Source organism: Rathayibacter sp. PhB152, assembly GCF_003751395.1.
Taxonomy (GTDB): domain Bacteria; phylum Actinomycetota; class Actinomycetes; order Actinomycetales; family Microbacteriaceae; genus Rathayibacter; species Rathayibacter festucae.
This window is the reverse complement of sequence record NZ_RJUT01000004.1, coordinates 56,577-111,662: the sequence shown is the minus strand read 5'-3', so window position 1 is coordinate 111,662 and position 55,086 is coordinate 56,577. Positions and strand designations below refer to the sequence as shown.

Sequence of the window (55,086 nt, the reverse complement as noted above, 5' to 3'; positions counted from 1 at the left end):
GCTCTGGGCCGCAGGGGTCGAGAAGGCGCCCGAGCTCGCCGCGGTCATCGCCGAGCGCTCGCCGAGCGAGACCCACCGCCGCGTCCTGCTCTTCACGGCGGACCGGCTCGCGGCGACCCGCTCCGGCGGCGCGCTCGCCTACGGCTCCGCCGCTGAGCTGCTCGCCGACCTGCGGACCCTGCAGGACTCGCTGATCGAGGCGGGCGACGTCCGCTCGGCCTACGGCGACCTGCAGGACCTGCTCTGGCAGGTGGAGACCTTCGGCTTCCACCTCGCCGAGATCGAGGTGCGGCAGCACTCGAAGGTGCACCGCGAGACCCTCGCGGCGGTCCGCGCCGGCGGCGAGCTCGACGAGCGCAGCATCGAGGTCCTCTCGGTCTACCGTGCGCTCGCGACGATCCAGGAGCGCTTCGGCACCGACGCGGCCCGCCGCTATGTCGTGTCGTTCACCCAGTCGGCCGAGGACCTCAAGACGGTCTTCGACCTGGCCGAGGCGGCGACCGACGGGAACCCGCCGATCATCGACGCGGTCCCGCTCTTCGAGACCTTCGCCGACCTCGACGCGTCGACGGACATCCTGGCCGAGATGATCAAGCTGCCCCAGGTGCGCGCGCGCCTCGCGGCGACCGGGAACCGGCTCGAGGTCATGCTCGGCTACTCCGACTCCTCCAAGGACGTCGGCCCGGTCTCGGCGACGCTCGCGCTCTACGACGCGCAGGCGCGCATCGCGAAGTGGGCCGAGGACGAGGGCATCGTGCTCACGCTCTTCCACGGCCGCGGCGGCGCCCTCGGCCGCGGCGGCGGACCGGCGAACCGCGCGGTGCTCGCGCAGCCGCCCGGCTCGGTCGACGGCCGCTTCAAGCTGACGGAGCAGGGCGAGGTCATCTTCGCCCGGTACGGCAACCCGGACATCGCGACCCGGCACATCGAGCAGGTGGCCGGCGCGACGCTGCTCGCCTCCTCGCCCTCGATCGGCGAGCGCAACGCCGGTGCCGCGGACCGCTTCCGCGACGTCGCCGCGACGATGGACCGCGAGTCGCGCCGCCGCTTCTTCGAGCTGGTCAAGGCCGACGGCTTCGCGCCCTGGTTCGCCCGAGTCACCCCACAGGAGGAGGTCGGCCTGCTCGCGCTCGGCTCGCGGCCGGCCCGCCGCGGCCTCTCGGTCGAGTCGCTCGAGGACCTGCGCGCGATCCCGTGGGTCTTCGCCTGGACCCAGGCCCGCGTCAACCTGACCGGGTGGTTCGGACTCGGCAGCGCCCTCGAGGCGGTCGGCGACCTGGACGAGCTGCGCACCGCCTACGAGACCTGGCCGCTGTTCACCACGATGATCGACAACGTCGAGATGTCGCTGGCGAAGACCGACGAGGGCATCGCTCGCCGCTACCTGGCGCTCGACTCCCGCGACGACCTCGCCGGTCTCGTGCTCGACGAGATGGAGCTCACGCGCCGCTGGGTGCTCTCGATCACCGGCGAGGAGAGCCTGCTCACCGGGCACCGCGTGCTCGGGCGGGCCGTGCGGCTGCGGACGCCCTACGTCAACGCGCTGTCGCTGCTGCAGCTGCGTGCGCTCCGGGCGCTGCGCACGGACCCGGGCGGCTCGGGCACCGAGCAGAACCAGCGGCTCCTGCTGCTGGCCGTGAACGGCGTGGCCGCCGGCCTCCAGAACACGGGCTGATCCGGCTCGCCGCGGGACTCCCGCACGAACGACGGAACCCCCGGCGGCCTGAGCGGCTGCCGGGGGTTCCAAGTCGTGCGGGTGGTGCGGATCAGATCTGCGCGCCGTGGTCGAACTTCTGCGGGGCGCCGGACTCCTGCGCGGCCTTCGCCTCCTCGTACTGCTTGCGGACGGCGACCATGTCGAGGCCGCGGACCTGCTCGAGCAGGGAGTCGAGGGCCGGGGCGGGCAGGGCGCCGGGCTGCGCCATCAGCGGGATGCCGTCGCGGTACACGACGAGGGTGGGGATCGAGGAGATGCCGTAGCTGCCGGCGAGCTGCTGCTGGTCCTCGGTGTCGACCTTCGCGAAGGTGACATCCGGGTTCTTCTCGCTGGTCGCCTCGAAGACGGGGGCGAACTGGCGGCACGGGCCGCACCACTCCGCCCAGAAGTCGATGAGGACGATGCCGTCGGAGACGGTCTGGTCGTGGGTGTCGAGAGTCATCGCTGTCGTGGCCATGAGGGATGCAACCGACCCGATCCGCGCGCTATTCCCGGGCTGCGGGAGGGGTGGTCGGCGCCGCGGAGTCCAGCAGGTCGAGCAGGGTGCGCGGGCCGAGAGCCGTGGCGCCGAGCTCCTCGATCCGGGCGACGAGGCCGCGGTCGGCGGTCACCACGCGGGCGGTCGACCCGATCGCCGCGACGCGCTCGACGATCGCGTCGTCTCCCGACCCGGCGGCGCTCTCGACGCTCAGCCGCCCGCGCGGAGCCGCGCCGACCGCGTCGGCGGTGCGTGCCGCCCGGGCGTCACCCTCGAGGACGACGGCGATCCGCGGCCAGACCGTGTCGGCCTCGACGGCGAACAGGGAGCCGGGGACACCCCGGTTCGCGAGGCGCCCGAGCGCCGCGACGAGCCGCTCCGCAGCACCCGCGCGATCGCGCCACCAGCCGTCCGGACGCGAGCCGACGACGTTGGCCGCGTCGACGACGAGGACGCACGGCTCGGTGTCGAGGGCGCGCAGCTCGCGCCAGGAGGCCTCGAAGCCCGGGTGCAGCGGGAGCGCGTCGACCTCGGCCGGCGGGACCCAGCGCAGCTCCTGGCTCTCGGCGTCGGCGATCCGCGGGGTGAAGTGCTCGAGGGCCCGGGCGACGACGGTGGTGTAGCTCCAGGGGCCGATGGTCACGACGCGGGAGAGGACGGGCACGACGATCCCGTCGGGCACTCCGGCCTCCTCGACCGACTCGCGCAGGGCGCCCTCGAAGGCGGTCTCCTCGGGGTGGCGGGCGCCGCCCGGCAGTCCCCAGGTGTCGCCGAAGTGGCTCCAGGTGGCGCGGTGCTGGAGCAGGACGCGGCCGTCCGGGTCGCGCAGCAGCAGACCGGCGGCGCCGAAGCGGCCCCAGAAGCGGCGCCCGTCCCCGATCTCGACCCAGCCGTCACCGAGCGCGGCGTCGAAGGGGTGGCGCGGAAGCGCTCCGCCGTCGGCCGGGCCGTCGCTCGTCATGCGCTCCAGCCTTCCACATCGCGCCGACCGTCCCGGACCGCCCGCCGCACAGCACCGAGTCGCTCACCGGGTCGAATCGAGCACCTGGCAGAATCGACGGATGCGCCGCTCGAGGATCCTCCTGCCCGCGACGCTCGCCTGGCTCGGCGTGATCGCGCTGATCACCTTGACGCCGGCGCCGTACCCCGCCGGTCAGCCCTCGGTGCTCGTCCGCGGGATCATCGCGTTCCTCGCCTCCACGCCGCTGACCGCCTGGTTCACCTTCGACGTCGCCGAGTTCGTCGCCAACGTGCTGCTGTTCGTGCCGCTCGGCGCGCTGGTCGCGCTGCAGCTGCCGCGCCGGCGCCGGCTGCTCGCCGCACCGATCGGCCTCGGCGTCTCGGTGCTCGTCGAGACGATCCAGCTGCTCGCACTGCCCTCGCGCGTCGCGGACGTACGCGACCTCGTCTCGAACGGCACGGGGGCGCTCCTCGGTGCGCTGCTGGTCGTCGTGCTCGCCCGTCTCCCGCTCCGCCCCCGGAAGGACCGCACCACCCATGCCCGCTGACACCCTCGTCGTCCTCGGCCGCCCCTCGCTCGACGCCCCGGCGCACGACGCAGGCTCCGCACCCGTGCTCGATGCGACCGGTCGGGGCGGGTTGGACGTCACCGACCTCGGCTTCACCCGCGGCGACGGGGTCTTCGAGACGATCAACCTGGTCGACGGGCGGCTGCAGGCGCTCGACGCGCACCTCGACCGGTTCGAGGACTCGGCGCGGATGCTGGACCTGCCCCGCCCGGACCGCGCCGCCTGGCGGACGGCGATCGACGAGGCGGTCGCCGCCCACCCGCGGGTGCCCGAGGCGATGGTGAAGACGATCCTGAGCCGCGGGGTCGAGGGCGACGGACGGCCGACCGGCGTCGTCTTCGTGCAGACGAGCCCGGACTTCGGGCCGGCCCGCCGGGACGGCGTGCGGGTGGTGCTGCTCGACCGCGGACTGCGCTCCGATGTGCAGCACACGTCGCCGTGGCTGCTCGCCGGCGCGAAGACGCTCTCCTACGCGGTCAACCGGGCGGCCTCGCGCGAGGCGCTGCGGCGCGGAGCGGACGACGCGCTGTTCGTCTCCAGCGACGGCTTCCTGCTGGAGGGGCCGACCTCGAACCTGGTGCTGCTCGCGGGCGGCGAGCTGGTCACTCCGCCGCCGAGCCTGGGGCTGCTGCCGGGGACGACGCAGGCGGACCTCTTCGAGCTGGCAGGCGGGCTCGGGCTCGGCACGGCGGAGCGCCCGCTGCGGGCCGAGGACCTCGCGTCGGCCGAGGCCGCCTGGCTGGTCTCCAGCGCGCGGAACGCCGCGCCGATCCGCGCGGTGGACGCGCAGGAGCGCCGCGTCGACCACGAGCTCACGGCCCGGATCAACGCGGCGCTCCTCGCGCGCTAGGGGCGGTCGCTCGGACCGGCCCGCTCAGCCGCGACCGCTCAGACCTGGTCCTCGACGTCGGCCGCACCGCGGTGCAGCAGGCCGCCGCGCGTGTAGTCCAGCGCCGGGTCGAGGCTGCCCTGGACGCGCTCGTCGGCCGCCTCGTCGTTGATCACGGCGGTGACGATGCCCCGCCAGTCGGTGCCCTCGGCGACGGCCTCGTCGGAGCCGACACGGCGGGTGACGAAGACCGCTTCGCCCTCCTCGCCGCTGTGCGAGATGATCGCGAGGACGCCGACCGCGCGGCCGTCCGGGTGGCGGACCTGCCACTCCTCGTGACCCGACGGGACCAGGAGGAACTCGAGTCCGGCGTGCGGGAAGGGGCTCTCGCGCAGCTCGGACGGCGAGCCGCTGTGCTCGGGCGCTCCGCGGGTGGGGACGCCCTCGCCGGTGTCCTCGCCGTAGCTGTGGTACGTGCTCATGGTGAACCTCCTCGGTCGGCGGCCGGTGGGGCCGCGGATCCCTCGTCGATGGGACCACCCCCATCATGGCTTCGTAGACTGGACGGATGCAGATCCCGGTGACCGGCTCCGTCCGCGTGGACGCCTGGCTGTGGGCGGTCCGCGTGTACAAGACGCGTTCCGCCGCCACGACGGCCGCCCGGGCCGGTCACGTCCGGGTGAACGGCGAGCGGGCCAAGGCCGCGCAGACCGTGAAGGTCGGCGACGAGGTCCGCGCCCGCATCGGCGGCTTCGACCGCGAGCTCGTCGTCCGCGGCCTGATCGTGAAGCGGGTCGGCGCACCGGTCGCGGCCGAGTGCTTCGAGGACCGCACTCCCCCGCCGCCGCCGCGCGAGGCGGCACCCGCGATCATCGAGCGCGACCGGGGCGCCGGCCGCCCGACCAAGCGCGATCGGCGCGAGATCGAGCGGCTCCGCGGCTTCTGACGGCACCTGCTCACCGGTCTCGCGCTCGGCCCGTGATCGCGCGCCACCGCTCTGCGCGGCGGCTCGGCGGATTTTTATGATGAGGGCATGTCAGTTCTCTCAGCTCCGATCCTGCGTCTGGCAGCATCGATCCCCCTCCCCCGATTGACGCGGCGGGACCGTGGACGAACGGGGCGACTGAGCGCAGCCGTCGCGGCGATCGCGGTCGTCAGCGTCCTGATCTCGGGGAGCGGGGCGTCGGCCGCGCCCGGCGGCGGCTCGCCGGCTGGCAGCGAGCTGCCGCCCGCCTCCTTCAGCCTCGTGAAGAGTCCGAGGACAGGTCTCGTCTACAAGGCGTGGGAGGTCGCTCCGGGGATCGCGGTCGCCACTCAGCCGAGCGGTGTCGGGGGGATGGCGATCTCGCCGAAGGGCCTGCGGACCCAGCGGCTCGTGAGCTCCATGCTGTCCGAGCTCCTGACGGCGGAGCCGTCGAAGAGCCTCGTCGAGGTGGTCCCGGACCTCCTCGGGGCGAGCGAGGTGAAGGGCAACCGGTTCCTGCAGGTCAACGGCGACGTCTCCGACATCCGGGTCCTCGTCGTCCCGGGGGACAGCTGGTCGTCGTCCCGTCTGAGCAGGGAGCACGCCATCGCAGGAACCGGGTCCGACTCGTTCCTCACCTTCGACCCGGACCGCATCTCGTCGTACTTCGATGAGGAGACCGGGCAGATCCGCGCCTTCTCGCCGACGGCGACCTTCGCCCACGAGCTGTACCACTCGGTCCAGGCGCTCGCCGGTTCGCAGGTCGGCAAGGAGTACGAGCTCTCGATCCCCACCCCGGTGCGCAGTGGCGATCTGGGGACACCCGGCACTCCGGAGAAGGATCAGCGGGTCTTCAGCCTGGTCGACGAGCTCGTGACGCAGGGGGGACCGCGCGGTCTCGCGGCGGTGAAGGACTGGCTCCTGAGTCCCGACCCCGCAGATCCCGGGGAGGAGGCTGCAGCGGAGTCGGGGCGCGACGACTCCTACGGGGAGGCCCACTTCGCGCGGGGCCCGAATCCGTTCCTGAACTTCGCACTGATGCGGGCGACGACGGAGGAGCAGGGCGCGGAGAGCGGACCCGAACACGTCCGCGATGCTCTCGGGCGTCGAACGCGAGCCCTCGACCGGCTCGTGACGCAGCACCCCACCGAGATCAGGATCGCCGAGGAACTGCACATCCCGGCCCGCGCCGAATACGAGCCGATGGTGCGGAGGAACGGCGCCGGGACGCTCCTCAACAACGTCGGGTCGTTCGAGAAGGCCGGGCCGATCGGGCACATCGACCTCATGGATCCGCTCAGGTCCCCCTACCTCCGATGGGAGACGACCCTCGCCGCCGTCTGGTCGCGGACGAACAGCCCCGAGGAACCGGCACCGGCGGCCGCGGACGCCCTGTGCGTCCTCTGCGACCTGAGCCCGAGCGCCGTCGACGGCGCCGGCTCGACCGCGGCCCGCCCGAGGACGGTCCCGGGTCCCGCTCCGGAGGGTTCCGCGCCGGAGGAGGAACCGTCGCCCGAGGAGAGACCGGCTGCGGAGACGGGCCCGCCCGGGCGGGAGCTGCCGGGTTCCGGGAGGCCCCTGGCGCCGGAGGCGGGTCTGGCGGACGACGCTGCGGCGGCGCGGATGGCGGCGCTGGCGGAGCGGTTCGGCGGGGAGTACGTGCCTGCTGAGGCGCGGGCGAGCGTGTGGAAGGGGTTCGAGGCGACGGCGTCCGAGCTGATGCGGGGCTCGGTCGGGAGCGGCGAGGGCATCGCGAACGCGGTGTTCGCCGTGAAGGGACTGGTCGATGCGTTCAGCGGGGACTCGGACGCGCTGACGGACGCGGTCGCGGTCTCGGGGGTCGCCTCGGTGGTGGTCCCGGAGATGGGTCCGCTCGCGGTGGGGTTGGGGACGGTGCTGAACCTGCGGAACTTCGCCGAGACGGAGGACGGGTTCCAGCTGGCGGAGGCGGTCGTGGGTCTGGTGGCACTGGCGTTCCCGGAGCTGGGTCCGGTGGCGCTGGTGATCGCGATGCTCGATCTGTGGCTGCGCGGGTCGGACCCCGCGGAGTGCGAGTCACCGGGGCAGAAGCTGATCGACGCGTTCCAGTGGCCGGCACACGAGGCGCTGTCGCGGATGACGCGGGTCGCGGCCGAGAAGGAGCTGACCGCGGTGCGGCTGGCGCAGGACCAGATCGCCTACCGGGCCCGGTTCGCGCAGTCGCGGATCGTGCTGGACGCGGTCGCGCAGGGGTACACCGCGGAGACGCTGCCGCCGTCCGTGCAGGGCGCGATCGACGACATCCAGGTCTCCGCGAACGAGGCGCTCCAGCTGACCTGGCAGGCGGGCCTCCAGGACCTGCGCACGACGATCCGCGTGCTCACCGATGAGGTCAACGCCGGGAAGACCTTCACCGACTTCCGTGCGCAGTGGGTCGAGTCGGTGAACGAGAAGGGAGGCCTGACCCAGTGCGGGTCCGTCAAGCACACGGTCTCGGTGGACGAGCTGCCCTCGGTGAACACGCGTCCGATCGACCCGGACGCCTACCACGGCGCCGCGGAGGCGCAGTTCGGGTCGATCACGAACGAGACCCTGGACCTGTACGAGCACGCCGAGAACAGCCTGCGCCTGTTCGACCCGTCGAAGAACGCCCTCGTCGTCCCCTCCGTCGACCCGGTCGAGGTGGTCCACGCGATCACCCGCACCGACCTGCCGACCGCCTTCACCACCACCGGCGGGCGCTCGGCGGAGCAGACGGTGTCCCTGCTGAAGGGCACGGGGACGGCGCTCACGTTCGTGAGGGTCACCGACGAGGCGACGGGCGCCCTCGTCTGCGGTGCGCAGAAGGTCGACCAGGAGGGCCTCTGGCGCTGCGATTCCGGGCCGACCCCGTTCCAGGGACCGGGGACGACCCGCGAGTACCGGCTGTGGACGTCTCCGACCGACAGCGGGGAGTACACGCGCACCGAGCACCTGCTCAGCATCAGCACCGCCGGTGCCGCGACGACCGTCCCACTCGCGTTCGACGACCTCCACGTGAACGGACGCACCGTCACCGGAATCGTCCCCGCAGGCACCTCCGTCGTCCTGCGGCATCTGCCTCCGGGGATGTCCGAGGGGTACGGCGACGGTCCGGACCTCTCCGACCCCGTCACCACCGGCGCCGACGGCGCCTTCACACTGACCCTCTCCCCGGAGGCGGCCGGCGGACGGACGCAGATCGTCGCCGCCCGTCACGGCGAGGTGATCAGCCTCGCCGTCGATCTCGATCCGCCCGCCGCGCCCGCGCCGGCCTCAGGGCCCTCCGTGACCGCTCTGCACACCACTGTCTCCGCCGGGAGTCCGACGCTGACCCTCACGGGCGCAGGCTGGCCGATCATGACCAGCGTCGGATTCCGGCTCGACAGCGGAGGACGCTTCACCTCCGTCGTCACCGACGAGCACGGCGCCTTCGTCACCAAGGTCACTCTTCCTGCCGCGCTCGCGACGCCGGGCAGCCACACCCTCATCGCGAGCGACACCGGCACGACGAACACCGTCCGCACCGTCACGATCGTCGTCACAGGGTGACGTGGACGGGTCGCATCCGTCTCGTGCTGGTCGAGTAGCCGCGCAGCCGCGTATCGAGCGGCGAAGCCGCTTCGCGTCTCGGTGGTGAGCGAAAGGGACGCGGCTGCGCCGCGTCATGCTGGTCGAGTAGCCCCGCCAGGGGCGTATCGAGACCCGCCGTCACCAGCAGGGCGGGTCTGCAGACTCAGGTTCTGACGGTGGTGGATCTCGATACGCCCGCTCCGCGGGCTACTCGATCAGCATGGCTCTTGACACGTACTCTGCGAGGGCTGCTCGATCAGCATGAAGGCGGGCTGCTGCCTAAGTTGCTCGATCAGCAGGGAGAGGGAGCCGCGGCGCTCAGGGGGCCAGCGCGCGTGCCCGCTCGAGGAGGTCCTCGGCGACCTCGTCGAGGAAGCGCTGCTGCAGGGCGTCGCCGACCTGGACGAAGGCGATGTCGGTGAAGCCGGCCTCGATGAAGGGGACGACGCTCTGCGCGAGCTCGTCGAGGTCGGGGCCGCAGGCGATCGACTCGGCGACGTCCTCCGGGCGCACGAACTGGCTGGCGCCGGCGAAGCCGGCCGGGGTGGGCAAGTCGGCGTTGACGGACCAGCCGCCGGCGAACCAGCGGAACTGCTCGTGCGCCAGGGCGATCCCCTGCTCCTTGTCCGGCGCCCAGCAGATCGGGATCTGCCCGATCGAGCGCGACGGAGCGGCGTCGGCGCCGCGAACGGCGGTCCACTGCGAGATCAGCTCGGCCTCGGGCTCGGTGGTGATCAGGTGGTCGCCGAGCGGGGCGAAGCGCTCGATCGACTTCTCGCCCGAGACGGCGAGGCCGATCGGCACGGGCTTGTCCGGGAGGTCCCAGATCCGGGCGGAGTCGACGCGGAAGTAGTCGCCCTCCCAGGTGACCAGCTCGCCGGTGTGCAGGGCGCGGATGATGTGCACCGCCTCCTCCAGCATGTCCTGGCGCGCGGAGACCGCGGGCCAGCCCTCGCCGACCACGTGCTCGTTGAGGTTCTCGCCCGAGCCGAGGCCGAGGAGGAAGCGGTCGTCGGAGAGGATCGCGAGGGTCGCCGCCTTCTGCGCGATCACGGCGGGGTGGTAGCGGATGGTCGGCGCCGTCACGTAGGTGGCGAGCTCGATGGTCGAGGTCGCCTGCGCGACCGCGCCGAGCATCGTCCAGGCGTAGGAGGCGTGGCCCTGCTCGGTCAGCCAGGGCGAGTAGTGATCGCTCGAGACCGCGAACTCGAAGCCGTGCCTCTCGGCATCGACCGCGTAGCCCACCAGCTGCTTCGGGCCGCTCTGCTCGGTCATCAGGGTGTAGCCGAATCGCACCATCGTCCGCCTCGTTCCGCTCGTCGTCGTCGCCGGCCGGAGGGCAGGCGTCCATCGTTCGGCTCCATCGTCGGGCGGGGACGGGTGGCGCCGACAGCCCCTTGCCCGCCGGGCGGAGGCGGGCTAGCGGCGCCGCGCGTCAGACGAAGCGGACGCGGTTCTGGACGCGGGTGCGGACCTCGAAGGACTCGCCGTAGCCCCCGAGGCGCGGGTCGTCGGTGCCGGAGCGCAGCAGCTGCGGGAGGAGGGAGCGGCGGATGAGCACGTCGCCCGCGTGGCGACCGCGCTCGACCTGCTCGTAGGGCTGCTCGAGGGCGTCGTCGGGGACGACGATCACGCTCGCGGAGAAGCGCACGCCGAGCTCGCGGCCGAGGCGGCGGGCGGCCTTCGAGAGCGAGGCGAGCGGCTTCTCGTCCTCGGCGAGTCCCACACCCTCGACCTCGCCCTTGCGCAGGCGGACGGGCTCGCCCCAGTCGGCCGAGGTCAGGGCGAGGAGACCGGACGGGCCGAGCACCAGATGGTCGATCTTGACTCCGCCGTCGCCGACCGCGACGTCGTTCCAGATCGTGAAGGCGATGCCGAGGGCGCCGACCAGGGAGGCCGTCGCCTCCTCCGCGTGGGCCTTGGCCAGCCAGGAGCGGACCTCGCGGGGGGCGGAGCGCACCAGGGCGGGGTCGAAGGGGTCGTCGATCTCGACGCCGCGGCCGACCCACTCGCGGACGAGGCGGAGGTAGTACTCGCGGGCGGCGCCACCCGGGTGGCCGTAGGAGCGGGCGCGCACCGAGGACGCCGTCTGCTGGCGGGGTGAGCCGGTGTACGGGGCGTGCGAGGAGGCTCCGGGGGCGGGCGCTCCGCGGTCGTAGTCGACGCGGGCGCCGACGCTGCCGATCCGCTCCCAGGCGACCTGCACGGCGTGGAACGAGGCCGCGTCTCCCCCGGTGTCCGGGTGGGTCTCGCGGAGCAGGCGGCGGTAGGCGCGCTTGAGCTCGTCCTCCGACGCGCTCGCGGGGACGCCCAGCACCTCGTAGGGGGTGCGGGCGGCGTGGCTGTCTGGCATGTGCTTCCGGAGGGTCGGGGGCGGCGGGTGAACGCCCGGTCTCCGAGCATATCGACGCCGCCCGGGCGCCCGGTGGGAGCGCGCAGTGCGCTCGCTCCACGGCGCCCGGGCGCGGGTCGGCGTCCGGACCCGGGTCAGCGCTCCGCGAGCAGCTCGCGGACGCGCGGGATCACCTGGGTGCCGTAGAGCTCGATGTTCCGCATGATCGCGGCGTGCGGCAGGGTGCCGGCGCTGTACTTGAGGTCGAAGCGGTCGATGCCCAGGGCTCCGACCGTGTTCGCGATCTTCCGGGCGACCGTCTCGGGAGAGCCGAGGTGCAGGGCGCCCTCGGGGCCCGCCTCCTCGGCGAAGCGCTCGCGGGTGAGCGGGGCCCAGCCGCGCTCGCGGCCGATCGAGTCGAGCATGCCCTTGTAGTGGCCGAAGTACAGCTCGTGCGCCTCCTCGTCGGTGTCGGCGATGAAGCCGGGCGAGTGCACGGCGACCGGCAGGCGCGGCTGCTCGAGCTGGTCGAGGGCGCGGCCGAAGAGGTCGACGTAGGGGCGGAAGCGGGCGGGAGCACCGCCGATGATCGCGAGGACCAGCGGGAAGCCGAAGCGCGCGGCGCGGACGACCGACTCGGGGCTGCCGCCGACGCCGATCCAGGTGCGCAGGCGGCGGTCGCCCTCCATCGTCGGGTAGACGCTCTGCTCGGTCAGGGCCGGGCGGACGGTGCCCTGCCAGGTGACGGGGCCGCCCTGCACGAGCTCGTGGAACAGCTCCAGCTTCTCCTCGAAGAGGACCTCGTACTGGGAGAGGTCGAGGCCGAAGAGCGGGAAGGACTCGGTGAAGGAGCCGCGGCCGAGGATGACCTCGGCGCGGCCGTTCGAGAGTCCGTCGAGGGTGGCGAAGCGCTGGTAGACGCGCACGGGGTCGTCGGAGGAGAGGACGGTGACGGCGGAGCCGAGGTGGATGCGCTCGGTCTTCGCGGCGATCGCGGCGAGCACGACGTCCGGGGCGCTGACGGCGAAGTCGGCGCGGTGGTGCTCGCCGACGCCGAAGAAGTCGAGGCCGACCTCGTCGGCGAGGACGCCCTCCTCCACCACGTCGCGCAGGACCTGGCCGTGCGAGAGGAGCGTGCCGTCGGCCGCGGCCGTGACGTCGCCGAAGGTGTCGACACCGAACTTGATTTCATGCGTACTCATGGACTTTGCAACCTCCGAGGGTCGGGGACTATTCCGGCGGCGACGGCCGGCTCGCGGTAGGCCAGCCCCAGCGACGCGACGGTGTCGTGCGCGTTCAGGCCGCTGGGGTTGGGCAGGACCCAGAGCGGGGCGCCGGCGATCGGCTCCTCCTGCCGACCCTGGCGCGCCTTGGTCCGGCCGAAGGCGGCGCGGTAGGCGGTGATGCCGACCATCGCGACGGCGGCGGGGCGGACGCGCTCGACCGTGCGGACCAGGCGCTCGGCGCCGGCGCGCAGCTCCTCCGGCGTGAGCTCGTCGGCGCGGGCGGTGGCGCGGGGCGCGAGGTTGGTGATGCCGACGCCGCGGTCGGCGAGGGCGCGGCGGTCCTCGGCGGTCATCCCCTCCGAGACGCGGAGCACGCGGTCGAGGATCCCGGCGGCGGCGAGGGCCGGGTAGAAGCGGTTGCCCGGGTGCGCGAAGTGCGCGCCGGTCGCGGCCGTCCAGAGCCCGGGGTTGATGCCGACGAAGAGGAGGCGGACGTCGCCGTCGAGCAGGTCCTCGACGGTGCGGTCGCGGTACGAGGCGAGCTCGGCGCGGGAGAACGGCATGCGGCCATCCTGCCGTGCGGGCCGCCTGCCTCGCGTGCCCGGCGGACGGTGGCAGCATGGGGACATGACGAACGCATCGCAGGACCACCCGATTCAGCACGGCAGCGACGACGCACCCCTGGACGAGAAGCTCCGCGGCATCCTGCTGCAGGTCGCCGGCGATGCCGAGCTCCGGCCCGAGGAGGACGTCGAGGCCCTGCTGCGCCAGCGCCTGCGCGACACCCGCATCGAGATCGCGGAGGAGCACATCGCCGGGCTCGCACGGCGGATCCCCGGGCTGACGCAGCGCGGCGGCGGCGACCTGAGCCCCGGCGCGCACTGAGTCCCGGCGCGCCCTGAAGCACGGCGCGCACCGAGTCCCGGAGCGGGCTGAGCGCACCGCGTCACTCCGGCAGCGCCGGCCCCTTCCGGTGGTGATCGAAGACCAGGCTCGTCCGGGTCGAGGCGACCGCCGGGTGCGCCGAGAGGTTCGACACCACGAAGTCGCGGATGTCGTTCGAGTCGCGCACGGCGACGTGGAGGAGGAAGTCCTCCGATCCGCCGAGGAAGAACAGCTGCACGACCTCGGGCAGCGCGCGGATCTCCTCGGCGAACCGGGTGATCGCCTGCCGCTGACCGGCGCGGATGTTGACGCTGATCAGTGCCTGCAGGGTCAGCCCGAGGGCCGCGGGGTCGAGCTCGGCGGTGAAGCCGGTGATGATGCCGCGCTCCACGAGGGAGCGCACCCGCGAGACGCAGGTGGAGGGCGCGATCCCCGCCTGCTCGGCGAGGCGGCTGTTCGGGGTGCGGGCGTCGGCGCGGAGCAGGCGGACGAGGGTGCGGTCGATCGGATCGAGGTCGCCGAGGTCGTGCAGATCCTGCGGTCTCATGGCGGCACGGCTCCTTCTGATCGCTGATCCTGCGGCGAACATTCCGATTCTCAACGATCCTGCGGATGTTCTCCCGGTCGAAACAGGATCTTCGCACGATAGGGGCAGTCCACCGCGAAGGAGCAGTCATGCGCATCGGCATCCCCACCGAGATCAAGAACAACGAGAACCGCGTGGCGGCGACGCCCGCCGGAGTGCACGAGCTGGTGCGGCGCGGGCACGAGGTGCTGGTCGAGGCGGGCGCCGGGCTCGGCTCGCGGGTCTCGGACGAGGACTTCGCCGCCGCCGGCGCCCGCATCGTCGCGGGGCCGGAGGAAGTCTGGGGCGAGGCCGACCTGGTGGTCAAGGTCAAGGAGCCGATCGAGGCGGAGTACCCGCGGATGCGCTCCGGGCAGATCCTCTTCACCTACCTGCACCTCGCCGCCTCCCGCGCGTGCACCGACGCGCTGCTCGCCGCCGGCACCACCGCGATCGCCTACGAGACCGTGCAGCTGCCCGATCGCCACCTGCCCCTCCTCTCGCCGATGAGCGAGGTCGCCGGGCGGCTCTCGATCACGGTCGGCGGCTACCACCTGATGCGGGCGGCCGGCGGGCGCGGCACCCTCCTCGGCGGAGTGCCTGGAACGCCGAAGGCCAAGGTCGTGGTGATCGGCGGCGGCGTGGCCGGCGAGCACGCGGCGGCGAACGCGCTCGGCATGGGCGCCGACGTGACCGTGGTGGACCTGTCGATCCCCCGGCTGCGCGAGCTCGAGGCGCGCTTCGACGGGCGGATCCAGACGCGCGCGTCCTCGACCTACGAGATCGCGGCGCAGATGGCGGAGGCGGACCTGGTGATCGGGTCGGTCCTGATCCCGGGTGCACGGGCGCCGAAGCTCGTCACGGACGAGATGGTGGCGACGATGAAGCCCGGCTCGGTGCTGGTCGACATCGCGATCGACCAGGGCGGCTGCTTCGAGGGATCGCGGCCGACGACGCATGACGACCCGGTCTTCGCGGTGCACGACAGCGTCTACTACTGCGTCGCCAACATGCCCGGCGCGGTGCCGGAGACGTCGACGCGGGCACTGACGAACGCGACGCTCCCCTACGTCGTCGCGCTCGCGGATCGGGGCTGGAAGGCGGCGCTCGCGGCGGATCCGGCGCTCGCGAAGGGGCTCAGCACGCACGACGGGCAGGTCGTGAACGCGGCGGTCGCCGAGGCGTTCGGGCTGCCGGCGGCGAGCCTCGAGGCGCTGCTGGGCTAGGCGGCCTGCAGGCCCAGTGTCTCGACGATCTGTGCGATCTCGTCCTCGGGAGCAGCCGCGAGGTCGACGGTGACGTGCCGCTCGTCGTCGCCGAGCGGCTCGAGGGCCTCGAACTGCGAGTCGAGCAGGGCGGGCGGCATGAAGTGGCCGGTGCGCGCGCCGAGGCGGTCGGCGATGAGCTCCCGGGTGCCGGCGAGGTGCACGAAGACCAGGTCGTCGCGGCGAAGCACGTCGCGATAGCGCCGCCGCAGGGCGGAGCAGGTGACGACGACGGAGTCGCCGCCGCTCACGAGGGCGTCCACGCGGGCCGCGATCGTCGCCAGCCAGGGGGCGCGGTCCTCGTCGTCGAGCGGGACGCCCTCGGCCATCTTCGCGACGTTCGCGGCGGGGTGGAGCTCGTCGCCCTCGACGAAGGTCCAGCCGAGGCGGTCGGCGAGCAGGGTGGCGATCGTGGACTTGCCACTGCCGGAGACGCCCATGACGACGAGGGCGCGGACGGGGGTGGCGGAGGGACTGGCCGATGCGGTCATGACCTCGATTATGTCCGACGAATAGCTGGTCGGGCGAGGCGTGCGCCGGAATACTGAGGGCATGGACGAACCGCGCTCGCTGCACGAGGCGGTGCTCGACGAGCTCGGGGCGCAGATCGTGCAGGGCGCGCTGGCCCCCGGAAGCGCCTTCAGCGCGGACGACCGGGCCGAGCGCCGCGGGGTCTCCCGCTCGGTGATGCGCGAGGCGGTGCGGGTGCTGGAGTCGCTCGGGCTGGTGGTCTCACGGCGGCGGGCGGGGACGCGGGTGCAGCCGCCGGAGTGCTGGAATGCGCTGGATCCGCGGGTGATCGGCTGGAGCCTCGACGGGCCGGACCGGCAGGCGCAGCTGCACCGGCTGAGCCAGCTGCGCCTCGGCGTGGAGCCGCTGGCGGCGCGGCTCGCGGCGGAGCACGCGTCGAGCGAGCAGAGGGCGGCGCTCGTGGCGGCGGCGGGCGGGATGTCCGAGCACGCGCGGGCGGCCGATCGGGAGGCGTATCTCGCCGCCGACACCGCCTTCCACCGGACGCTGCTGGCCGCGTCCGGGAATCCGCTGCTCGCGCAGCTGGGCGATCTCGTCGCGGAGGTGCTCGCGGGGCGGACTCGGCACGCGCTGATGCCGCGGGAGGCGGACTCGGAGGCGGTGGGGCTCCACCAGGCGGTCGCCGCCGCGGTGGCGGAGGGCGACGGCGAGGCGGCGGAGGCGGCGATGCGCGCGATCGTCGAGGAGGCGGATCGGGCGGTACAGGCGGGGTGAGCGCGGCGGCGGGTCGCGGCGGGCGGGTCTCGATACGCCCTGCGGGCTACTCGACCAGCATGTCTGCGGGCGCCTCTTCCCAGTAGATCCACCAGCGTCAGTCGATCTGTCTGCAGACCCGTCCTTCTGGTGACGGTGGGTCTCGATACGCCCCCGCGGGGCTACTCGACCAGCATGGGTCGGGCTGCTCGCCCAGCATGACTCGGGCTGCTCGACCAGCACGACTCGGGCTGGTCGACCAGCGTGAGGCGGACACCCTGCGCGCCTCGGGCGGGGCTCCGAATCAGGTGGGGGCGGTTGCCGTGGGGGCGGGCGGGGCGCACAGTGGAGGGATGGCCGAGGGATACTCCTCCGCGCAGGTGCGGGCCGCCGAGGCGCCGCATCTGGCGCGTCGAGAGCCGCTGATGCAGCGGGCAGCGGACGGGCTCGCGCGCGAGCTGCGGGCCGCGCTCAACGCGCGCAGGGACAGGCGCGGCGCGGGCAGCGTGCTCGTGCTGGTCGGGCCGGGGAACAACGGCGGGGACGCGCTCTACGCGGCGGCCGAGATCTCCTCCTCCGGCAGCGACGTGTCGCTCGTGCTGACCGCCGACAGGGCGCATCAGCGCGGACTCGCCGTCGCGCTGGACGACGGCTGCGGCCGCGTGGCCGCCGACGATCCGGCCGCCCTCGCAGCGGCGGTCGCCCGCGCGGACGTGATCGTGGACGGGATCCTCGGCATCGGCACGGCGGAGCCCGCGCTGCGCGGGCGGCCCCGCGAGGTGGTGGCGACGGTGATCGACGCGCTCGGACGACGCGAGGACGCGCCCGTCGTGGTCGCCGTCGACCTGCCGAGCGGGATCGGGCCCGACGACGGCGCGGTACCGGACGGGACCGTCCTTCCCGCCGACGTGACCGTGACCTTCGGGGCGATCAAGGCGGGGCTGCTGCTCGAGCCCGCGCGCTCCTACGTCGGCCGGATCCGGCTCGTGGACATCGGGCTCGGGCCCGACCTCGCCGGAGTCGAACCGATCGTCAGGACCTAGACCCGCGGCCTACGCCTGCGCGCCGCGGGTGAGCAGGTGCGCCCGCTCCGGGTGCTGGTCGAACCACTGCCCGACGTACCAGCACATCGGCACGATGCTGCGGCCGCTCGACGCCTCGATGTCGTCGACGGCGAAGGCGACCAGCTCGCCGGCCAGCCCCTGGCCGCGGTGCGGCGGCGAGGTGAAGGAGCGCACGAGCGACACGCTCTCGTCGTTCTCGTGGAAGTCGAGGACGCCGACGAGCGCCCCGTCCTGGTGCAGCTCGTAGCGGGACGCGTGGTCCGCCCGGCGGAAGTCCTTGGCCATCTCCCCAGGGTAGGCCGCTCGAGCTCCGTACGGTCGGGGTGGTCAGGATCCGTCGCCGAGCAGATCGCCGTCGACGTAGTACCAGCGGCCGTCCTCGCGGAGGAAGCGGCTGCGCTCGTGCACGAGCCCCGGCCCCTCGGACGAGCGGTAGGAGGCGCGGAACTCGACGAGCCCCTCCGCGTCGTCCTCGCCGCCGAACGAGGTGTCGACGATCTGCAGGCGCCGCCAGCGGACGTCGTCGTCGAGGTCGACGCGCTTCGGGCGCGTGGACGGGTGCCAGCTGGAGAGCAGGTACCCGGCGCTGCCGAGCACGTTCGCGCTGTAGCGGCTGCGCATCAGGCGCTCCGCGGTCGGCGACGGCGTCTCGCCGAGGTGGGCGGGGCGGCAGCAGTCGGCGTAGTGGCGGCGGCTTCCGCACGGGCAGGCGTCGGCGGGGTGCATCCGGACAGTCTCGCAGGGCGCGGGACCCGCCACTCCTCCGCCGGCCCCCGCTCCCGCCGCTACCCGACCGCTCCCGCCGGCTCCGCCACCAGCGACACCGTGAGCAGATCGCCCGTCGGCCCGGCGCCGACGGCGTGCAGGGAGAACTCGACCAGGCCGTCCTCGCCCGTGGACGGGGTGATCGCGTAGTCCACCTCGACGGCGTCGTCGCGGGTGCGGACGGCGAGCGGCCCGCCGAGCGGGCGGCCGTCGATCCGGAGCTCGTGCTCGCCGCCGCCGCCGTCACGGTCGCGCAGCAGGACGCGGAGCACGGCGGCGCGCTGCGACCGGTCGACGAGGGTGTAGCCGAACCAGCCGTCCGGGCCCTCGGCGCTGCGCCAGTGCACGCCGTCGGCGCCGCCCGCGCGGCTGCGGTGCCCGACGAAGGCGTGGTCCGACTCGGGCTGCTGCTCGCCCGCGGTCACGGAGTCGACCACGGCGGCTCCCGAGGCGGCCTCGCGGTCGAGCGCGGCGAGCTCGGCCCGGCGCGCGGCGGAGTCGGAGCCGCTGGGCCAGTAGAGCGTGTAGCGGCTGTCGTGCAGTGCGGAGAACGGCTCGAGGCGGACCGGACCGGCGTCGGTGCGGAGCTCCGCGGTCAGGGTCGCGCGGTCGAGGAGGGCGACGGCGCCGACTCCCCCGGTGACGACCGGGGTCGCGGCGAGGTCGCGGAGCGGGCCCGCGGCGACGTGCGCCATCCGCCGGCCGTCGGCGATCAGTCCGTCGAGGTCGGCGTCGTCGGTCCTCGCCGCGAGCACGACCGGGCCGTAGGAGAACGCCGACCAGGCGGAGCCGTCGGGCAGCGGCTCGGCGCGGAAGCCGAGCGCGAAGACGACCCGGATCTCGTGGCGGCCGGGCTCCAGGACGGCGGTGCGGACGAAGCCCTCGACGGCCGGGGTGTCCAGCGCTGCGCCGTCGACCGTCACGGTCATCGACTCCGCCCACGACGGCCGACGGAGCCGCACGGCGCCGGCGCGCTCCAGGTCGACGGTGATCGTCACGTCGTCGGCGTGCGGGAAGGCGGTGTCGATCCGCGCGCGCAGCCCGTGCTCCGGAACGTCGAGGGTCGAGGGCAGGTAGAGGGCGATCAGCAGGTCGTCATCGGTCCGTGCGCCGCCAACGTCGCGCGCCTCGTCGCCGACGAGGGCGTAGATCAGCTCGCCGTAGCGGGCGTGGTTCTCGAGCCCCGTGCCGACGCAGCACCACATGCCCTCGTGCGGCGCGGAGTAGACCCGGTAGTGCGCCGGGCGCAGCGGGGTGAAGTAGACGAAGCCACCGTCGGGGTGCTGCGAGGAGAGCAGGTGGTTGCACTGCGCGCGCTCGATGTAGTCCAGGTAGCGCTCCTCGCCGCCCGCCTCGAAGAGGACGCTGCTCAGCTCGATCATGTTGGCGGTGTTGCAGGTCTCGGGGCCCTCGCGGTCGAGGATCATCGGCGTGAAGTCGCTGGAGCGGTGGAAGTGCTCGCGCACGCTGTTGCCGCCGATCGCGACCGTGCGCTCGCCGGTGACCCGCTCCCAGAAGAAGCGCGCGGCCGGCAGCTGCTCGCCGCCGAGGCGCGCGTAGCCGACCGCCTTCGGGATCTGCGTGTTCGCGTGCAGCCCGTCGAGCGCGTCGCGCCGCTCGAGCAGCGGGTCGAGCAGCGCGCGGTGCGAGAAGCGCGCGGCCTCGGCGCGGTAGGCGGCGGCGCGCTCGGAGTCGCCGGGGTCCGCGGCGGCCACCTGCTCCGCGAGATCGGCGAACGCCTCGTTCATCCCGCCGAACTCGGTGTGCAGCATCGCCTCGAAGGCGTCGTCGTCGAGCCCGGCGGAGACGCCGAGCCACCAGTCCGCGAACCGCACGGCCATCGCGAGCGCCCGCTCCGAGCCGCCGGCGGACGCGGCGTCGAGCAGGCCCGAGAGCGCCTTGTGCAGGTTGTACAGCGGCACCCAGCGGCCGTTAAGGGTGAAGAGGTCGGCGTCGACCTCGCCGCGGGCGAGCTCCTCCCCCAGCGCGCGCCCGCCGGGGACGCCGCCGAGGTAGCCGGTGCCGACCGCGTCCTGGGCCCGCTCGAATCCGTCGAGCAGGGTCTCCATCCGCTCGCGCGCGGCCGTGTCGCCGGTGGCCGCGAGCATCAGCGCGCTCGCCGAGAGCGCGTGACCGCCGACGTGCCCGTCGAGCCCGTCCGCCTCCCAGTTGCCGTAGCCCTCCACCGCGGGCAGGCCGGCCTCGCGCAGGAACGGCGCGAGCAGGCGGTCGGGGTCGAGCGCGAGGAGGTAGCGCAGGCCCGTGGCCTGAGCGTCGGCGAAGGCGCTCGGCAGCAGGCGGACGGAGCGCAGCGGGAAGCGGCGAACGGGGCGGACGGCGGGGGCGGTGCGGGGCAACGGGAGACCTCTCAGCCCTTGACGGCGCCCGCGACGAGACCGCGGACGTAGTACTTCTGGATGGCGGCGTAGAGCAGCAGGCACGGGATCATCAGCAGCACCGCGCCGGCGATGACGTAGCCGAAGTCGGTCTGGCCGAAGGCGCCGGAGGAGATGTTCTGGATGGCGACCGGCAGCGTGAAGAGGTCCTGCCGGGTGAGGAAAGTCAGCGCGCCGAGGAAGTCGCTCCAGGCGCCGAGGAAGGCGAAGAGGAACACCGTCGCGACGCCCGGGACGATCATCGGCCGCAGCACCGAGAAGAGGATGCGGAACGGGCCGGCCCCGTCGATCCGCGCGGCCTCGGTCACCTCGCGCGGGATCTGGGCGAAGGAGTTGCGCATCAGGAACACCCCGAACGGCAGGTTGAAGGTGAGGTAGAAGAGGATGATCCCGAGGTGGGTGTCGGTCAGGCCGAGCGCGTTCATCTCGAGGAAGAGCGGGGTGAGCACCGCCTGGAACGGCACCATCATCGTCAGCAGGATCAGGCCGAAGGCGACGTTCGAGCCGCGGAACGGGAAGAGCACCAGCGCGTAGGCCGCGAGGGTGGTCACGACCACGCTGAGCACGGCGGTGCCGAGCGCGATGATCAGCGAGTTGACGATGTAGGTCCCCGCGCCGATCGAGCCGAGCAGGCCGGTGTAGTTGTCGAGGGTCAGGTTCGTGAAGGACTGCTCGGCGGCGGGCGCGACGATCTGCGCGCCGGGCTGGAACGAGCGCAGGATCGACCAGGCGACCGGCGCGACGAACGCGACCGAGACGAGCGTGCCGAGCACGACGTAGAGGACGGTGCGGAGCCGGGCGGCGGGGGTGCTGCGGCGACGGGCCGGCACCGGGGCGGCGGCGGGCGCCGGCGGGCGGACGGGTGTCGGAGTGCGAGGGGGCATCAGTCGTCCTTCATCACGCGGAACTGGAGCAGGGTCAGCGCGGCGGCGATGACCACGACCACGAACGACAGCGCGGTGGCGTAGCCGACCTGCAGATCGCCGAAGGCCTTGTTGTAGACGTAGAGCATCACGGTGAGGGTGCCGGTGCCCGGCCCGCCGCCCGTGATCACGTAGAACTGGGTGAAGGCGAGGATCGCGCCGACGAAGCCGAGCACGCTGAGCAGCCCGAGGTAGCGCTTCACCAGCGGCACCGTCACCAGGAACTCCTGCTTCCAGCGGCCTGCACCGTCGATCGCCGCGGACTCGTAGAGGGCGTCGTCGATGCCCTGCATGCCGGACATCAGGACGATCATCGTGAAGCCGGAGCCGACGTAGGCGCCGAGGAGGACGATCAGCGTCGTCGCGCTCGTCGCGTCGAGCAGCCAGGCGGTGGGCGCATCGGTCAGGCCGACGGCCATCAGCACCTGGTCGAGCGCGCCGCTGTCGGGGCGGAACTCGAGCAGCGCGACGAAGCTCAGCGAGGTGAGTCCGATCACGTAGGGCACGAAGACGGCGGTGCGGATGATCCCCGCTCCGCGCCGGTTGGAGCGCACCAGCACGGCGAGCAGGTAGCCGACGACGATGCCCAGCAGCGTCGAGACGACGGCGAAGCCGAGGGTGAAGAGCACGGACGCCCAGAAGGTGGTGTCCGAGAACGCGGTCGCGTAGTTGTCGAACCCGACGAAGCCGACGGTGCCGACCAGTGGCCAGTCCGTCACCGAGATCACCACGGCGAAGAGCAGCGGCACCACGACGAAGACGACGACGAGCACGAGGGCGGGCAGGATCATCAGGAGCCCGGTGCGGGCGTCCTTCTTTCCGAGGGCGACGCTCATGCCTGGTTCACCTCCAGGACGCGGGCCGTCTCCTCCTGGCCGCGGTCGAGGACCGCGTCGAGGTCGTCGTCGCCGAAGACCGCGCCGCGGAACATCGCGAGCCACGGGGACTGCACGGTGTTGGTGAGCTGCGTGTACAGGGTGGTCGGGGCCGCGAAGCCCTCGTTCATCCGCTCCATCCCGGGGACCATCAGCGGGAAGTCGTCGGCGAAGCCGGTCTCGAGCACGTCGTCGCGCACCGGGTACCAGCCGAGCGCCGCGAGCTCGGACTGCTGCTCGAGCTCGGTGACGAAGCGCATGAAGTCCCAGGCCGCCTCGGGATTCCGTGCGCCGCGCGGGATGGAGAGCACCGCGCCGCCGGAGAACTGGGAGACGCCGCCGTCGGGGCCGGGGAACGCGCTGACGCCGAGGTCGCCGAGGAACTCGGGGGTGGCTCCGCCGACGATCAGGTCGTAGGAGCCGGGGAAGAGCCCGACGGCGCCGTCGAGGAAGTCCTTCCCCCAGGCCGTGCCGCTGTCGGCCGAGGCGCCGGGCTGGGCGAGGCTCTCCTGCGCGAAGGTGCGGTAGAGCTCCAGGGTGCGCCTCAGCGGCTCGTTGCCCGCGACGGTCGCGCGCTGGCGGCCGACGACGCCGTCGTAGAAGGGACTCTCGTCGGCCCAGAAGTGCGGCTGGATCACGTAGCCGAGGATGCCGGCGGAGTTGCCGGTGAAGGTCACCCCGGAGACGCCGTCGAGCCGCTGCAGCGCCCGGGCGTGGGTCAGGTACTGGTCGAAGTCGGTCGGTCCCTGCTCCGGGTCGAGGCCGGCCTGCTCGTAGAGCCGCTTGTTCCAGAACAGCTGCGACACGTTGGAGAGGGCGGGCAGGCCGTAGACCTTGCCGTCGTAGGAGGCGACGTCGAGCAGCGGCCGGTTGAGGCGGTCGGCGTAGGGCAGCGCCTGGATCAGCGGGGTGAGGTCGGTCAGCGCCTCGCGGGAGCTGAAGACCGGCGTGGTGACCGAGTCGGGAGCGACGACGTCGGGCACGGCGTCCGCGCGGATCGCCGTCGCGAGCTTGGTGACCATCTGCCCCTCGGGCAGCACGGTCAGCTCGACCCGCACCGCGCTCTGCGCCGCGTGGTACTTCTCGACGATCAGCTGGGCCGGCGTGAAGGCGACGCTCCGGCACCAGAAGCGGATCGTGCCGCTCGGGGCGGCGGCGAACGAGGGCGCGGAGACGTCGGCCTCGGGCAGCACGGCGGAGCAGCCTGTCAGGCCGAGCGCGGCCGCGAGGCCCGCGCCGCCGAGGGCGAGCGCGCGGCGGCGGGTCAGGTCGGGCAGGTGCGGGTCGAGCAGGCGGAGAGGAGAGTGCGTCATCGATCCCTCGTCGTTCGGTCGGAGCGGGCGGTCGGGTGCGTGCGGTGGGCGGGTGAGCGCGGGATCAGGTGGAGTCGCGGACGATCAGCTGGCAGGGGTGCGCCTCGATCCCGGCGCGGGGACGACCGTCGATCGCCTCCAGCGCGCGGGCGCCGGCCGCCCGGCCGAGCTCCTCGAGGTTCATGTCGACCGTGGTCAGCGCAGGACGGGAGTTCATCGCCGCGGCGGCCCAGTTGTCGAAGCCGACGATCGCGACGTCGTGCGGGACGCTGACCCCGGCCTCGCGGAGGCCGTCGGCGACGCCGCGGGCGATCTCGTCACTGCCGCAGAGCACCGCGTCGACCGGCTCGACCCGCTGGCGCAGCATCTGCGCGGCCTGACGGCCCCAGGTCTCCGTCCAGTTGCCGTAGAGCGAGCGGTCGCCGACCAGGCGCAGGCCGAAGGAGGGCGCGTGCTCCTGGACCGCCTCGGCGCGGATCCGGGCGGAGTAGTCGAGCCGGGGCCCGGCGACGTAGGCGATGTCGCGGCGGCCGAGCGCGGCGACGTGCTCCAGGGCGAGCAGGATGCCCTGGGTCTGGTCGACGACGACGGACATGTCGGCCGGGTCGTCGGAGGAGCCCATCACGTAGACGATCGGCACGCTGGTCGCGGGCAGCGCCGGTCGCGGACCGGTGAGGTTGGTCATCACCACGATCGCGTCGACGCCGCGGGCCGCGAGGATCTCGACGCAGTGCCGCTCGCGGACCCGGTCGCCGCGGGAGTTGCTGAGCAGCACCGAGGCCTGCTCGGCGGGGAAGGCGTCCTCGAGGCCCCACATCACCGGGATGCTGAAGCGGCCGATGTCGTCGGAGGTCACCAGGCCGATGGTGAGCACCCGCTGCTCCGGGACCGGCCCGCTCGCGGCGGCCGGCAGCGCGAAGCCGAGCTCGGCGGCGGCGGCGAGGATCCGCCCGCGGGTGTCGCCGCTCAGCTGGCCGCGGTTGTTCAGCGCCTTCGAGACGGTGCCGACCGAGACGCCGGTCGCCGCGGCGACGTCGCTGAGGGTGACGCGGCGGGCGGGGAAGCTCATCGGGGTCGTCCTTTTCTCGTCGTCGAGAGCGCGGGTGCGCGTGACGGCCACGGTAGCTTGCGGCAACTTTCCGCGTCAAGGCAAACCTTGCCGCAGCTTGCTGCGCCGGGCGCGGAGGTGTGCATCCCCTCCACGTCCGCGGCTCCGGGTTGAGACGGGCCGGGGATCTCGGCATCGTGGCTCCCTCATCGATCACGGACGGAAGGAACGACCCGATGCTCGCGCTCACCGACAACGCCAGCACCGTCGTCAAGACCATCACCGGTCAGACCGAGACCCCCGTCGAGGGTGGACTCCGCATCAGCGGCGACGACCTCGACGCCCGCAACTTCGCCGTCGCCGTCGCGCCGGCCCCGGAGACCACCGATGCGGTCGTGGAGCAGGACGGCGCTCGGGTCTTCCTCGACGTCGCCGCCTCCGTGGCCCTCGGCGACAAGGTGCTCGACGCGCAGGTGGACGAGGGCGGCTCCGTCACCTTCGGCATCACGCCGCAGGGCTGACGCCCAGCCGCTCGAACGACGGAGGCCGCCCTCCCGCTGCGGCGGGGAGGGCGGCCTCCGTCGTTCCGGGCGGTGCTTCCGGCTCAGGACAGGACGTCGCGGGTGGTGAAGCGCGCGATGGCCAGCGAGCCGAAGACGGCGACGTAGGCGAGCTGCAGGAGCGCGTTCTCGCCGAACGAGCTCCAGGCGAGCGGGTCGCGGAGCAGGTCGGCGAAGTCGAACCAGCGGTCGGTGAACAGGAACGGGTGCAGGGCGTCGAGCTGCGAGAGCGAGCCGACGATCTGCGCCGCGATCGAGACGACCACCGTGGCGGCCATCGCGCCGACCGGGACGTCGGTGAGCGTCGAGATGAACAGGCCGATCGCCGCGAGGCCGACCAGCGAGAGCGCCGCGTAGACCGCGATCGCGAGCGCGCGGCCGACGGCGTCCGCGAGCGGGACGGTCGTGCCCGAGAGCAGGGTGACCGGACCGGCCGGGAAGAGCGCCAGGCCGATCAGGATGCCGACGACCATCACGGTCAGCGCCGCGGCGAGGCAGAACGCGATCGCGGCGGCGAACTTGACCGCGAGCAGCCGGATCCGGCCGACCGGGCTGACCAGCAGGTAGCGCAGGGTGCCGAGCGACGCCTCTCCCGCGATCGCGTCGCCCGCGACGACGCCGACGGTCAGCGGCAGGAAGAGCGGGACGGCGACCGTGATCGCCGCGAAGCCGGTGAAGAGGCCGTTGCCGGCGATCGCGCCGACGAAGGAGGGCCCGCCGCCGTCGCCGCCGGACAGCCGGACGGCGACCGCCAGCAGGATCGGGATGGCCGCGAGGGCGGCGAGCAGCGCCCAGGTGCGGCGGCGTCGGAAGAGCAGCGCCAGCTCGGAGGCGAGGAGCGAGCCGATGCCGAGGCGGCGCCCGGTGCGGGCGGGGCCGGCGGTGGTGGTTGTGGCGGTGGTCTCAGCGCTCGACATCGAAGCCCTCCCCGGTGAGCTGAACGAAGCGCTCCTCGAGCGAGGGGCGGCGGACGGAGAAGCCGCGGACGCGGACGCCCGCGGTGACGAGGGACGCGACGACGGACTCCGGAGCGGCACTCGCGGGCATCGCGGCGACCACCAGCGGCGGATCGATCGGGTGCTCGGCGGGGATGAGCCGCGGCGCGAGCCCGAGCTCGACGAGGGCGCGCTGCGCGTCGACGACATCGGGCGTCAGCAGCTCGAGGGAGGCCGCGTCACCGCGGAGCTCGTCGAGCCCGCCCTGCGCGACGAGGCGTCCGGTGCGCATCACGGCGGCGTGCGTGCAGAGCTGCTCGATCTCGGCGAGCAGATGGCTGGAGACGAGGACCGTCGTGCCGTCGGCGTTGAGGCTGCGCACGAGCGAGCGGACCTCGCGGGTGCCCTGCGGGTCGAGCCCGTTGGTCGGCTCGTCCAGGACGATCAGGTCGCGCGGCGAGAGCAGGGCGACGGCGATGCCGAGGCGCTGCTTCATCCCGAGCGAGTACGAGCCGACCTTCTTGCCGGCCGCGGCGGAGAGGCCGACGCGCGCGAGCGCCTCCTCCGCCCGGCTGTCGCGGGTGCGCGCGGAGGTGCCGGCCTCGGCCGCGTCGAAGCGGCGGAGGTTGGCACGGCCGGAGAGGAACGGGTAGAAGCCCGGCCCCTCGACGAGCGCGCCGACCCGCGGCAGCACCTCGGCGGCGCCGCGCGGCATCGCCGTGCCGAGGACGGTGATGTCGCCCTCGGTCGGTGCGGCCAGGGCGAGGAGCATCCGGATGGTCGTGGTCTTGCCCGAGCCGTTGGGCCCGAGGAAGCCGAAGACGGCGCCGCGCGGGACGGCGAGGTCGAGACCCGACACCGCCTCCTGGCGCCCGAAGCGCTTGGTGAGGCCCCGGGTCTCGACCGCGAGCTCTCCGGTCGTCACCGACCGGCGGCGGCGGTCAGCGCGTCGACCGGGACGGCGCCCGCGAGGACGCGACCGTCGTCGGTGAAGAGGACCGTGAACAGGGCGGAGGAGAGCACCCGGCCGCCGTCGACGGCCGTGGTCACGGCGTTCAGCTGGGCGAGCGACTCGGCGTCGCCGGACGGCAGCTCGACGATCGAGCCCCAGCCGGTGCCGGTGGTGGTGACGCCGGAGTCGCCCTCGGGCGCGGCCGGGACGTCGGTGGCGTCGGTGGCCGCGTCCTGCTCGTGCGTCGGTGCGGCCTTCTCGACGACCTCCGCGCCGACGGGCGGCGTGAAGGAGAACATCGCGGCGTCGGGCGCCGAGACGTCGATGCTCGTGTAGGCGACGCTGAAGGCGGGCGCGGTGCCGCCGACGGGAGTGACGGCCACGCCGAGGGGCAGGCCGGTCTCGCCGTCGATCGAGACGGTGACCGAGCCGACGAGGGTGCTGCTGTCGCGCGGAGTGAGCACGAGCTCGTAGGCGTCGCGGCCGGCGACGCGGACGTCGGAGCCGACGGCGACGGTGGTCGTCGGGTCGATCGAGGCGAGCAGCTGCTCGGCGACCGAGGACGGGGTCGGGATCTCGCCGGCGGGAGCCTCGGTCGACGACGCGGACGTGTCGCCGGTGGGCGGCAGCAGGTGGGTCGCGGAGTTCTCGGCGGAGTCGTAGATCCAGAGGCCGTCGGCCTTCGTGGCGACGACGTCGCGCTCGGCGAGGCGGTCGAGGACCTGCAGGCGCGCGCCGTGCTCGGCGTCGACGAAGACGCGGGCCTGGTGCGAGCCGGTCGCGAGCTCCATCAGCGCGCTCGTCGCCGAGGCGTCGTCCGTGCCCTGGGCACCGGAGCCGGTGCTGCCGAGCGCGGAGAGGTCGGGGAGCCCGAGGGCGGAGGTCTGCTGGACCTCGCCCGAGAAGGCGGTGGTGTCGCTCTCGGCGACGAAGGTCAGGAGGTCGGCGGCGGACTTCTCCGGGAGGTCCCCGGCCGCGCTCGCGGACAGGGGCAGGGTGACGGCCGCGGCGACGACGACCAGGGGGACGGCGGCGGCGGGGACCCAGCGCTTCCAAGAGGTGCTCATAGTCTTCGACGCTACGCCTCGAAACGGCGCGCCGCCTCCGAGTCGGGCGCCGTCACGGCGGACCGTCAGGCGATGCGGTCGGCCGAGACCACGACGTTGTCGACGTAGTGGCCGTAGGAGTCGTCGAACACTCCCCCGCAGGTGATCAGGCGCAGCTGCGGAGTGGGGCTCGGGCCGTAGACGTCCTCGGTCGGGAAGTCCTCCTTGGGCACCGAGACGGAGCCGGTGACGGAGAAGGTGCGCGTGCTGCCGTCGGAGAGGATCACGTCGACCGTGTCGCCGGGGACGAGGGCCGTGAGGTCCAGGAAGACGCCGGGGCCGATCCGCGAGTCCACGTGACCTGCGATGACGGAGGGGCCGATGTCGCCGGGGACGACGCCGTCCCGGTACCAGCCGGCGTCGTCGACCTGGACGGGCGGCTGGATCCAGCCGGTGTCATCGCGGGTCAGCGACTCGAGGGTGGAGTCGACGCCGATCGCGGGGATCACGACGCGGACCGGGGTGACCGCCGACCGCGCAGGAGCGGCGGCGACGACCGGGTTCTGCAGCGCGCCCGCGTCACCCGGGGAGGGAGTGGCCGGCGCCGTGGTGGCGGGGGCGGCGGAGGAGGCGGCGGGCGTCGCCGCGGGGGCGGCCTCCTCCCCCGCGGTGGCGCAGCCGGCCAGGAGCAGGAGCACCGTGAGGGCGGCTCCCGCTCCGGCGAGGCGGCGCATCAGCTCGCTCGGCCGGTGCCGACCGAGGAGCGGCGCGCGATCAGGGCGAGGGCACCGGCGACCGCGGCGAAGACGCCGAGGACCGAGAGCACGCCGAGGAGTCCGTCGACGAGCGGCGCTGCGGCGGACGTGGTGGAGGCGACGTGCACGGCGGTGGCGCCGCCTCCGGTCTGGATGCCGCCCGTGGGCAGGTCGCCGATGGCGGCCGAGTCGAGCACGGGCGAGACGACGAGGCCGTTCGAGGCGTCGTCGAGGACGAAGAGCGAGGCGACGGAGCCGGGCGCGAGGTCGAGGTCGGCCTTCGCGGTCACGGCTCCGGCCGAGAGGTCGAGGCTCCACGGGCCGGCGGGGACGCTGGTGTAGCCGGTGGCGGTGCCCTGGGCGGCGCCGGTCGCGAGCAGCGTGCCGGTCGTCGTGGCGACGTCCACCTGGCTCGCGGTGGTCGATGCCTGGACGACGCGGACCCGGGCCTGGCCGTCGGCGGGCGGGGTGAGGTCGTCGGTGAAGACCGTGGTGCGCAGCACGGCGTTGCGACCGAGGGCGGCGACGGTCAGCGGGGTGCCGGCCGAGACGTCGACGGACTGCTCGATGACGGGGGCGGTGCCCTCGGGGGCGCCGGACGGGACCATCGCGACGACGTAGGTGCCCGGCTGGAGCGTCCAGTAGGGCGAGACCGCGCCGTAGGCCACGCCGTCGAGCTCGAAGCTCGCCCCGCCGCCGCCGAGGGCGGTCAGGGTGACGTCGACCGACTTGGTGTCGGGCGAGAGGTGCGCGACCCGCACCCAGCCGGTGGCCGGCGGCGCCTCGGCCGCCGAGGCGGGCGCGGCGCCGAGAGCGGCGAGCGCGGACACCGCGGCGAGGGCGAGCGCGGCGCGCGCGAGACGGAGAGGGCGGATCGGGTTCATGGCGGGTCCTTCGGGTGGGTCGTGCTACTGAGCGCCCGGGAGCAGCCCGGTCGGCTCATCGAGGTCGAGGGTGACGAGGAGACCCTCGGGGGTCGACTCGACGGAGGTCGGGACGAAGTCGCCCGACTGGCTGCCGAGCCAGGTGGTCGCGCTCTGCAGCGCGGCGGCGTCGGCCGGGAGCGCGGCGCCGTTGTAGCCGGACAGGATCATCCGGCGGCGGACGCCGTCGACGTCGCTGGTGCCGACGGGGAAGTCGGCGACCGAGAGCGGGGTGAAGGCGAGCTGCTGGCCGAGCAGGAGGAGGAGCCGCGAGTCGACGCGGCCCCCCTCGAGCAGGGCGCGGGCGGCGTCGGTCGTGGTCAGCGCGGGGTTGGCCGCGAGCTGGCTGCCGGCCGAGGCGCGCGCGGCGGTCAGGACGGTGGCCGCGGCGGCGGCCTGGTCGGTGCCCTGGTCGAGGACGCGGCGCACCTCCACGGCGGTGTCGCCGCTGCCGAAGCTCGCGACGGCCTCCGAGTTGTCGAGCGCCGTCTCGGTCTCGCCGGTCGCGCTCGCCCGCAGGCTCGGCGTGACGAGGATGTAGTCGGCCGCGCGCCAGGCCGAGTCGGGTGCCGCCGCGGAGAGCGTCGACTCCGACACGACGGTGTCGCTGGGGAAGCCGGCGTCGGTGACGTCGCCGACGAGGTCGTCCTGCACCAGGAGCACCGAGGCGGGGTCGATCGTGTCCGCGACCCAGGCGACGGCGGCCTCGGTGGTGCCGGGAGCGGCGGCCGCGACGGGGCCGGTGGCGCTGCCGCCGTCTCCGCCGCCGTTCGTGATCAGCGGGACGGCGACGAGCGCGCCGCCGATGAGCAGCACGGCGGCACCGATGCCGGCGACGATCACGACGGTCTTCCGGCGGGGGCGGGGGCTGCCCTCGTCGTCCGCGGCCTCGGCGGAGACGGGAGCGCCGTGCCACTGGTGCGCCGTGGCGGGCACGGGCGGCGCGAGGAAGCCGTCGGCGTCGTCGTCGTCGCGGGTGTCGCCGTCGGAGTCGCTGCGGCCGGGGAACGGCGCGGGAGCGAGGAAGCGCTCGCTGAAGAGGTCCTGTGCGGGGTCCTCGGTGCGGTGCTGCGGCGCGGTGTGCTGATCGGGTCCGCCGAAGGATTCCTGCGCGTACTGCTCGGGCTCGTCGTACTGCTCGGCCTCGTCGTACTGCTCGGGCTCGTCGTACTGCTCGGCCTCGTCGTACTGCTCGGGCTCGACGTGCTGCTCGGGCTCGACGGGCGCGGAGCGGCGGGCCGGATCGGGCAGGAGCAGCCCGAAGGCGCCGCGGCTGCGGCCCTGGACCGGCACGAAGGAGGCGGCGTTCGGGTGCGGGAACTCGAGGTGCTCGGTGTCGAGCTCGCAGACCTCGCCGATGACGGGCGCGGGGACGGGGCCGCCAGCGTCGGTCGGCGCGAGAGCGAAGCCGCGGAGGAGCGTGGCGTCGACGGTCGGGGCCGGAGGGAGCGGCGGCGCGACGGGCGGCGCCGGCGGGAGCGGCGGCGCGGCGGGCGGCGCGGCATCGACGGGGGCCGGCGGCTGGAGGGCGGACGGCGCGGAGGTCGGCGGCTCGAAGAACTGCGCGTCGACCGGCTGCGCGTCGACGGGCGGAGCCGCGGGCGGGTGGGGAGCGGCGAGACGGGTGCCGTCGAACTCGAGGTCCGCGGGCTCCTCACTCCCGGACCACTCGGTCTCCTCCGCGGCGGGCTCGACCGGCTGCTCCGCGAGGGGCGGGGCGAGGACGGGCGGAGCCGGGAGTGCGGGCGGCGCCGGAGGCGCATCGAAGAACTGCGCGTCGACGGGCTGCGGCTCGAAGCGCGACGGCGGGGCCGGCGGCTCGAACTCCTCGGCGTTCTGCTCGTGGGTCTGCGGCTCCTCGATCTCCTCGGAGGGCGCGAAGTCGCGCGGGAGGTCGATCATCGGCGACGGCGCGGCGGGCGCCGGGGCGGACGGCGGCGGGCTGCGGAACGCGCTGTGCGATCCTCCGCCGCGGACCGGGCGCGAGAGATCGGGGACGAAGGAGGCGACCCCCGGATGGGGGAATTCGAGAGCATCCGCGTCGAGTTCGCAGTACTCGCCGATCGCGGGCGCGGGCACGTCGAAGACGTACCCGGCATCCGCGTGCGCCGGAGCGGCGTGCTGCTCGAGGAGGGCGTCCCGGCGGGGAGCCTCCTCGTCGCGCGCCGGAGCCGGCAGGTACTCGGTCACGTCGGGTTCGACTCCGTACGGGGGTTCCCCTTCCCCGGGGGAGTCGCTGCGCCGCGAGCGCGAGAACAGCTGCCGGGCGGCCGAGACGGCGGTGCGCGCCATCAGCGGCGGCTCCGTCCGGCGTCGTTCCGACATTCGAGGGTCACAGCTCCTCTTCGGAGCGGACGCGCCGATCGGTCTGGTCTGGCGCGCGTTCCGGAGTGCTGTCCCCACATGCTCATGAGGCGCAGTCTTCCGTATCCGCTGGCGCGAAAGGTACCGGGAGTGGCGCTTGTGATCTGTTCGTCACGCGCTCGACCCTGGGGAGGAGCCTCTGAGGGAGGGGTGCGCCGGGGCTGCTGCGGCGAGGATGATCGCAGGATGGACCTCCCGTTCCCCCTCCCCCTCGCCCCGATGCTCGCCAAGGCGGTCGCCGCGGTGCCCGCGCAGGACGCGGTCGACGGCGGCTACTCCTACGAGCCGAAGTGGGACGGCTTCCGCGCCATCGTCTCCGTCTCCGGCGGGGTCTGCGAGATCGGCAGCCGCGGCTCCAAGCCGCTCACCCGCTACTTCCCCGAGCTGGTCGAGGCGTTCCTCCGGCTGCTGCCCGACGGCTGCGTCCTCGACGGCGAGATCGTGCTGGCGACCGGGCCCGGCGGCGCGCAGCGGCTCGACTGGGAGCTGCTCTCGCAGCGCATCCACCCGGCGGCCAGCCGCGTCGCGACGCTCGCGGCCGAGACCCCGGCGATGCTCGTCGCCTTCGATCTGCTCGCCGTGGACGGCCGGAGCCTGCTCGACGAGCCGTACTCGGCGCGGCGCGAGGCGCTCGCCGCACTGCTGGACGGAGTGACCCCGCCGGTGCACCTCGGCCGGACCACCGCCGACGAGGCGCTCGCCCGCGACTGGCTGGAGCGGTTCGAGGGCGCGGGGCTGGACGGCGTGATCGCCAAGCCGCTGGCCGCGCCCTACGCGCCGGGCAAGCGGACGATGCTCAAGGTCAAGCACCACCGCACGGCCGACGTCATCGCGATCGGCTACCGCGAGCACACCTCCAAGCCCGGGCTCGGCTCGCTGCTGCTCGGCCTGTACGACGCCGACGGGACGCTGCGGCAGGTGGGCGGCGCCTCCGCCTTCACCGACGCCCGGCGCGTCGAGCTGATCGACGAGCTCGCCGACGTCGTCGAGCGCGACGCGGACGGCGAGGCGGTGCGCGGCGACGGCGAGCGCAGCCGCTTCTCCGGGAGCCGCGACACCTCCTTCGTCCGGTTGCGGCCGGAGACGGTGCTCGAGGTGCGCTACGACCAGATGGAGGGATCGAGGTTCCGGCACACCGTGCAGTTCGAGCGCTGGCGGCCGGACCGCGACGCCGGCTCGTGCACCTTCGCGCAGCTGGAGCAGCCGACCGCGTACGACCTGGGCGACGTGCTGGGCTGACGCTACTCGGCGTCGACCTCCGCGGACTCCGCCGCCGGCTTCTTCGCGCGGCTGGGCTGGACGCGGGGCGGCTCGCCCGGCATCTTCGGGAAGTCGGGCGGGAAGGTCAGCTCGCCGAGGCCCGCGGAGAGGTCGCGCTCCCACCAGCCGAGCAGCGCGTCGAGCGTGCCGGGGGCGTCGTGCATCCGCGCCCAGGGGTCGCCGGTCGTGCTCAGGCGCTCGGGAACGGTGCGGATCGTGAACGCGGTCGGATCGATCCCGTCGAGCTCCTCCCACTCCACCGGGCAGGAGACCGGAGCGTGCGCGAGCGGCCGCGGACTGTAGGCGCCGGCCATCGTGCGGTCGCGGTTGGCCTGGTTGAAGTCGACGAAGATCCGCTCGCCGCGCTCCTCCTTCCACCACGCCGTCGTGACCTGCTCGGGCATCCGCCGCTCGAGCTCGCGACCGGCGGCGATCACCGCGTGCCGCACGTCGAGGAACTCGTGCTCGGCCACGATCGGCGCGAACACGTGCAGCCCGCGATTGCCGGAGGTCTTCACGAACGACTCCAGGCCCGCCTCGCGCAGCACCTCGCGGAGCGCGTGGGCCGCGACGACCGCGTCGACGACATCGGTGCCCGGCTGCGGATCGAGGTCGATGCGGAGCTGATCGGGCCGGTCGGAGTCCTCGGCCCGGGACGCCCACGGGTGGAAGACGAGGGTGTTCATCTGCGCGGCCCACACGGCGACGGCGGGCTCGTCGATCACGAGCTGCGGGTGCACTCGGCCGCTCGGGTAGGTGACGGGGACGGAGCGGACGTACTCCGGTGCGCCCTTGGGCGGGTTCTTGGAGAAGAACTGGTCGCCGTCGATGCCGGAGGAGAAGCGCTGCAGCGAGATCGGCCGGTCGCCGTTGGCGGCGACGAAGGCCTCGCCGACCGCGATCAGGTACTCCGCCACCTCGCGCTTGGTGATGCCCGGCTCCGGGAACAGCACGCGGCCCGGGCTGGAGACGCGCACCTCCCGGTCGCCGTGCGGTCCGGGGACGGTGAGGACGACGGCGTCGCTGCTGGGCATGTCAGCGAGGCTAGCGGGCGCCGCCGTCGGGCGACAGCGGTCCCCCGGGTCGGCGGCGCAGGCGGATCGGCCCCTTCGCGCGGGAGGGATCGACGATCTGACCGCCCTGCACGATGTCGATCTCGCCGCGATCGACGAGGCGGCGGGCGGCGCGGCGGACCGGCTCCATCAGCGGCCGCCACTCCTCTCCCCCGACGCGGCGGGCGACCTCGGACGGGCAGGCGGTGGCGGACGCGGCGCGGGCGAGGAGGACGGTGCGGATCTCCTCCTCGAGGCGCGCCTCCTCCGGGCCGACGCCGCGGCGGCGGCAGGCGTCGGAGCAGTAGCGGACGTTCTCCCAGTCGCGCGCCCACTTCGCGCGCCACTCGATCTCGCGGCCGCAGGAGGCGCAGGTCTTGTTCTCGGGGCGGGTGCTCGATTCGCGAGGGCGGTGGGCCATGGTGTCGAGTCTGCGCGCGTGCGGCCGGGGGTGCCACGGGTTGCGCCTCGAGCGGACGCGGGGGGTAGAGGTGGCGGGCGTTCGATCTGCAGGCGATCCGGGGGGGGTGCCGCCCCCGTGCGCGGGTGGGAGGGCTCTCGACGTCGCGTCGCCTGCAGATCGGACGAGCGGTGCGGGCTTCGGGGGGGGCGGAGGCGGGAGTGTCATACTCCGCAATGAGGCGAACGGACTCCGCCCGGTGCGACAGGCTGGAGGGGCCGTGCTGCGGCGCGATGACGGGCCCGTTCCGCGCCGCATCCCCGATCGATCTGGAGTCTCCGATGAGCCGTGAGAACCTCGCCACCGCGTCCGACACCGCCGCGCCCGAGCCCGCCGCGTCCGTCGGGTCCGCACCTGCCGACGGCCGGCCGCACGCCGCCTTCGCCGGGCTCTCGCCCGCGGACTTCAAGCTCGCGTTCCGCAACCACGCCGCGGGGGTGGCGCTGATCACCGCGGACCCGGGCACCGGGCCGGTCGCGCTGACCGCGACCTCCGTCTTCTCCGTGAGCGCCGAGCCGCCGCTGTTCGTCTTCTCGCTGTCGTCGGCCTCGTCGAGCTCGCCGGCCATCCAGGCGTCCGAGACCCTCGTCGTGCACCTGCTCGGCGCCGAGCAGCTCGACCTCGCCCGCCTCGGCTCGACCAGCGGCATCGACCGCTTCGCCGACACCTCGATCTGGTCGCGGCTGCCCACCGGCGAGCCGTACTTCCCCGGCGCGTCCGCGTGGATCCGCGGCACCGTCATCAACCGCATGGAGGCCGGCTCGTCGACGATCGTCGCCGTGCACGCCCTCGAGGCGCACGTCCCCGACGACTCCGACGCCACGGCGCCGCTGGTGTACCACAACCGGACGTGGCACCACCTCGGCGAGCACTCCCGCCTGGGCTGACGGCCGGCGGCCGGCCCCCACTCCTCAGAAGTTGCGGTAGTCGAACGCGACCACCGCGACTTCTGCTGAGTCAGCGGCGGAGCCGACTCGACGCGGGCGCACGCGGCGCCGGCGAGTACGCAGAAGTTGCGGTATCCGGGCGCGACTACCGCAACTTTTGAGGAGTCGACGGCCCTGACCGCGCTCGCGGCCGTGAGTGCGCAGAAGTCGTCGCACTCGAGTGGCCGCTACGACAAGTTCTGCGGAGTGATGAGCGGTGAGCGGGGCTCTGGGCTGATGTTCTGGTCGGGGGCGGGTCTCGATACGCGCAGAGCGCTACTCGACCAGCATGGGGCGGCCGCGTACTTCGCCCGCGTGGGGCGGCCGACGCCCACGCGCAGGGCGTTCATGCTGATCGAGTAGCGCCCGCAGGGCGCGTATCGAGATCCCGTGTCGGCTCGTCGCGATGTCGACGTGCTCACGGGTGTCGGCCCTCCCCCGGAGGGTGGGTCTCGATACGCGCTGCGCGCTACTCGACCAGCATGGGGTGCGCTTCACGCAACTCGACCAGCCTGCGGCGCCCTACGCGTCCGGACCCGTGGCGGCGGGGCGCCCGACCGTGTTCGACCACTGGGACCAGGAGCCGGGGTAGAGGGACGGGGCGAAGCCGGCGAGGGTGAGGGCGACGGCGTCGGCGGCGGCGGTCACTCCGGAACCGCAGTAGACGCCGACGGGGGCGTCGGGGCGGACGCCGAGGGACTCGAAGCGGGTGCGCAGGGCGGCGGCGTCGAGGAAGCGGCCGTCGGCGTCGACGTTGCCCGTCGCGGGGGCGTTCAGAGCGCCGGGGATGTGGCCGGCGCGGGGGTCGATCGGCTCGACGTCGCCGCGGTAGCGCTCGGGGGCGCGGGCGTCGAGGAGGACGCCGGAGGACGGCAGCGCGGCGGCCTCGTCGATGTCGAGCACCGGCAGGGCGCCGTAGGCCAGCTCGACGTCGCCCACGACCGGCGAAACGGGGCCCGACTCCAGCGCGCGGCCCGAGCCGGTCCAGGCGCGGAGCGAGCCGTCGAGGAGGCGCACGTCGGCGACTCCGGCGGCGCGCAGCAGCCACCAGGCCCGCGCGGAGGAGAGGTTCTTCAGGTCGTCGTAGACGACGACGGCCTGACCCTGACGCAGGCCCCAGCGGCGCGCCGACTCCTGCAGCGCCTCGACCGGCGGCAGGGGGTGGCGGCCGTCCTCGGGGGCGCCGTGCGCGGCGAGCTCGTGGTCGAGATCGACGTAGACGGCACCGGGGACGTGGCCCTCGAGGAAGGCGGGGCGGCCGTCGGGCCGGTCGAGGCGCCAGCGCACGTCGAGGACGAGCGGGGGCTCGGGCGACGCGAGCGCCGCCTCCAGCTCGTCGGGGGTGACGAGCACGTGGGAGCGGAGGGTGGTGGTCATGTCGGTCCTCTCGAGGGGTGCGCTCACAGCGCGGTACCGGGATTCAGGATGCCCTGCGGATCGAAGACCCGCTGCACCGCGCGCTGCAGGGCGACGACGTCGGGGCCGAGCTCGCGGCGGGCCCAGTCGCGCTTGAGGGCGCCGACGCCGTGCTCGCCGCTGACGGTGCCGCCTAGGTCGAGGGCGAGCGCGAAGACGGCCTCGGCCGCGGCGTCGGCCTGGCGGCGGGACCGCTCGGAGTCGTCGCGCAGGCGGATGATCGGGTGCAGATTGCCGTCGCCGGCGTGGGCGAAGACGTAGACGTCGGCGCCGGTGTCCGCGGCGATGGCGTGCACGCGGCGGATCGCCTCGGCGAGGCGGGAGCGGGGCACGGCGATGTCCTCGATCAGCACGCGACCGCGGGCCTCGATCGCGGGCAGGGCGTCGCGGCGGGCGCTCGCGAGGGCGAGACCCTCGGCCGGGTCGAGGGTGGTCTCGACGCTGAGCGCGGTCGCGGCGAGCACCGCGCGCACCTCGGCGATCTCCTCGGCGGCGCCGAAGCCGTCGGTCTGCACCAGGAGGAAGGCGCCGCCGCGGCCGGCCAGGGTGGAGCCGCGCAGGGCGTCGATGGCCTCGAGCGTGCGGTCGTCGACCAGCTCGAGAACGCTCGGGCGCAGGCCGGCGCGGGCGAGGGCGACGGCGGCCTCGGCGCCCGCGGCGACGTCGGCGAAGAAGGCGGCCGCGGTCGCGGTCGCCCACGGCCGGGGCAGGAGGCGGAGGGTCGCGCCGACCACCACGCCGAGGCTGCCCTCGGAGCCGACGACGAGCGCGGTGAGGTCGAGGCCGACGACGCCCTTCACGGTGTCGCGGCCGAGGTGGACGAGCGAGCCGTCGGCCAGGACGACGTCGAGCGCGAGGACGGCGTCGCGGGTGACTCCGTACTTCGCGCCGCGCAGGCCGCCGGCGTTGGTGGCGATGGTGCCGCCGATCGTCGCGATCTCGACGCTGCCGGGGTCCGGAGCGTAGAGGAGGCCGTGCACGGCGGCGGCGCGGTCGAGATCGGCGGTGATGACGCCCGGCTCGACGCGGGCGACGCCGTCGACGGGGTCGATCTCGAGGATGCGGTCCAGGCCCGAGACGTCGAGGACGAGGACGCCCTCCCCCGCGCTGGCGCCGCCGGCGAGTCCGCTGGCGGCGCCGCGGGTGACGACGGGGATGCCGTGGGCGGAGGCGTGCCGGAGCGCGGCGCGGACGTCGTCGACCGAGCGCGCGCGCACGACGCCGAGCGGGGTGCCGCCGGGCGAGAAGCCGGACCGGTCGGCGGTGGGGACGTCGGCGGTGATCTCGACGGGGGTGGGGTCGACGGCGGTGTCGTCGGTGGAATCCGCGGCAGGGGCGAGCGCGCTCACTCCGCGATCCGCTCGATGATCGGCGCGGCGGCGGCCGACGCCTTCACCCGCTCGAGGAAGAGGACCACCGTCGCGGCGGCCGAGCGGTGCGTCGCGTCGTTGAGCGCGTCGTGGCGGCCGTCGGCGAGGACGTGGATCTCGGCCCGCGGGGCGGTGCGGTAGACGGCGACCGCCTCCGCGAGCGGGCTGATCGCGTCGGCCGCGCCGTGCAGCGCGAGCAGCGGGACGGCGACGGCGCTCGCGGCGACCGCGAGCAGCTCGGGCGGGAGGGCGGCGTCGCGCGCGGCGGAGTCGGTCTCGCGCTCGAGGACGCCGGCGTGGTTCGGGCAGGCGGTCCGCTCGCCGATCCCCTCGCCGCCCTCGGCGCGGACGGGCAGGCCGGCGAGGACGACGGCGTCGACCGGCTCCGTCGCGGCGAGCTCGAGGGCGACCGCCGCGCCGGCGTCGGAGCCGACGAGCACGAGCGGCGCGATGGTCGCGGGGTCACGGAGGACGGCGAGCGCGGCGTCGCGGACGCCGGGGGCCGTCGCGTCGCCGAAGGCGCGGACGCGGTAGGCGTCGCGGGCGATGCGGGTGCCGAAGCGCTCGTAGACGGCCGGGGTCTCACCGCGGCCGCCGAGGACGACGAGGGTGCCGCGCTGGGCGATGCCCTCGGGCTCGTCGAAGGCGCGGGCGGCGGTGGGCGGGTGGGTGAGGGGCATGGGGGGGCTCCTTGGTAAGGCGGAAGGACGGGCGGGTGAGTGTTCGGAGGGGGGTGGGTCTCGATACGCCCCTGCGGGGCTACTCGACCAACATGAGGACCGGGCTGCTCGACCAGCAGGAGGACGGCGCTACTCGACGAGCACGGGGACGGGGGCGAGCAGATCCGCGAGCGGGAGGGGCGCGGCGGCCGCGGCGCGGCCGTGCAGGCCGAGCAGGAGCTGCAGGCGCTCGTTCAGAGGGGTCGGCACGCCGGCGCGGCGGGCGAGCAGCACGATCTCGCCGGTGAGGTGGTCGATCTCGCTGCTCGTGCCGCGGGCGGCGCTCTGCCAGGTCGACAGCCGGCCGGCGGTGTGGCCGGGTACGGGATCGACGGCGAGGCGGGTGCCGTCGTCGGCCGCGACCGCGAGGCCGTTCGCGGCGAGGGCCACGCGCGCCTCCGCGACGAGCAGCTCGCGCGCGGCGGCGTGCTGCTCGGCCGGGCCCTCGAACAGGTCGAGGCCGTTGGCCGCGTTGGCCAGCAGCTTGCGGGCCTTCCAGGCGCCGATGTCGGGCACGGCGCGGGCGGCGAAGCCGGCACCGCGGAGGATCGCGGCGTACTCCTCCACCCGCGGGTCGGCGGCGTCGGGGTGCCGGCCGATCCAGAGCACGCCGACCGTCGGGAAGGAGGGCGAGACGACCTCGCCGGGCACCAGGAAGCTGGCGGCGATGCCGATCGACACCCCGTAGACCGTGGCGAAGCGGCGCAGCGCGCTGTCCTCGGTGGCGAGTCCGTTCTGCAGGGTCAGCACCGGCAGCCCGGCGCCGGCCCCGCCCCCGGCGAGCGGGGTCCAGGCCCATTCGGCGAGCGCCGCCTCCGCGTCCTGCGCCTTCACCGCGAGCACGAGGACGTCGCCGCGCGCGGGCGCCGTCTCCGCCGGGCCACCGGCGACGGGCAGCCGCACGATCTCGTCGCCCGCGGGCCGGCGCACGCGCAGCCCGTTCTCGCGGAGGAGCCGCAGGTGCTCCCCGCGCGCCACGAGCACGACCGGCTGCCCGGCCAGATGCAGCTGCGCGGCGAGGACGGAGCCGACGGCCCCGCCGCCGATCACGAGGAAGCGGCCGCTCACGGGCGCACCGCCGCTCGGCCGGGGATCGCCGCGAGCAGGGTGCGGGTGTACTCCGCCGCGGGCGCGCCGAAGACGCGGGCGGTGGCGCCTGCCTCCTGCACCCGCCCGCGGTCGAGGACGACGACCTCGTGGGAGACCTCGGCGACGACGGCGAGGTCGTGCGAGACGAAGAGGTAGGCGACGCCGAGGTCGCGCTGCAGCTCGACCAGGAGCTCGAGGATCTGCGCCTGCACGGACACGTCCAGCGCGGAGACCGGCTCGTCGAGGAGCACGAGGTCCGGGCCGAGGGCGAGCGCGCGGGCGATCGCGACGCGCTGGCGCTGACCGCCGGAGAGCTCCGCGGGCAGCCGGGAGAGGAAGGAGCCGGGCAGCCCGACCCGGTCGAGCAGCTCGCGGGCCCGCTCCAGCCGCGAGGCGCGGTCGCCGATCCGGAAGGAGACCAGCGGCTCGACGACCGACTCCAGCACCGTGAAGCGCGGGTCGAGCGCGGCGAACGGGTTCTGCTGCACCAGCTGGATCCGCCGGCGCAGCGGCCGCCACTGCCGGTCGCTCGCCGCGGTGAGGTCCTCCCCCTCCACGAGCACCCGGCCGCTCGACGCCCGCTCGACGCCGAGGGCGATCCGCAGCGCGGTCGTCTTGCCCGAGCCCGACTCCCCCACCAGCGCGAGGGTCTGCCCCGCGCGGATCGAGAAGGAGACGTCGTCGAGCGCGCGGTACGGCGGGCGGCGGCCCGGCAGCGCGAAGTCCTTGACGACGTTCTCGACCCGGACGATCACCGGATCGGGCTCGACGTGCTCGAAGCGCGGCACGAGCTCGCCGCCGAGTCCGGGCGCCGCCGCGAGCAGCTCGCGGGTGTACTCCTCCCTCGGCGCGACCAGGATCTGCGCGGGCGGGCCCTGCTCCACCACCCGTCCCTCGCGCAGCACGAGGACGCGGTCGGCCCGGTCGGCGGCGACGGCGAGGTCGTGGGTGATGATCAGCAGCGCGATGCCCTGCTCGCGGACGAGCGACTGCAGGTGGTCGAGCAGGCGCTTCTGCACGGTGACGTCGAGGGCCGAGGTCGGCTCGTCGGCGATGATCAGCCGCGGCCGGCCGGCCAGCGCGATCGCGATCAGCGCCCGCTGGCGCAGCCCGCCGGACAGCTCGTGCGGGTACTGCCGGGCGCGCAGCTCCGGATCGTCGATGCCCGACTGCCGCAGCGCCTCGAGCACCTCGGCGTCGACGGAGCGGCGGTCGACGCCGCGCAGGCGCACCGCCTCCGCCACCTGGGCGCCGATGCGCAGCGTCGGGTTCAGCCCGACCATCGGGTCCTGCGGGACGAGGCCGACGAACCGCCCGCGCAGGTGCCGGAGCCGCTTCTCCGCCGCGTGCGTCACGTCCTCGCCGGCGAGCGCGATCGACCCGCCGGTGATCCGGCCGCCGGAGGGCAGCAGGCCGAGCACAGCGTTCGCGGTCGTCGACTTGCCCGAGCCGGACTCGCCGACCACGGCGACGATCTCGCCGGGCGCGATCTCGAGCGAGACCTCGTGCACGACGGTGCGCTCGCCGTAGGCGACGCTGAGCCGGTCGAGCCGCACGAGCGGGCCGGCCGCGGCGGGCCCTGCGGAGGGGACCACGCCGGCGCTCATCGCTGCACCTCCTCGAGGCTCTTGGCCACGTGGTTGAGCGCGAAGACCAGCAGCCCGACGAAGAGCCCCGGCAGCAGCGAGAGCCACGGGCTGGTGACGAGGTAGTTGCGGCCGCTGGAGATCAGCGTCCCCCACTCCGCTGCGGGCGGCGCCGCGCCGAAGCCGAGGAAGCTCAGCGCGGCGATCGCGATGATCGCGGTGCCCAGATCGAGCACGGCCAGCACGGCCACGGGCCCCCAGGAGTTGGGCAGCACGTGCCGCACGAGCACGCGCAGCCGGCTCGCACCTCCGGTGCGCGCGGCCTCGACGTAGGGCAGCGTGCGCACCCGGAGCACCTCGGCGCGGGTGGTGCGCGCGAAGCCGGGCAGGATGCCGATGCCCACGGCGAGCGCCACCGGCAGCGTGCCGAAGCCGATCGCCGTCACGATCGCCAGGGCGAGCAGCAGCCCGGGGATCGCGAGCAGCACGTCCACCACGCGCATGATCACCGCGTCCACCACTCCGCCCGCGGAGCCGGAGACCACGCCGAGCGTCAGCCCGCCGACCAGGGCGATCGCGAGGGCGATCACCGTCGCCTGCACCGTCAGCGCCCCGCCGTGCAGGACCCGCGCGAACAGGTCGCGGCCCAGCTCGTCGGTGCCGAAGAGGTGCACGAGGCTCGGCGCCTGCAGCTTGTCGGCCGGCGCGGTAGCGGTCGGGTCGGCGCCGGTGAAGAGCGCGGGAGCGATCGCCGAGGCCAGGACGAACAGCACGAAGACCAGCGCCAGGACGAAGCCCGGGCGGCGCAGCAGCAGGCGGAGGATCCGCACGCGGCGGGCGCCCCGGCCGTGCGCCGCGCGGGTGAGCGGCTCGGGGACGACGAGCGCCTCGGGCCGGGTGAGTTCGAGAGTCATGGTCGGCTCGCCTTCGGTGTCGAGGTGATGCGCGGATCGAGGAGGGGGTAGAGCAGGTCGACCAGGAGGTTGATGCCGACGAACACGACGGCCGCCAGCACGACGATCGCCTGGACGACCGGCACGTCCTGGGTGAGCACCGACTCCTGGGCGAGCGTGCCGATGCCCTGCCGGGCGAAGATCGTCTCGGCGACGATCGCTCCCGTGACGGTGTTGCCGGCCAGGATCCCGAGGATCGTCAGCGTCGGCAGCGAGGCGTTGCGGAAGGCGTGCCGCCACTGCACCGCGCCGCGGGAGAGGCCCTTGGCGCGGGCCGTGGTGATGTAGGCCTCCGCCTCGACGTCCGCGAAGCTCCGGATCAGCACCTGGGCGAGCATCGCCGAGGTCGGGATCGCCATGGTCACCGCCGGCAGGATCAGGCTCGCCGGGGTCGCGCTGCCGGTGGAGGGCAGCAGGTGCAGCGAGAAGGCGAAGAACTGGATGAGCAGCAGGCCGATCCAGAAGCCGGGGAACGCCACACCCGCGGAGGGCAGCCGGCCGAGCAGCGTCTTCAGCGGCGCCCAGCGGACGTACGCCGCCAGGTACGCGAGCACGGTGCCGCCGATCAGCGCGAGGCCGATCGCCAGGGCGCTGAGCTGCAGGGTGCCGGGCAGCTTCTCCGCGATCAGGTCGGTGACCGGGATCCCCTTGGTGATCGAGGTGCCGAAGTCGCCCCGCAGCGCGTCGCAGAGCATCGTCGCGTACTGCTGCCAGACCGGCTGATCCAGCCCGTAGCGCGCCTGGGCCTCCGCGAGCTGCTGCGGGGTGAGCGAGTCCACCTCGACGTTGTTGGCCGAGAGCAGGAGCGCCAGCGGGTCGCTCGGCAGCAGCCAGAGCACCGCGAAGGTCACGGTGTACGCGGCCCAGAGCACCAGCACCGCCTGGCCGAGCCGGCCGAGGAGGTAGCGGCCGAGGCCCGAGGGGGCCGAGCGGGCGCCCGGCCTCCCCGGAGCGATCCTCGGAGCCGCCGCCGCCGGTGCCGAGCCGAGCGCGGTCACGGCTGGATCCAGGCGTCGGCGAAGTCGCCGAACGCCTCCGAGGTGAAGCGGAAGCCGTGCACCGCCGATGAGACGCCCGCCAGCTGGACCCGCTCGGCGAACGGGAAGACCAAAGCGTTGTCGATCAGGTAGTCCTGCAGCTCGCCGTAGACCTCGGCGCGCGCCGCGGTGTCGACCGTCTGCACGCCCTCGTCGAGCAGGGCCTGCACGGTCGCGGCCTGCTCGGCGTTGAGGCCGTTCGTCGCCTGCGCCTTCGAGCCGGCGTAGCGGGAGTCGATGATCCACTGGATCACTCCCGGGTCGGCCCGCGTGTAGTAGGTCGAGATCAGGTCGTAGTCGCCGCTGTTCAGCACGTCGGCGCGCTGGGCGTTGGTGATCACGTTCAGCTCGAGCTCGATGCCGACCTGCTTCAGCTGGTCCTGGATCAGCTGATCGCCGGCACCGAACTGGGTGACGATCGGCACCGAGAGCGTGAGCCGCCGCCCGTCCTTCGAGCGGTAGCCGTCGTCGCCGAGCTCCCAGCCCGCCTCGTCCAGCAGCTCGCCCGCGCCCTCGGCGTCGAAGGCGAGCTTCGACGACTGGTCCTTGAAGAACGGCGTGGTCGTGTTGTAGATGCTGGTCGCGGCCGGGTAGCCGGCGCCGAAGACCGTCGTCGCGTACGTCTCGCGGTCGATCGCCTTCTGCACGGCCTGCCGCACCTTCTCGTCCGAGAGGATCTTCCCCTCGGCGACGTTCGGGTAGTAGTTGCTCGCGGGGCCCGGCAGCGAGCGGCTCTCGACCGTGTCGCCGGAGCCCGTGATCACGGCCTGGTCGTTCTCCGAGATCGGGTTCCGCGGCCAGGCGATGTCGATCTCGTCGCTGGTCAGCTGCCCGACGCGGACGCTGTCCTCCGCGACGTAGCTGATGTCGATCCCGTTGAGGTGCGCCTCCCCGGTGTTCTCGCGCAGGGCCGAGCCCCAGGCGTACCCGTCGCGCTTGTCCAGCGTGATGCCGGTGCCGGGGGTGTAGCCGGTCAGCGTGAACGGACCGGAGCCGACGATCCCGCCGAGGCAGCGCTCCTCGGGCGTCTTCTCGTAGGAGGAGGCGGCGAGGATCGCCAGGTTGGTGGTCGAGGTGCCCTGCAGGAACGCGGCGTTGGGCGTGGAGAAGACGACCTTCACGGTGTCGGCGTCCACGACCTCCGTGCCCGAGTAGCCGGCGAGGTAGACGCCGCCGTAGGCCGAGGGCAGCTGCGCGAGGGTCGCCTTGTCGTTGTCGAACGAGGTCTTCACGCTCTCCGCGGTGAAGGTCGTGCCGTCCGAGAAGGTGACGTCGGTGCGCAGGTCGAAGGTGTACTCCGTGCCCGCGTCGTTGACGCTCCAGTCGGTCGCGAGCCAGGGCTGGATCTCGCCGGTCTCCGGATCCTGGTCGGTGAGCGAGTCGGCGACGTTGCGGATCACCGTGCGGTGCTCGATCCAGTAGGTCTGGAACGGGTCGACGCAGGAGAACGCGGCGTTGTCGGGGAAGAAGGCGAGCGAGAGCCGGCCACCGTCGACGGGGGTCGCGTCGTCGGCGGCCGTGCCCGCGCCCGAGGCGCCCGAGCAGGCGGTGAGGGCCAGCGCGGAGGCGAGGGCGAGCGCGGCGGCGGTGCCCGATCGTCGGAGGGGGCGTGAGCGGTGGAACGTCATGGCGGTGGTCTCCCGTGCAGAGAAGTCGGAGTGCGGGGTGTCGGAGTGCGGGCTGTCAGAGCGCGGCGGCCGCGAGCGAGCGCGTGCCGGCGATCAGGAGGGCGGCGTCGTCCTGCGGCGGGTGCACCCGGGAGGCGAGGACGTCGCGGAGGTGCCGCTCGAGCGGGTGGTGCCGGGTGAGGCCGGGGTTGCCGAGCGCCGCGACGGCCGTCTCGACCGCGGTGACGGCCGAGCGGGTGGCGAGCAGCTTGCCGACCACGAGGCGCTCGGCGGCGCACGGATCACCCGCGTCCACTCGCGCGGCCAGTGAGAGCAGCACCTCCTCGGCCTGCACCAGCTGCGCCTGGATCTCGCCGGCGACCGAGCGGATCCGCTCCGTCGTGGCGATCGGCCGGCCGAGCGAGGTCGGGACCCGCTCGTTCGCGAAGCGGACGAAGAAACTCTGCGCCGCCCGTCCGACGCCGACGTAGAGCGCCGCAACGGCGAGGCCGAAGCCGCCGGCCGCCCCGGCCTCGGGCGCGAGCTGCGAGCGGGGCGTGCCGCGGAAGTGCTCGAACGGCAGGCGCACCTGCTCGTAGAGCACGTCGTGCGTGCTCGTGGCCCGCTGGCCCAGGTGGTCCCAGGTCCGCTCGATCCGGACGCCCGGGGCGTCGCCGGGCACGATCGCGTGCGCGAGCTCGGGCTCGCCCGACGCCCCGCCGTGATCGACCGCCCAGACCAGGTGGTACGCCAGCCCCTCCGAGCCGGTGGCGAAGCCCTTGCGGCCCTCGAGCAGCCAGCCGTCGCCGTCGCGGCGGATCGTCGTTGCGGGCAGGCCGCCCCGGGCCGGAGCGCCCCACTCGGGCTCGGCGCGCACCGCGTTGAGCAGCACGGGGCGCTCGGCGGAGTCGGCGAGCACCGAGCGGTAGAGCTCCTCCGGCCACAGCGCGGCACGGTCCTGCGCGGCGTGCTGCAGCACGGTCATCGCCGAGATCAGCGCGACCGCCGGGTCGCCCTGGCCGAGCGCGCCGAAGACGCGCACGAGGTCGACGGTGGAGGGGGGCGTGCCGCCGTAGCGGGTACCGACTCCGAGGGAGAGCAGTCCCGCCTCGTGCACGGCCTGGATCCCCTGCCAGGGGAACTCGGCGGTGCGGTCGTAGTGCTCGGCGGTCTCGGCCAGGCGAGCCGTGACCCGGGCGAGCGCGCGGTCGGAGACATCGGGCGCGGGCAGGACCTCGGCGGCGGAGCGGACCGTGGCGGCCTGTCCCGTGAGCAGCGTCACGCGATCGCCCCGGCGAGCTCGGCCTCGAGCGGCGGCTGCGCGACGATCTCGCCGCGGCGCCCGGTCGCCTCGCGGTGCGCGAGCTCCTGGCGCACCAGAGGGATGACGTACCGGCCGTAGTCGACCGCGTCGTTCAGGTTGTCGTAGCCGCGGATCGAGATCAGGTCGGCACCGAGGTCGACGTAGTCGAGGATCGCCGCGGCGACCGTCTCCGGCGTGCCGACGAGCGCCGTGGAGGCGCCGGCCGCCCCGGTGGCGGTCGCGGTCGGCGTCCAGAGCGCCCGGTCGTGCAGGTCCTTCCGCCGCGCGATGTCGAGGAGGCGCTGCGAGCCGACGTTCGCCGGGCCGGTGGCGCTCGGCGTCTGCACCCAGAGCCCCTTCTCGCCCTTCCGCGGGTTCGTCGTGCCGCCGCGGCTCTGCAGGATGCCGAGGATCCGGTGCGCCTTCTCCCAGGCGAGCTCCTCGGTCGGCGCGAGGATCGGCCGGAAGGTGACCCAGGTGCGCGGGGTGTCGGCGCGGCCGGCGGCGAGCGCCGCGTCCGCGATCCGGTCGATCTGCTGCTGGGTGTCGGCCAGCGGCTCGCCCCACAGGCCGAAGATGTCCGCGAGCGCGCCGCCCTGGCGGTAGGCCTCGTCGCTCGAGCCGCCGACCGAGATGGGGATGGTGCCGCGCACCGGCCGCACCCGCGAGACGAAGTCCTCGAAGCGGTAGTACTCGCCCTCGTGATCGAACGGCTCGGTCGCCGACCAGACCTTCCGGAGGATGCGGAGGTACTCCTCCTGCCGCGCGTAGCGCTCGGACTTGCTCAGCCGGTCCCCTTCGCGGGCCTGCTCGTGGTCGTTCCCGCCGGCGATGAAGTGCACGACGGCCCGTCCGCCCGAGAGCTGGTCGAGGGTGGCGAGCGCCTTCGCCGCGACGGTCGGGTAGACGGTGTTGGGCCGCAGCGCGACGATCGGCTTCAGGCGCTCGGTGTACTGGGTCACGGCGGCGGCGATCGTGAACGGGTCGTGCCCGGCCGAGCCGTAGGGCACCAGCGTGTAGTCGAAGCCGCCGTCCTCGAGGATCCGGGAGTAGCGGCGCAGGTAGGCCACGTCGATGGCCGGGTCCGCGAGGCCGTTGACCTCGTTGGAGTGGTTGACGTTGATCGCGGAGATGAACTCGACGGTCATGGGAGGTCCTTTCGAGAGGGTGCGGAGGCGCATCGGAGGCGCGCGGGCACGCCGGAGGAGCGCGGGACGGCGCGGAGAGAGGGACGCGCGGCGGCCGCGGAGGCGGGCGGCGGCGCGCAGAGGCCGGGACGGGAGCGGCGAGGGCCGGCCGTCGGGCGGAGGAGTCGGGCGACGCGGAGGCGTCAGCGGGAGACCGGACAGGAACATCCGCGCACCGGCGCGAAGGGGTTCCCGTCCGAGGACATTCGAGTGCCGATGCTCCCGCGGCTCGCTGCACCGGTCGCGCCGAGCGGCGCAGCGGCGGTGAGGGCGGGCGGGAACGTCATGGCTCCGACGCTACGGGCGCGGTGCTCCGGGCGTCCAACGATGATTCCGGATGCGTTCCGATCGGCGATCCCGATCGTTGGTAACGATTCGTCACACCCGCGTCGGCGGCCGGCGACGGTCGTCACACTCGCGCGCCCGCGGGCACCGCGACCGGCCGCGCCCGCACGGTCCCGAAGACCTCCGCGAGGGCGGCGAGCGCCGTGTCCTCGACGTCCGGGGCCAGGCCGCGCCGCGACACGAGGCGGAGGTTGACCGAGCCCAGGGCCGGCAGGTCGTGCCGCTCGACGAGTCCCTCGGCGACCGTGCCGCGGTGCGCGGTCGGCAGCACCGCGACTCCGACACCGGCGCGGGCCGCCGCGATCACGCCCTCCAGCCCCGTCGACTCGGCGACCACCCGCACCTCGTGACCGAAGGCGCCGAGCTGCTGCAGCGCGCGCTGGCGCATCCCGCACGGCTCGGAGTAGGCGACGAGCGGGATCGGCGCGTCCTCCGGCGGCTGCCAGCCGGGTGCCGAGTACCAGTCGAGCGGCAGCGTCGCGACCTGGCGGCCCGGCAGGTCGCCGCCCACGCCGAGGATGACCCCGAGATCGACGACGCCGCGGGCCACCGCCTCCGCCAGGTGGGTGGAGCGGTCGAGTGTAAAGGTGAGCGGGCGGTCGTCGAAGGCGCGGTGCAGCGTCTCGAGCAGCCGGGGCAGCAGCTGCTCCGCGGCCGGCTCGGTCAGGCCGAGGGCGAGCGGGTTCTCGCTCGCCGCGTCGAGCAGCTCCAGCGCATCGTCGTGCACCGCCAGGATTCGGCGGGCCTGCACCAGGAGGCGCTCGCCGGCCGACGTGAAGCGGGCCCTGCGCCCGACCTTCTCGATGAAGGTGCGCTCGAGCCGCCGCTCGAGGGTGCGGACGTGCTGCGAGACCGTCGGCTGGCTGATGTGCAGGGCGACGGCCGCCCGGCCGAATCCGCCGCAGTCGGCGATCGCCACGAGCGTGCGCAGGTGGACGATGTCGAGGGTCTCGGGCATCCCCCGACGCTACGCACGCGCCCGACCCGGGGCGACCCGCGGCGCAACACGCCGACACGTCCGGGGAACGGCGAACGGCCGGGGCCCACGCTGATGCGGGAGTCCCGGCCGTACGAGTGCGCCGATCGGACCGGAGTCCGCCGGTCAGTGCGCGAGCACCGGCTCCGCGGAGGCTCCGGTCGAGACCGCGAGCCCCGCCGAGCGGCGGCGGAACAGCAGCACCGAGAGCACCGCGCCGAGGGCGAAGAAGCCCGCGCCCCAGCCGTAGGCGACCGCATAGCTCTGCACCGCCGCCTCCGCCGCCGTCGCCGCCGTGGTCGGGGTATGCGTGAGGAGGTAGTCGGTCACCGCGGTCGCCGCGAGCGTGTTGAGCAGCGCGGTGCCGATCGAGCCGCCGACCTGCTGGCTGGTGTTGACCATCGCCGAGGCGACGCCGGCGAAGCGCATGTCGACTCCGCGGGTGGCGGTCTGCATCGAGCCGGGCATGATCGAGCCCATCGCGAAGCCGAGCACCATCAGCGCCGGCAGCACGTCCGCCGCGTAGCCGCTGTCGAGGTCGAGGCGGGTGAGCAGGAGCATGCCGACCACGCCGAGCAGCATGCCGAAGGTCACCATGATCTTCGGGCCGAAGCGCGGCAGGAGCAGGTTGGTCGAGAGCTGCGCGGCGAGCACGAGCATCCCGATCATCGGCAGGAACGACAGCCCGGTCTGGATCGGCGAGTAGCCGAGCGAGACCTGCAGGTAGTAGGTGACGAAGAGGAAGATCCCGAACATCCCCGCGCCGGCGATCAGCACCGAGAGGTACGCGGCACCGCGGTCGCGGTCCAGCACGATCTGCAGCGGCAGCAGCGGGTGCTCGGTGCTGCGCTGGCGCAGGACGAAGCCGACCAGCAGCACGACGGCCGCCGCGAGCGGCACCCAGGTCATCGGCGAGTCCCAGCCGTCGGTCTCCGCATTGGCGAAGCCGAAGACCAGGCCGAAGAGGGCCGCCGAGACGAGGATCGTCCCGGGCACGTCGAGTCGCGGCCGCGGGCCGACCCGGTCGATCGTCGGCACGAAGACGATCGCGCCGATGACCGCGACGACCGCGATCACGACGTTGATGTAGAGGTTCCAGCGCCAGTCGAAGCTCTCGGTCAGCACGCCGCCGAGGAGGAGGCCGACCGCGCCGCCGGCCCCGGCGATCGCGCCGAAGACGCCGAACGCGCGGGCCCGCTCCTTCGGGACGGTGAAGGTGGTGGTGAGCACGGCGAGGGCGGTCGGGGCGAGGAGGGCACCGAACACGCCCTGCAGGGCGCGGGCCGCGATGAGCAGCTCGAAGTTCGGGGCGGCGCCGCCGAGCGCGGAGGCGATGGCGAAGCCGATCAGGCCGATGACGAAGGTGCGCTTGCGGCCGATCAGGTCGGAGAGGCGCCCGCCGAGCAGCAGGAGGCTGCCGAAGGCGAGCGAGTAGGCGGTGACGACCCACTGGCGGTCGCCGTCCGAGAAGCCGAGGTCGGCCTGGGCGGCGGGGAGCGCGATGTTCACGACGGTGGAGTCGAGCACGACCATGAGCTGGGCGAGCCCGACGGCGACGAGCGTCCACCAGCGGCGGGAGGACGGGGCCGGAACCGCGGGGGCGGCGGAGTCCGGCAGTGATGTGGTCTGCGACATGGAGGAGACCATATACGAGACTCGCCAGTTTCGGAACTGCGGAGTTCTCCAATTAGCATGGTGTTCACACGGGTCGTTCGCGCGACCCTCCCGAACCGATTGGAGAAGCCGCGATGACGCCGCCCACTCCCCCCGCCGCCACCTGCGACGCCCCGGCCCGGCCCGGGCGCCGCCGCGATCCGAACCGCGATGGCGAGATCCTCACCGCCGCCCTCGACGTGCTCGCCGAGACCGGCTACGACGGCATGACCATCGACATGGTCGCCGCGCGTGCGAAGGCCGGCAAGGCCACCCTCTACCGCCGCTGGGAGTCGAAGGCCGAGCTCGTGCTCGAGGCCGTCGCCTGCCTGAAGGGCGCCGACATCGACCAGGACGCGCTCCCCGACACCGGCACCCTGCGCGGCGACCTGGTCGCCCTGATCCGCCCGCGCGCCATCGAGGACGCCGAGCGGAAGCTCCGGATCATGTCCGGCGTCGTCGCGATGATCTCGAAGGCGCCCGAGCTGGCCGACGCCGTCCGCCAGGCCATTGTGGAGCCGCGCGCCCGCGCCAACCGCACGCTCCTGCGCCGCGCCATCAACCGCGGCGAGATCCCGGCCGACGTCGACGTCGACATGCTCGCCGTCCTGACCCCCTCGATGGTCTCCTACCGCGTGCTGCTGATGCGCGAGCCCGTCGACCGCGACTACCTGATCTCCCTCGTCGACAACGTGCTCCTGCCTGCGGTCGGCCTGCGCGGCGGGGCCCCGCGGCCCGTGCTGATCGAGTAGCCCGCACAGCGGGCGCATCGAGATCCACCAGCGCCCGAAGGACGACCTTGTGGATCCCTGTCTTCACGGGGCCATGCATGCTGATCGAGTAGCCCGCACCGCGGGCGTATCGAGATCCACCAGCGCCGACGGACGGGCCTGCAGACCCTCCCTGCTGAGGACTGCGGGGCGCAACGCGCCCCTCCAGGGCTGTTCGACCAGCGCGAAGGGCCGGCCGCACCTCCTCTGCCGACAGGGTGCTTCTCCCAGCTGCGGGAAGCGCGCCGCGGAGCCGACACGGCGAAGGCCCGCACCCATGCGGGGGACGGGCCTTCGCACGCTCGTACAGCTACTCGCAGACCCTGCGATCGCCGTCCCGATCGAGGTCGAACACGTCCCCGTAGTCGAGGTAGTAGCGGTTGAACTCAGCCTGAGCGACAGCCGGGCTCGAGAAGTCGTCGCAGTCCTTGTCAGCGGCCGGCCGGGAGGGACGACTCGTGTTCGTCTGCCAGATCGCGCCTCCGCCTGCGCGGTAGATGACGAGATTGCCGTCGGTCTGCATCACCATGCGCGCACCCGGGTTGCCCGAGGTGCCCGACTGCCAGCGGGCGGAGCCGCCCGCGGAGTAGATCACCGCATTGCCGTCCGTCTGCATCACCAGGCGGTTGCCCGCTCCGGAGATCCCGGCCGCCCAGCGCAGGCGCGTCCCCGCGCCGTAGACCGCGAAGTTGCCGTCCGACTGCATCGCGGCGCGGAAGTCGCCGGCGACCAGGTTCTCGTTCCCGTACAGGGTGCTGCCGCCGTTCAGCTGGCTCTGCCCGTTCCCGGACGGCGGCGGGGTCGGGGCCGGCGGCGGGGTCGGCGCCGTGCTCGACCAGATCGCGCGGCTGCCCGAGTAGATCACCAGGTTGCCGTCGTCCTGCATGACCATGCGCGCGCCGGGGTTGCCCGCGGTGCTCGACTGCCAGAGGGAGCGGCTGCCCGAGTAGACGACCGCGTTGCCGTCGCCCTGCATCTCGAGGCGGTTTCCCGCACCCGAGGTCCCGGAGCTCCAGCGGGCCGAGCCGTCGCGGTAGACGACGAAGTTGCCGTCGCCCTGCATGACCGCGCGCGAGCGGGAGTCGCTCGAGGTGAGCTGCTCGCCGGAGCGCAGGGCCGCGCCACCGGCGAGGGTGTCGCCGGCGACGGCCGGCGGGGCGGCCTGACCGAACGACGCCCAGGCGGCCGAGCCGTCGGTGCGGTAGACGACGAGGTTGCCGTCGTTCTGCATCGCCAGCGAGGCACCGTCGTTGCCGGCGGTGCCGGACTGCCAGACGGGGCGGCCCGTGGTCGTGTAGACGACGAGGTTGCCGTCCGACTGCATCTCGATCCGGGAGCCGCTGCCGGCGGTCTCGGTGCTGAAGGTCGGGCGGCCCGAGCCGTCGTAGACGACCGCGTTGCCGTCGCCCTGCATCACGAAGCGGTAGCCGCCGTCGGGCGAGGTGATCTGCTGATCGGCGGTGAGCGCCGAGCCGGACTCGAGACGGTCGCCCGCGGCGAGGGTCGAGACCGCCTCGGCCGACGGGTCGGAGGCGTCGAGCGTCCGGACCACCGCGGACGAGAGCGCGGACGCGGTCGGAGCGAGCGCGGCGGCACCTCCCGTCGCGAGGAGGCACGTGAGCGTGAGCGCCGCGAAGCGGCGGGCGGTGGGCTGTGGCATGAGTGCCTTTCGCAGGGCGGAAGCAGAGGAGGCCCGCGCATCGTCGAGCGGGCCAGGCGGAGCCTCCCACGGCCCGACCACGGGCGTCCATCCCCCTGAGCAGAAATACCCGACAGGTGTCGCGCGTCCGGCCGCGTCACGGGAGCCCCCGCGAGTCTCCTAAAATCGGAGCCATGTCGAAGGTCTTGAACAGTCTGCCCGTGGGCGAGCGCGTCGGAATCGCATTCTCGGGAGGGCTCGACACATCGGTCGCGGTCGCCTGGATGCGCGAGAAGGGCGCGGTGCCCTGCACCTACACCGCCGACATCGGCCAGGCCGACGAGCCCGACATCGACAGCGTGCCCGCGCGCGCCGCGCAGTACGGCGCCGAGATCTCGCGCCTCGTCGACGCGAAGAGCGCCCTGGTCGAGGAGGGGCTCGTCGCGCTGCAGTGCGGCGCCTTCCACATCCGCTCCGGCGGCAAGACCTACTTCAACACCACTCCCCTGGGCCGCGCCGTCACCGGCACCCTGCTCGTCCGCGCCATGCGCGAGGACGGCGTCGACATCTGGGGCGACGGCTCCACCTACAAGGGCAACGACATCGAGCGGTTCTACCGCTACGGCCTGCTCGCCAACCCGCGCCTGCGCATCTACAAGCCCTGGCTCGACGTCCAGTTCGTCAACGAGCTCGGCGGCCGCACCGAGATGTCGGAGTGGCTCGTCGCCCGCGGCTTCCCCTACCGCGACGCCACCGAGAAGGCGTACAGCACCGACGCGAACATCTGGGGCGCCACCCACGAGGCCAAGCGCCTCGAGGAGCTCTCCAGCGGCATGGAGCTGGTCGAGCCGATCATGGGCGTCGCCGCCTGGCGCGAGGACGTCGAGATCGCCGCCGAGACGGTCAGCGTCCGCTTCGAGGCCGGCCGCCCGGTCGAGCTCAACGGCGTCGAGTACTCCGACCCGGTCGCCCTCGTCCTCGAGGCCAACGCGATCGGCGGCCGCCACGGCCTGGGCAACTCCGACCAGATCGAGAACCGCATCATCGAGGCGAAGAGCCGCGGCATCTACGAGGCGCCCGGCATGGCGCTGCTGCACCTGACCTACGAGCGCCTGCTCAACGCGATCCACAACGAGGACACCATCGCGCAGTACCACTCCGAGGGCCGCCGCCTCGGCCGCCTGATGTACGAGGGCCGCTGGCTCGACCCGCAGTCGCTGATGCTGCGCGAGTCC

At 73.8% G+C, this 55,086-nt stretch carries 51 protein-coding genes (2 of these 51 running past the window's edge); 14 read left to right on the top strand and 37 right to left on the bottom strand.

Annotated elements, in window-relative coordinates:
• Positions 1 to 1,675: the 3' portion of a phosphoenolpyruvate carboxylase gene (locus EDF36_RS10480; RefSeq protein ID WP_123733320.1), read on the top strand. The gene continues 923 nt to the left of window position 1, outside the view; the window shows 1,675 of its 2,598 coding nt (coding positions 924–2,598); the start codon falls outside the window, past its left edge; its stop codon occupies positions 1,673 to 1,675.
• A 91-nt stretch (positions 1,676 to 1,766) separates the two neighbouring features.
• Here EDF36_RS10480 and trxA read toward each other — a convergent pair whose 3' ends face one another.
• Together trxA and EDF36_RS10470 are read right to left on the bottom strand one after the other, a co-directional pair.
• The gene (gene trxA / locus EDF36_RS10475; RefSeq protein WP_123446118.1) at positions 1,767 to 2,174 is read right to left on the bottom strand and encodes a thioredoxin; all 408 of its coding nucleotides are present in this window, start codon (positions 2,172 to 2,174) and stop codon (positions 1,767 to 1,769) included.
• Positions 2,175 to 2,202: 28 nt separating this feature from the next.
• Positions 2,203 to 3,156, bottom strand: a complete 954-nt coding sequence (locus tag EDF36_RS10470; protein WP_123732984.1) for an NUDIX hydrolase — start codon at positions 3,154 to 3,156, stop codon at positions 2,203 to 2,205.
• A gap of 100 nt (positions 3,157 to 3,256) precedes the next feature.
• Here EDF36_RS10470 and EDF36_RS10465 point away from each other — a divergent pair, with 100 nt between their 5' ends.
• Complete coding sequence (locus EDF36_RS10465) at positions 3,257 to 3,703, top strand: VanZ family protein (protein ID WP_185020445.1); 447 nt, start codon at positions 3,257 to 3,259, stop codon at positions 3,701 to 3,703.
• Entirely contained in the window at positions 3,693 to 4,574 is an 882-nt protein-coding gene (locus tag EDF36_RS10460) for an aminotransferase class IV (RefSeq protein ID WP_123732982.1), read from the top strand. The genes EDF36_RS10465 and EDF36_RS10460 overlap by 11 nt, the downstream gene beginning before the upstream one ends.
• Before the next feature lie 38 nt (positions 4,575 to 4,612).
• Here EDF36_RS10460 and EDF36_RS10455 read toward each other — a convergent pair whose 3' ends face one another.
• A complete protein-coding gene (locus EDF36_RS10455) occupies positions 4,613 to 5,035 on the bottom strand; it encodes a hypothetical protein (protein WP_123704562.1) in 423 nt (140 codons plus the stop codon).
• A gap of 86 nt (positions 5,036 to 5,121) precedes the next feature.
• Between EDF36_RS10455 and EDF36_RS10450 the strand changes: the two genes are divergently transcribed.
• Complete coding sequence (locus tag EDF36_RS10450) at positions 5,122 to 5,499, top strand: RNA-binding S4 domain-containing protein (RefSeq protein WP_123446113.1); 378 nt, start codon at positions 5,122 to 5,124, stop codon at positions 5,497 to 5,499.
• 87 nt (positions 5,500 to 5,586) lie between these two features.
• Entirely contained in the window at positions 5,587 to 9,066 is a 3,480-nt protein-coding gene (locus EDF36_RS10445) for a hypothetical protein (RefSeq protein WP_148060017.1), read from the top strand.
• 339 nt (positions 9,067 to 9,405) lie between these two features.
• Here EDF36_RS10445 and EDF36_RS10440 read toward each other — a convergent pair whose 3' ends face one another.
• The 4 genes from EDF36_RS10440 to EDF36_RS10425 all read right to left on the bottom strand — a co-directional run bounded on the left by EDF36_RS10440 (position 9,406) and on the right by EDF36_RS10425 (position 13,208).
• The gene (locus EDF36_RS10440) at positions 9,406 to 10,386 is read right to left on the bottom strand and encodes a TIGR03557 family F420-dependent LLM class oxidoreductase (RefSeq protein ID WP_123446112.1); all 981 of its coding nucleotides are present in this window, start codon (positions 10,384 to 10,386) and stop codon (positions 9,406 to 9,408) included.
• A 136-nt stretch (positions 10,387 to 10,522) separates the two neighbouring features.
• Entirely contained in the window at positions 10,523 to 11,440 is a 918-nt protein-coding gene (locus tag EDF36_RS10435) for a J domain-containing protein (RefSeq protein ID WP_123732980.1), read from the bottom strand.
• Between the two features lie 134 nt (positions 11,441 to 11,574).
• A complete protein-coding gene (locus EDF36_RS10430; protein ID WP_123732979.1) occupies positions 11,575 to 12,621 on the bottom strand; it encodes an LLM class flavin-dependent oxidoreductase in 1,047 nt (348 codons plus the stop codon).
• Positions 12,618 to 13,208 (bottom strand): mismatch-specific DNA-glycosylase, encoded by a 591-nt coding sequence (locus EDF36_RS10425; protein WP_123732978.1) that lies wholly within the window; start codon positions 13,206 to 13,208, stop codon positions 12,618 to 12,620. Before EDF36_RS10425 ends, EDF36_RS10430 begins: the two co-directional genes overlap by 4 nt.
• 64 nt (positions 13,209 to 13,272) lie before the next feature.
• On the opposite strand from EDF36_RS10425, the gene EDF36_RS10420 reads away from it, so the two are divergent.
• Positions 13,273 to 13,530, top strand: coding sequence for a hypothetical protein (locus EDF36_RS10420; protein ID WP_123446108.1), 258 nt, complete (start codon positions 13,273 to 13,275; stop codon positions 13,528 to 13,530).
• Between the two features lie 61 nt (positions 13,531 to 13,591).
• On the opposite strand, the gene EDF36_RS10415 is transcribed toward EDF36_RS10420, so the two are convergent.
• Positions 13,592 to 14,077, bottom strand: coding sequence for an Lrp/AsnC family transcriptional regulator (locus EDF36_RS10415; RefSeq protein ID WP_123446107.1), 486 nt, complete (start codon positions 14,075 to 14,077; stop codon positions 13,592 to 13,594).
• Positions 14,078 to 14,205: 128 nt separating this feature from the next.
• Between EDF36_RS10415 and ald the strand changes: the two genes are divergently transcribed.
• On the top strand, positions 14,206 to 15,321 hold the full coding sequence (ald, locus tag EDF36_RS10410; protein ID WP_123732976.1) for an alanine dehydrogenase: 1,116 nt from the start codon (positions 14,206 to 14,208) through the stop codon (positions 15,319 to 15,321).
• On the opposite strand, the gene EDF36_RS10405 is transcribed toward ald, so the two are convergent.
• Complete coding sequence (locus EDF36_RS10405; RefSeq protein ID WP_123732975.1) at positions 15,318 to 15,851, bottom strand: gluconokinase; 534 nt, start codon at positions 15,849 to 15,851, stop codon at positions 15,318 to 15,320. The two genes, ald and EDF36_RS10405, sit on opposite strands and share 4 nt — an antisense overlap.
• A 61-nt stretch (positions 15,852 to 15,912) precedes the next feature.
• Here EDF36_RS10405 and EDF36_RS10400 point away from each other — a divergent pair, with 61 nt between their 5' ends.
• On the top strand, positions 15,913 to 16,605 hold the full coding sequence (locus EDF36_RS10400; protein WP_123732974.1) for a FadR/GntR family transcriptional regulator: 693 nt from the start codon (positions 15,913 to 15,915) through the stop codon (positions 16,603 to 16,605).
• A 332-nt stretch (positions 16,606 to 16,937) separates the two neighbouring features.
• On the top strand, positions 16,938 to 17,627 hold the full coding sequence (locus EDF36_RS10395; RefSeq protein ID WP_123732973.1) for an NAD(P)H-hydrate epimerase: 690 nt from the start codon (positions 16,938 to 16,940) through the stop codon (positions 17,625 to 17,627).
• Positions 17,628 to 17,636: 9 nt separating this feature from the next.
• Here the strand turns inward: EDF36_RS10395 and EDF36_RS10390 are convergent, their stop codons facing one another.
• From EDF36_RS10390 to EDF36_RS10360, 7 genes are all read right to left on the bottom strand, one after another.
• Positions 17,637 to 17,933: a GNAT family N-acetyltransferase gene (locus EDF36_RS10390; protein ID WP_123446102.1), complete on the bottom strand. Its 297-nt coding sequence runs from the start codon at positions 17,931 to 17,933 to the stop codon at positions 17,637 to 17,639.
• Positions 17,934 to 17,975: 42 nt separating this feature from the next.
• Positions 17,976 to 18,374: a YchJ family protein gene (locus EDF36_RS10385; protein ID WP_123446101.1), complete on the bottom strand. Its 399-nt coding sequence runs from the start codon at positions 18,372 to 18,374 to the stop codon at positions 17,976 to 17,978.
• 59 nt (positions 18,375 to 18,433) lie between these two features.
• Positions 18,434 to 20,770, bottom strand: coding sequence for a glycoside hydrolase family 127 protein (locus EDF36_RS10380; protein ID WP_260300670.1), 2,337 nt, complete (start codon positions 20,768 to 20,770; stop codon positions 18,434 to 18,436).
• Between the two features lie 11 nt (positions 20,771 to 20,781).
• On the bottom strand, positions 20,782 to 21,693 hold the full coding sequence (locus EDF36_RS10375) for a carbohydrate ABC transporter permease (RefSeq protein WP_123732972.1): 912 nt from the start codon (positions 21,691 to 21,693) through the stop codon (positions 20,782 to 20,784).
• Complete coding sequence (locus EDF36_RS10370) at positions 21,693 to 22,568, bottom strand: carbohydrate ABC transporter permease (RefSeq protein WP_123732971.1); 876 nt, start codon at positions 22,566 to 22,568, stop codon at positions 21,693 to 21,695. Before EDF36_RS10370 ends, EDF36_RS10375 begins: the two co-directional genes overlap by 1 nt.
• Positions 22,565 to 23,920, bottom strand: coding sequence for an ABC transporter substrate-binding protein (locus EDF36_RS10365; protein ID WP_123732970.1), 1,356 nt, complete (start codon positions 23,918 to 23,920; stop codon positions 22,565 to 22,567). Before EDF36_RS10365 ends, EDF36_RS10370 begins: the two co-directional genes overlap by 4 nt.
• 64 nt (positions 23,921 to 23,984) lie before the next feature.
• A complete protein-coding gene (locus EDF36_RS10360; RefSeq protein WP_123732969.1) occupies positions 23,985 to 24,989 on the bottom strand; it encodes a LacI family DNA-binding transcriptional regulator in 1,005 nt (334 codons plus the stop codon).
• 215 nt (positions 24,990 to 25,204) lie between these two features.
• On the opposite strand from EDF36_RS10360, the gene EDF36_RS10355 reads away from it, so the two are divergent.
• Positions 25,205 to 25,489: a hypothetical protein gene (locus EDF36_RS10355; protein ID WP_123732968.1), complete on the top strand. Its 285-nt coding sequence runs from the start codon at positions 25,205 to 25,207 to the stop codon at positions 25,487 to 25,489.
• An 83-nt stretch (positions 25,490 to 25,572) separates the two neighbouring features.
• Here the strand turns inward: EDF36_RS10355 and EDF36_RS10350 are convergent, their stop codons facing one another.
• From EDF36_RS10350 to EDF36_RS10325, 6 genes are all read right to left on the bottom strand, one after another.
• Positions 25,573 to 26,445 (bottom strand): ABC transporter permease, encoded by an 873-nt coding sequence (locus EDF36_RS10350; RefSeq protein WP_123732967.1) that lies wholly within the window; start codon positions 26,443 to 26,445, stop codon positions 25,573 to 25,575.
• Positions 26,432 to 27,388, bottom strand: coding sequence for an ABC transporter ATP-binding protein (locus EDF36_RS10345; RefSeq protein WP_123732966.1), 957 nt, complete (start codon positions 27,386 to 27,388; stop codon positions 26,432 to 26,434). Before EDF36_RS10345 ends, EDF36_RS10350 begins: the two co-directional genes overlap by 14 nt.
• A complete protein-coding gene (locus EDF36_RS10340; RefSeq protein WP_123732965.1) occupies positions 27,385 to 28,482 on the bottom strand; it encodes a DUF2092 domain-containing protein in 1,098 nt (365 codons plus the stop codon). Before EDF36_RS10340 ends, EDF36_RS10345 begins: the two co-directional genes overlap by 4 nt.
• 65 nt (positions 28,483 to 28,547) lie before the next feature.
• The gene (locus tag EDF36_RS10335; protein ID WP_123732964.1) at positions 28,548 to 29,195 is read right to left on the bottom strand and encodes a class F sortase; all 648 of its coding nucleotides are present in this window, start codon (positions 29,193 to 29,195) and stop codon (positions 28,548 to 28,550) included.
• The gene (locus EDF36_RS10330) at positions 29,195 to 30,100 is read right to left on the bottom strand and encodes a DUF4397 domain-containing protein (protein WP_123732963.1); all 906 of its coding nucleotides are present in this window, start codon (positions 30,098 to 30,100) and stop codon (positions 29,195 to 29,197) included. The genes EDF36_RS10335 and EDF36_RS10330 overlap by 1 nt, the downstream gene beginning before the upstream one ends.
• A 24-nt stretch (positions 30,101 to 30,124) precedes the next feature.
• A complete protein-coding gene (locus EDF36_RS10325; RefSeq protein WP_221181640.1) occupies positions 30,125 to 32,464 on the bottom strand; it encodes a hypothetical protein in 2,340 nt (779 codons plus the stop codon).
• Between the two features lie 225 nt (positions 32,465 to 32,689).
• Here EDF36_RS10325 and EDF36_RS10320 point away from each other — a divergent pair, with 225 nt between their 5' ends.
• On the top strand, positions 32,690 to 33,742 hold the full coding sequence (locus EDF36_RS10320) for an ATP-dependent DNA ligase (RefSeq protein WP_123732961.1): 1,053 nt from the start codon (positions 32,690 to 32,692) through the stop codon (positions 33,740 to 33,742).
• Between the two features lie 2 nt (positions 33,743 to 33,744).
• Here EDF36_RS10320 and ligD read toward each other — a convergent pair whose 3' ends face one another.
• Together ligD and EDF36_RS10310 are read right to left on the bottom strand one after the other, a co-directional pair.
• On the bottom strand, positions 33,745 to 34,797 hold the full coding sequence (gene ligD, locus EDF36_RS10315; RefSeq protein WP_185020444.1) for a non-homologous end-joining DNA ligase: 1,053 nt from the start codon (positions 34,795 to 34,797) through the stop codon (positions 33,745 to 33,747).
• A gap of 10 nt (positions 34,798 to 34,807) precedes the next feature.
• The gene (locus EDF36_RS10310; protein ID WP_123732960.1) at positions 34,808 to 35,236 is read right to left on the bottom strand and encodes a DUF2256 and DUF3253 domain-containing protein; all 429 of its coding nucleotides are present in this window, start codon (positions 35,234 to 35,236) and stop codon (positions 34,808 to 34,810) included.
• 320 nt (positions 35,237 to 35,556) lie between these two features.
• Here EDF36_RS10310 and EDF36_RS10305 point away from each other — a divergent pair, with 320 nt between their 5' ends.
• Positions 35,557 to 36,162 carry a flavin reductase family protein gene (locus tag EDF36_RS10305; protein WP_123733317.1) on the top strand — a complete coding sequence of 202 codons (606 nt, stop codon included), beginning with the start codon at positions 35,557 to 35,559 and terminating at the stop codon, positions 36,160 to 36,162.
• A gap of 561 nt (positions 36,163 to 36,723) precedes the next feature.
• On the opposite strand, the gene EDF36_RS10295 is transcribed toward EDF36_RS10305, so the two are convergent.
• The 12 genes from EDF36_RS10295 to EDF36_RS10240 form a co-directional block, all read right to left on the bottom strand.
• The gene (locus tag EDF36_RS10295; RefSeq protein WP_123732958.1) at positions 36,724 to 37,578 is read right to left on the bottom strand and encodes a sulfurtransferase; all 855 of its coding nucleotides are present in this window, start codon (positions 37,576 to 37,578) and stop codon (positions 36,724 to 36,726) included.
• A gap of 23 nt (positions 37,579 to 37,601) precedes the next feature.
• Positions 37,602 to 38,966 carry an FAD-binding oxidoreductase gene (locus EDF36_RS10290; protein ID WP_123732957.1) on the bottom strand — a complete coding sequence of 455 codons (1,365 nt, stop codon included), beginning with the start codon at positions 38,964 to 38,966 and terminating at the stop codon, positions 37,602 to 37,604.
• Positions 38,963 to 39,667 (bottom strand): alpha/beta hydrolase, encoded by a 705-nt coding sequence (locus EDF36_RS10285; RefSeq protein WP_123732956.1) that lies wholly within the window; start codon positions 39,665 to 39,667, stop codon positions 38,963 to 38,965. Before EDF36_RS10285 ends, EDF36_RS10290 begins: the two co-directional genes overlap by 4 nt.
• Positions 39,668 to 39,796: 129 nt before the next feature.
• Positions 39,797 to 40,774, bottom strand: a complete 978-nt coding sequence (locus tag EDF36_RS10280; RefSeq protein WP_123732955.1) for a ketopantoate reductase family protein — start codon at positions 40,772 to 40,774, stop codon at positions 39,797 to 39,799.
• The gene (locus EDF36_RS10275; RefSeq protein WP_123732954.1) at positions 40,771 to 42,402 is read right to left on the bottom strand and encodes an ABC transporter ATP-binding protein; all 1,632 of its coding nucleotides are present in this window, start codon (positions 42,400 to 42,402) and stop codon (positions 40,771 to 40,773) included. The genes EDF36_RS10280 and EDF36_RS10275 overlap by 4 nt, the downstream gene beginning before the upstream one ends.
• The gene (locus tag EDF36_RS10270) at positions 42,399 to 43,295 is read right to left on the bottom strand and encodes an ABC transporter permease (RefSeq protein ID WP_123732953.1); all 897 of its coding nucleotides are present in this window, start codon (positions 43,293 to 43,295) and stop codon (positions 42,399 to 42,401) included. Before EDF36_RS10270 ends, EDF36_RS10275 begins: the two co-directional genes overlap by 4 nt.
• Entirely contained in the window at positions 43,292 to 44,332 is a 1,041-nt protein-coding gene (locus EDF36_RS10265; RefSeq protein WP_260300669.1) for an ABC transporter permease, read from the bottom strand. The genes EDF36_RS10270 and EDF36_RS10265 overlap by 4 nt, the downstream gene beginning before the upstream one ends.
• Positions 44,329 to 45,999, bottom strand: a complete 1,671-nt coding sequence (locus EDF36_RS10260; RefSeq protein WP_123732952.1) for an ABC transporter substrate-binding protein — start codon at positions 45,997 to 45,999, stop codon at positions 44,329 to 44,331. The genes EDF36_RS10265 and EDF36_RS10260 overlap by 4 nt, the downstream gene beginning before the upstream one ends.
• 55 nt (positions 46,000 to 46,054) lie before the next feature.
• A complete protein-coding gene (locus tag EDF36_RS10255; RefSeq protein WP_123732951.1) occupies positions 46,055 to 47,260 on the bottom strand; it encodes an acyl-CoA dehydrogenase family protein in 1,206 nt (401 codons plus the stop codon).
• Entirely contained in the window at positions 47,257 to 48,429 is a 1,173-nt protein-coding gene (locus EDF36_RS10250) for an LLM class flavin-dependent oxidoreductase (RefSeq protein WP_123732950.1), read from the bottom strand. Before EDF36_RS10250 ends, EDF36_RS10255 begins: the two co-directional genes overlap by 4 nt.
• A gap of 448 nt (positions 48,430 to 48,877) precedes the next feature.
• Entirely contained in the window at positions 48,878 to 49,771 is an 894-nt protein-coding gene (locus EDF36_RS10245) for a LysR family transcriptional regulator (RefSeq protein ID WP_123732949.1), read from the bottom strand.
• 144 nt (positions 49,772 to 49,915) lie between these two features.
• A complete protein-coding gene (locus EDF36_RS10240) occupies positions 49,916 to 51,424 on the bottom strand; it encodes an MFS transporter (RefSeq protein ID WP_185020443.1) in 1,509 nt (502 codons plus the stop codon).
• A 113-nt stretch (positions 51,425 to 51,537) separates the two neighbouring features.
• Here EDF36_RS10240 and EDF36_RS10235 point away from each other — a divergent pair, with 113 nt between their 5' ends.
• Positions 51,538 to 52,194: a TetR/AcrR family transcriptional regulator gene (locus EDF36_RS10235; RefSeq protein WP_123732947.1), complete on the top strand. Its 657-nt coding sequence runs from the start codon at positions 51,538 to 51,540 to the stop codon at positions 52,192 to 52,194.
• Positions 52,195 to 52,522: 328 nt separating this feature from the next.
• On the opposite strand, the gene EDF36_RS10230 is transcribed toward EDF36_RS10235, so the two are convergent.
• The gene (locus tag EDF36_RS10230; RefSeq protein ID WP_123732946.1) at positions 52,523 to 53,872 is read right to left on the bottom strand and encodes a hypothetical protein; all 1,350 of its coding nucleotides are present in this window, start codon (positions 53,870 to 53,872) and stop codon (positions 52,523 to 52,525) included.
• 173 nt (positions 53,873 to 54,045) lie between these two features.
• On the opposite strand from EDF36_RS10230, the gene argG reads away from it, so the two are divergent.
• On the top strand, positions 54,046 to 55,086 hold the 5' portion of the coding sequence (gene argG, locus EDF36_RS10225) for an argininosuccinate synthase (protein ID WP_123732945.1). 396 nt of this gene lie beyond the right edge of the window; only the first 1,041 of its 1,437 coding nucleotides appear in the window; its start codon is at positions 54,046 to 54,048; its stop codon lies off the right edge, out of view.

Bases quoted from the DNA above. Each gene is read 5' to 3' on its own strand.
- trxA (WP_123446118.1), bottom strand. From the start codon at position 2,174: ATGGCCACGACAGCGATGACTCTCGACACCCACGACCAGACCGTCTCC.
- EDF36_RS10470 (WP_123732984.1), bottom strand. From the start codon at position 3,156: ATGACGAGCGACGGCCCGGCCGACGGCGGAGCGCTTCCGCGCCACCCC.
- EDF36_RS10465 (WP_185020445.1), top strand. From the start codon at position 3,257: ATGCGCCGCTCGAGGATCCTCCTGCCCGCGACGCTCGCCTGGCTCGGC.
- EDF36_RS10460 (WP_123732982.1), top strand. From the start codon at position 3,693: ATGCCCGCTGACACCCTCGTCGTCCTCGGCCGCCCCTCGCTCGACGCC.
- EDF36_RS10455 (WP_123704562.1), bottom strand. From the start codon at position 5,035: ATGAGCACGTACCACAGCTACGGCGAGGACACCGGCGAGGGCGTCCCC.
- EDF36_RS10450 (WP_123446113.1), top strand. From the start codon at position 5,122: ATGCAGATCCCGGTGACCGGCTCCGTCCGCGTGGACGCCTGGCTGTGG.
- EDF36_RS10445 (WP_148060017.1), top strand. From the start codon at position 5,587: ATGTCAGTTCTCTCAGCTCCGATCCTGCGTCTGGCAGCATCGATCCCC.
- EDF36_RS10440 (WP_123446112.1), bottom strand. From the start codon at position 10,386: ATGGTGCGATTCGGCTACACCCTGATGACCGAGCAGAGCGGCCCGAAG.
- EDF36_RS10435 (WP_123732980.1), bottom strand. From the start codon at position 11,440: ATGCCAGACAGCCACGCCGCCCGCACCCCCTACGAGGTGCTGGGCGTC.
- EDF36_RS10430 (WP_123732979.1), bottom strand. From the start codon at position 12,621: ATGAGTACGCATGAAATCAAGTTCGGTGTCGACACCTTCGGCGACGTC.
- EDF36_RS10425 (WP_123732978.1), bottom strand. From the start codon at position 13,208: ATGCCGTTCTCCCGCGCCGAGCTCGCCTCGTACCGCGACCGCACCGTC.
- EDF36_RS10420 (WP_123446108.1), top strand. From the start codon at position 13,273: ATGACGAACGCATCGCAGGACCACCCGATTCAGCACGGCAGCGACGAC.
- EDF36_RS10415 (WP_123446107.1), bottom strand. From the start codon at position 14,077: ATGAGACCGCAGGATCTGCACGACCTCGGCGACCTCGATCCGATCGAC.
- ald (WP_123732976.1), top strand. From the start codon at position 14,206: ATGCGCATCGGCATCCCCACCGAGATCAAGAACAACGAGAACCGCGTG.
- EDF36_RS10405 (WP_123732975.1), bottom strand. From the start codon at position 15,851: ATGACCGCATCGGCCAGTCCCTCCGCCACCCCCGTCCGCGCCCTCGTC.
- EDF36_RS10400 (WP_123732974.1), top strand. From the start codon at position 15,913: ATGGACGAACCGCGCTCGCTGCACGAGGCGGTGCTCGACGAGCTCGGG.
- EDF36_RS10395 (WP_123732973.1), top strand. From the start codon at position 16,938: ATGGCCGAGGGATACTCCTCCGCGCAGGTGCGGGCCGCCGAGGCGCCG.
- EDF36_RS10390 (WP_123446102.1), bottom strand. From the start codon at position 17,933: ATGGCCAAGGACTTCCGCCGGGCGGACCACGCGTCCCGCTACGAGCTG.
- EDF36_RS10385 (WP_123446101.1), bottom strand. From the start codon at position 18,374: ATGCACCCCGCCGACGCCTGCCCGTGCGGAAGCCGCCGCCACTACGCC.
- EDF36_RS10375 (WP_123732972.1), bottom strand. From the start codon at position 21,693: ATGCCCCCTCGCACTCCGACACCCGTCCGCCCGCCGGCGCCCGCCGCC.
- EDF36_RS10370 (WP_123732971.1), bottom strand. From the start codon at position 22,568: ATGAGCGTCGCCCTCGGAAAGAAGGACGCCCGCACCGGGCTCCTGATG.
- EDF36_RS10365 (WP_123732970.1), bottom strand. From the start codon at position 23,920: ATGACGCACTCTCCTCTCCGCCTGCTCGACCCGCACCTGCCCGACCTG.
- EDF36_RS10360 (WP_123732969.1), bottom strand. From the start codon at position 24,989: ATGAGCTTCCCCGCCCGCCGCGTCACCCTCAGCGACGTCGCCGCGGCG.
- EDF36_RS10355 (WP_123732968.1), top strand. From the start codon at position 25,205: ATGCTCGCGCTCACCGACAACGCCAGCACCGTCGTCAAGACCATCACC.
- EDF36_RS10350 (WP_123732967.1), bottom strand. From the start codon at position 26,445: ATGTCGAGCGCTGAGACCACCGCCACAACCACCACCGCCGGCCCCGCC.
- EDF36_RS10340 (WP_123732965.1), bottom strand. From the start codon at position 28,482: ATGAGCACCTCTTGGAAGCGCTGGGTCCCCGCCGCCGCCGTCCCCCTG.
- EDF36_RS10335 (WP_123732964.1), bottom strand. From the start codon at position 29,195: ATGCGCCGCCTCGCCGGAGCGGGAGCCGCCCTCACGGTGCTCCTGCTC.
- EDF36_RS10330 (WP_123732963.1), bottom strand. From the start codon at position 30,100: ATGAACCCGATCCGCCCTCTCCGTCTCGCGCGCGCCGCGCTCGCCCTC.
- EDF36_RS10325 (WP_221181640.1), bottom strand. From the start codon at position 32,464: ATGTCGGAACGACGCCGGACGGAGCCGCCGCTGATGGCGCGCACCGCC.
- EDF36_RS10320 (WP_123732961.1), top strand. From the start codon at position 32,690: ATGGACCTCCCGTTCCCCCTCCCCCTCGCCCCGATGCTCGCCAAGGCG.
- ligD (WP_185020444.1), bottom strand. From the start codon at position 34,797: ATGCCCAGCAGCGACGCCGTCGTCCTCACCGTCCCCGGACCGCACGGC.
- EDF36_RS10310 (WP_123732960.1), bottom strand. From the start codon at position 35,236: ATGGCCCACCGCCCTCGCGAATCGAGCACCCGCCCCGAGAACAAGACC.
- EDF36_RS10305 (WP_123733317.1), top strand. From the start codon at position 35,557: ATGAGCCGTGAGAACCTCGCCACCGCGTCCGACACCGCCGCGCCCGAG.
- EDF36_RS10295 (WP_123732958.1), bottom strand. From the start codon at position 37,578: ATGACCACCACCCTCCGCTCCCACGTGCTCGTCACCCCCGACGAGCTG.
- EDF36_RS10285 (WP_123732956.1), bottom strand. From the start codon at position 39,667: ATGCCCCTCACCCACCCGCCCACCGCCGCCCGCGCCTTCGACGAGCCC.
- EDF36_RS10275 (WP_123732954.1), bottom strand. From the start codon at position 42,402: ATGAGCGCCGGCGTGGTCCCCTCCGCAGGGCCCGCCGCGGCCGGCCCG.
- EDF36_RS10270 (WP_123732953.1), bottom strand. From the start codon at position 43,295: ATGACTCTCGAACTCACCCGGCCCGAGGCGCTCGTCGTCCCCGAGCCG.
- EDF36_RS10260 (WP_123732952.1), bottom strand. From the start codon at position 45,999: ATGACGTTCCACCGCTCACGCCCCCTCCGACGATCGGGCACCGCCGCC.
- EDF36_RS10250 (WP_123732950.1), bottom strand. From the start codon at position 48,429: ATGACCGTCGAGTTCATCTCCGCGATCAACGTCAACCACTCCAACGAG.
- EDF36_RS10245 (WP_123732949.1), bottom strand. From the start codon at position 49,771: ATGCCCGAGACCCTCGACATCGTCCACCTGCGCACGCTCGTGGCGATC.
- EDF36_RS10240 (WP_185020443.1), bottom strand. From the start codon at position 51,424: ATGTCGCAGACCACATCACTGCCGGACTCCGCCGCCCCCGCGGTTCCG.
- EDF36_RS10235 (WP_123732947.1), top strand. From the start codon at position 51,538: ATGACGCCGCCCACTCCCCCCGCCGCCACCTGCGACGCCCCGGCCCGG.
- EDF36_RS10230 (WP_123732946.1), bottom strand. From the start codon at position 53,872: ATGCCACAGCCCACCGCCCGCCGCTTCGCGGCGCTCACGCTCACGTGC.